This is a genomic window from Bradyrhizobium sp. (assembly GCF_035309285.1).
GTDB lineage: Bacteria > Pseudomonadota > Alphaproteobacteria > Rhizobiales > Xanthobacteraceae > Bradyrhizobium.
Genome location: NZ_DATGFH010000004.1, coordinates 1 through 55,589 on the forward strand (window position 1 = coordinate 1; position 55,589 = coordinate 55,589).

General features: G+C 62.7%; 55 protein-coding genes and 1 pseudogene (1 of these 56 running past the window's edge). 27 read left to right on the forward strand and 29 right to left on the reverse strand.

The features are described from left to right. Positions 1 to 146 precede the first annotated feature (146 nt). The 7 genes from VKR55_RS01065 to lptF form a co-directional block, all read right to left on the reverse strand. Positions 147 to 1,205 carry an alcohol dehydrogenase gene (locus VKR55_RS01065; RefSeq protein ID WP_324398943.1) on the reverse strand — a complete coding sequence of 353 codons (1,059 nt, stop codon included), beginning with the start codon at positions 1,203 to 1,205 and terminating at the stop codon, positions 147 to 149. 14 nt (positions 1,206 to 1,219) lie between these two features. Further along, complete coding sequence (gene rsmA, locus VKR55_RS01070) at positions 1,220 to 2,083, reverse strand: 16S rRNA (adenine(1518)-N(6)/adenine(1519)-N(6))-dimethyltransferase RsmA (protein ID WP_324398944.1); 864 nt, start codon at positions 2,081 to 2,083, stop codon at positions 1,220 to 1,222. Next, the gene (gene pdxA / locus VKR55_RS01075; protein ID WP_324398945.1) at positions 2,080 to 3,108 is read right to left on the reverse strand and encodes a 4-hydroxythreonine-4-phosphate dehydrogenase PdxA; all 1,029 of its coding nucleotides are present in this window, start codon (positions 3,106 to 3,108) and stop codon (positions 2,080 to 2,082) included. Before pdxA ends, rsmA begins: the two co-directional genes overlap by 4 nt. A 51-nt stretch (positions 3,109 to 3,159) precedes the next feature. Continuing rightward, positions 3,160 to 4,173, reverse strand: a complete 1,014-nt coding sequence (locus VKR55_RS01080; protein WP_414642277.1) for a SurA N-terminal domain-containing protein — start codon at positions 4,171 to 4,173, stop codon at positions 3,160 to 3,162. Positions 4,174 to 4,249: 76 nt separating this feature from the next. Next, a complete protein-coding gene (locus tag VKR55_RS01085; RefSeq protein ID WP_414642278.1) occupies positions 4,250 to 6,745 on the reverse strand; it encodes an LPS-assembly protein LptD in 2,496 nt (831 codons plus the stop codon). Beyond that, positions 6,745 to 7,842, reverse strand: a complete 1,098-nt coding sequence (gene lptG, locus VKR55_RS01090; RefSeq protein ID WP_324398946.1) for an LPS export ABC transporter permease LptG — start codon at positions 7,840 to 7,842, stop codon at positions 6,745 to 6,747. Before lptG ends, VKR55_RS01085 begins: the two co-directional genes overlap by 1 nt. Further along, complete coding sequence (gene lptF, locus VKR55_RS01095; RefSeq protein WP_324398947.1) at positions 7,839 to 9,005, reverse strand: LPS export ABC transporter permease LptF; 1,167 nt, start codon at positions 9,003 to 9,005, stop codon at positions 7,839 to 7,841. The genes lptG and lptF overlap by 4 nt, the downstream gene beginning before the upstream one ends. A 359-nt stretch (positions 9,006 to 9,364) precedes the next feature. Here lptF and VKR55_RS01100 point away from each other — a divergent pair, with 359 nt between their 5' ends. The 3 genes from VKR55_RS01100 to VKR55_RS01110 all read left to right on the forward strand — a co-directional run bounded on the left by VKR55_RS01100 (position 9,365) and on the right by VKR55_RS01110 (position 12,006). After that, positions 9,365 to 10,858, forward strand: a complete 1,494-nt coding sequence (locus VKR55_RS01100) for a leucyl aminopeptidase (RefSeq protein ID WP_324398948.1) — start codon at positions 9,365 to 9,367, stop codon at positions 10,856 to 10,858. Beyond that, positions 10,855 to 11,307 (forward strand): DNA polymerase III subunit chi, encoded by a 453-nt coding sequence (locus tag VKR55_RS01105; protein ID WP_324398949.1) that lies wholly within the window; start codon positions 10,855 to 10,857, stop codon positions 11,305 to 11,307. The genes VKR55_RS01100 and VKR55_RS01105 overlap by 4 nt, the downstream gene beginning before the upstream one ends. A 183-nt stretch (positions 11,308 to 11,490) precedes the next feature. Beyond that, positions 11,491 to 12,006, forward strand: a complete 516-nt coding sequence (locus tag VKR55_RS01110; protein WP_324399046.1) for a hypothetical protein — start codon at positions 11,491 to 11,493, stop codon at positions 12,004 to 12,006. Between the two features lie 574 nt (positions 12,007 to 12,580). Here VKR55_RS01110 and VKR55_RS01115 read toward each other — a convergent pair. From VKR55_RS01115 to VKR55_RS01125, 3 genes are all read right to left on the reverse strand, one after another. After that, positions 12,581 to 14,452: an ABC-F family ATP-binding cassette domain-containing protein gene (locus tag VKR55_RS01115; protein ID WP_324398950.1), complete on the reverse strand. Its 1,872-nt coding sequence runs from the start codon at positions 14,450 to 14,452 to the stop codon at positions 12,581 to 12,583. 44 nt (positions 14,453 to 14,496) lie between these two features. Next, positions 14,497 to 14,664 (reverse strand): hypothetical protein, encoded by a 168-nt coding sequence (locus tag VKR55_RS01120; protein ID WP_324398951.1) that lies wholly within the window; start codon positions 14,662 to 14,664, stop codon positions 14,497 to 14,499. Between the two features lie 188 nt (positions 14,665 to 14,852). After that, entirely contained in the window at positions 14,853 to 15,107 is a 255-nt protein-coding gene (locus tag VKR55_RS01125) for a sulfur globule protein precursor (RefSeq protein ID WP_324398952.1), read from the reverse strand. A 281-nt stretch (positions 15,108 to 15,388) separates the two neighbouring features. Here VKR55_RS01125 and ndk point away from each other — a divergent pair, with 281 nt between their 5' ends. Together ndk and VKR55_RS01135 are read left to right on the forward strand one after the other, a co-directional pair. Then, positions 15,389 to 15,811: a nucleoside-diphosphate kinase gene (gene ndk, locus VKR55_RS01130; RefSeq protein ID WP_324398953.1), complete on the forward strand. Its 423-nt coding sequence runs from the start codon at positions 15,389 to 15,391 to the stop codon at positions 15,809 to 15,811. Positions 15,812 to 15,854: 43 nt separating this feature from the next. Then, positions 15,855 to 16,709: a TerC family protein gene (locus VKR55_RS01135; RefSeq protein WP_324398954.1), complete on the forward strand. Its 855-nt coding sequence runs from the start codon at positions 15,855 to 15,857 to the stop codon at positions 16,707 to 16,709. On the opposite strand, the gene ppx is transcribed toward VKR55_RS01135, so the two are convergent. The 4 genes from ppx to VKR55_RS01155 all read right to left on the reverse strand — a co-directional run bounded on the left by ppx (position 16,706) and on the right by VKR55_RS01155 (position 21,820). Then, entirely contained in the window at positions 16,706 to 18,208 is a 1,503-nt protein-coding gene (gene ppx, locus VKR55_RS01140; protein ID WP_324398955.1) for an exopolyphosphatase, read from the reverse strand. The two genes, VKR55_RS01135 and ppx, sit on opposite strands and share 4 nt — an antisense overlap. Positions 18,209 to 18,220: 12 nt before the next feature. Next, positions 18,221 to 20,419 carry an RNA degradosome polyphosphate kinase gene (locus VKR55_RS01145; protein ID WP_324398956.1) on the reverse strand — a complete coding sequence of 733 codons (2,199 nt, stop codon included), beginning with the start codon at positions 20,417 to 20,419 and terminating at the stop codon, positions 18,221 to 18,223. Between the two features lie 135 nt (positions 20,420 to 20,554). After that, complete coding sequence (locus VKR55_RS01150; protein WP_324398957.1) at positions 20,555 to 21,232, reverse strand: P-loop NTPase family protein; 678 nt, start codon at positions 21,230 to 21,232, stop codon at positions 20,555 to 20,557. A gap of 33 nt (positions 21,233 to 21,265) precedes the next feature. Next, positions 21,266 to 21,820 (reverse strand): CDP-alcohol phosphatidyltransferase family protein, encoded by a 555-nt coding sequence (locus VKR55_RS01155; protein ID WP_324398958.1) that lies wholly within the window; start codon positions 21,818 to 21,820, stop codon positions 21,266 to 21,268. A gap of 154 nt (positions 21,821 to 21,974) precedes the next feature. On the opposite strand from VKR55_RS01155, the gene purM reads away from it, so the two are divergent. Further along, positions 21,975 to 23,048, forward strand: a complete 1,074-nt coding sequence (gene purM / locus VKR55_RS01160; protein ID WP_324398959.1) for a phosphoribosylformylglycinamidine cyclo-ligase — start codon at positions 21,975 to 21,977, stop codon at positions 23,046 to 23,048. Continuing rightward, positions 23,045 to 23,716, forward strand: coding sequence for a phosphoribosylglycinamide formyltransferase (gene purN, locus VKR55_RS01165; RefSeq protein ID WP_324398960.1), 672 nt, complete (start codon positions 23,045 to 23,047; stop codon positions 23,714 to 23,716). Before purM ends, purN begins: the two co-directional genes overlap by 4 nt. A 73-nt stretch (positions 23,717 to 23,789) precedes the next feature. Here the strand turns inward: purN and VKR55_RS01170 are convergent, their stop codons facing one another. Then, positions 23,790 to 23,993: a cold-shock protein gene (locus tag VKR55_RS01170; protein ID WP_324398961.1), complete on the reverse strand. Its 204-nt coding sequence runs from the start codon at positions 23,991 to 23,993 to the stop codon at positions 23,790 to 23,792. A gap of 599 nt (positions 23,994 to 24,592) precedes the next feature. Here VKR55_RS01170 and VKR55_RS01175 point away from each other — a divergent pair. Further along, a complete protein-coding gene (locus VKR55_RS01175) occupies positions 24,593 to 25,582 on the forward strand; it encodes an autotransporter outer membrane beta-barrel domain-containing protein (RefSeq protein ID WP_414642279.1) in 990 nt (329 codons plus the stop codon). Positions 25,583 to 25,599: 17 nt separating this feature from the next. Here the strand turns inward: VKR55_RS01175 and VKR55_RS01180 are convergent, their stop codons facing one another. Further along, positions 25,600 to 26,643, reverse strand: coding sequence for a LysR family transcriptional regulator (locus tag VKR55_RS01180; protein ID WP_324398963.1), 1,044 nt, complete (start codon positions 26,641 to 26,643; stop codon positions 25,600 to 25,602). A gap of 46 nt (positions 26,644 to 26,689) precedes the next feature. Here VKR55_RS01180 and VKR55_RS01185 point away from each other — a divergent pair, with 46 nt between their 5' ends. From VKR55_RS01185 to VKR55_RS01195, 3 genes are read left to right on the forward strand one after another with little or no spacing between them, the layout of a single operon-like run. Beyond that, positions 26,690 to 27,316, forward strand: coding sequence for a hypothetical protein (locus VKR55_RS01185; protein ID WP_324398964.1), 627 nt, complete (start codon positions 26,690 to 26,692; stop codon positions 27,314 to 27,316). Continuing rightward, entirely contained in the window at positions 27,303 to 27,929 is a 627-nt protein-coding gene (locus tag VKR55_RS01190) for a GNAT family N-acetyltransferase (RefSeq protein WP_324398965.1), read from the forward strand. Before VKR55_RS01185 ends, VKR55_RS01190 begins: the two co-directional genes overlap by 14 nt. 14 nt (positions 27,930 to 27,943) lie before the next feature. Continuing rightward, entirely contained in the window at positions 27,944 to 28,507 is a 564-nt protein-coding gene (locus VKR55_RS01195; protein WP_324399047.1) for an isochorismatase family protein, read from the forward strand. Positions 28,508 to 28,604: 97 nt separating this feature from the next. On the opposite strand, the gene rnd is transcribed toward VKR55_RS01195, so the two are convergent. Both rnd and VKR55_RS01205 read right to left on the reverse strand, forming a co-directional pair. Further along, on the reverse strand, positions 28,605 to 29,753 hold the full coding sequence (rnd, locus tag VKR55_RS01200; protein WP_324398966.1) for a ribonuclease D: 1,149 nt from the start codon (positions 29,751 to 29,753) through the stop codon (positions 28,605 to 28,607). Positions 29,754 to 30,111: 358 nt separating this feature from the next. After that, a complete protein-coding gene (locus tag VKR55_RS01205) occupies positions 30,112 to 31,587 on the reverse strand; it encodes a protein adenylyltransferase SelO (protein ID WP_324399048.1) in 1,476 nt (491 codons plus the stop codon). Between the two features lie 304 nt (positions 31,588 to 31,891). Between VKR55_RS01205 and aspS the strand changes: the two genes are divergently transcribed. After that, entirely contained in the window at positions 31,892 to 33,664 is a 1,773-nt protein-coding gene (gene aspS, locus VKR55_RS01210; RefSeq protein WP_324398967.1) for an aspartate--tRNA ligase, read from the forward strand. Positions 33,665 to 33,687: 23 nt separating this feature from the next. On the opposite strand, the gene VKR55_RS01215 is transcribed toward aspS, so the two are convergent. The 3 genes from VKR55_RS01215 to VKR55_RS01225 all read right to left on the reverse strand — a co-directional run bounded on the left by VKR55_RS01215 (position 33,688) and on the right by VKR55_RS01225 (position 36,278). Further along, positions 33,688 to 34,626, reverse strand: coding sequence for a DUF2971 domain-containing protein (locus VKR55_RS01215; RefSeq protein ID WP_324398968.1), 939 nt, complete (start codon positions 34,624 to 34,626; stop codon positions 33,688 to 33,690). Positions 34,627 to 34,835: 209 nt separating this feature from the next. Then, on the reverse strand, positions 34,836 to 35,255 hold the full coding sequence (locus VKR55_RS01220) for an NAD(+)--rifampin ADP-ribosyltransferase (protein WP_324398969.1): 420 nt from the start codon (positions 35,253 to 35,255) through the stop codon (positions 34,836 to 34,838). A 273-nt stretch (positions 35,256 to 35,528) separates the two neighbouring features. After that, positions 35,529 to 36,278, reverse strand: a complete 750-nt coding sequence (locus tag VKR55_RS01225; RefSeq protein WP_324398970.1) for a DUF3800 domain-containing protein — start codon at positions 36,276 to 36,278, stop codon at positions 35,529 to 35,531. Between the two features lie 52 nt (positions 36,279 to 36,330). Between VKR55_RS01225 and VKR55_RS01230 the strand changes: the two genes are divergently transcribed. The 3 genes from VKR55_RS01230 (at position 36,331) to VKR55_RS01240 (ending at position 37,669) form a co-directional block, all read left to right on the forward strand. Next, on the forward strand, positions 36,331 to 37,062 hold the full coding sequence (locus VKR55_RS01230) for a hypothetical protein (RefSeq protein WP_324398971.1): 732 nt from the start codon (positions 36,331 to 36,333) through the stop codon (positions 37,060 to 37,062). Positions 37,063 to 37,250: 188 nt separating this feature from the next. Then, the gene (locus tag VKR55_RS01235; protein ID WP_324398972.1) at positions 37,251 to 37,421 is read left to right on the forward strand and encodes a hypothetical protein; all 171 of its coding nucleotides are present in this window, start codon (positions 37,251 to 37,253) and stop codon (positions 37,419 to 37,421) included. Next, a complete protein-coding gene (locus tag VKR55_RS01240; protein WP_324398973.1) occupies positions 37,418 to 37,669 on the forward strand; it encodes a hypothetical protein in 252 nt (83 codons plus the stop codon). Before VKR55_RS01235 ends, VKR55_RS01240 begins: the two co-directional genes overlap by 4 nt. Before the next feature lie 344 nt (positions 37,670 to 38,013). Here VKR55_RS01240 and VKR55_RS01245 read toward each other — a convergent pair whose 3' ends face one another. Continuing rightward, a complete protein-coding gene (locus tag VKR55_RS01245) occupies positions 38,014 to 39,126 on the reverse strand; it encodes a hypothetical protein (protein WP_324398974.1) in 1,113 nt (370 codons plus the stop codon). 136 nt (positions 39,127 to 39,262) lie between these two features. On the opposite strand from VKR55_RS01245, the gene VKR55_RS01250 reads away from it, so the two are divergent. From VKR55_RS01250 to VKR55_RS01275, 6 genes and pseudogenes are all read left to right on the forward strand, one after another. Further along, positions 39,263 to 39,622 (forward strand): helix-turn-helix domain-containing protein, encoded by a 360-nt coding sequence (locus VKR55_RS01250; RefSeq protein WP_324398975.1) that lies wholly within the window; start codon positions 39,263 to 39,265, stop codon positions 39,620 to 39,622. A gap of 806 nt (positions 39,623 to 40,428) precedes the next feature. Then, a pseudogene (locus VKR55_RS01255) lies at positions 40,429 to 40,584 on the forward strand (hypothetical protein); the annotation flags it as partial. A gap of 288 nt (positions 40,585 to 40,872) precedes the next feature. Next, a complete protein-coding gene (locus tag VKR55_RS01260) occupies positions 40,873 to 41,307 on the forward strand; it encodes a DsrE family protein (protein ID WP_324399049.1) in 435 nt (144 codons plus the stop codon). 309 nt (positions 41,308 to 41,616) lie between these two features. Next, complete coding sequence (locus VKR55_RS01265) at positions 41,617 to 42,645, forward strand: TAXI family TRAP transporter solute-binding subunit (RefSeq protein ID WP_324399050.1); 1,029 nt, start codon at positions 41,617 to 41,619, stop codon at positions 42,643 to 42,645. 161 nt (positions 42,646 to 42,806) lie between these two features. Further along, positions 42,807 to 43,601 carry an adenylate/guanylate cyclase domain-containing protein gene (locus tag VKR55_RS01270; protein WP_324398976.1) on the forward strand — a complete coding sequence of 265 codons (795 nt, stop codon included), beginning with the start codon at positions 42,807 to 42,809 and terminating at the stop codon, positions 43,599 to 43,601. Between the two features lie 159 nt (positions 43,602 to 43,760). Continuing rightward, positions 43,761 to 44,024, forward strand: a complete 264-nt coding sequence (locus VKR55_RS01275; RefSeq protein WP_324398977.1) for an SDR family NAD(P)-dependent oxidoreductase — start codon at positions 43,761 to 43,763, stop codon at positions 44,022 to 44,024. On the opposite strand, the gene VKR55_RS01280 is transcribed toward VKR55_RS01275, so the two are convergent. Then, on the reverse strand, positions 43,990 to 44,937 hold the full coding sequence (locus tag VKR55_RS01280) for a fumarylacetoacetate hydrolase family protein (RefSeq protein ID WP_324398978.1): 948 nt from the start codon (positions 44,935 to 44,937) through the stop codon (positions 43,990 to 43,992). The two genes, VKR55_RS01275 and VKR55_RS01280, sit on opposite strands and share 35 nt — an antisense overlap. A 434-nt stretch (positions 44,938 to 45,371) precedes the next feature. On the opposite strand from VKR55_RS01280, the gene VKR55_RS01285 reads away from it, so the two are divergent. Both VKR55_RS01285 and VKR55_RS01290 read left to right on the forward strand, forming a co-directional pair. Next, positions 45,372 to 47,678 carry an NADP-dependent malic enzyme gene (locus VKR55_RS01285; RefSeq protein ID WP_324398979.1) on the forward strand — a complete coding sequence of 769 codons (2,307 nt, stop codon included), beginning with the start codon at positions 45,372 to 45,374 and terminating at the stop codon, positions 47,676 to 47,678. 120 nt (positions 47,679 to 47,798) lie between these two features. Further along, complete coding sequence (locus tag VKR55_RS01290; protein ID WP_324398980.1) at positions 47,799 to 48,251, forward strand: DoxX family membrane protein; 453 nt, start codon at positions 47,799 to 47,801, stop codon at positions 48,249 to 48,251. Between the two features lie 9 nt (positions 48,252 to 48,260). Here the strand turns inward: VKR55_RS01290 and VKR55_RS01295 are convergent, their stop codons facing one another. The 4 genes from VKR55_RS01295 to VKR55_RS01310 all read right to left on the reverse strand — a co-directional run bounded on the left by VKR55_RS01295 (position 48,261) and on the right by VKR55_RS01310 (position 52,275). After that, positions 48,261 to 48,773, reverse strand: coding sequence for a dihydrofolate reductase (locus VKR55_RS01295; RefSeq protein WP_324399051.1), 513 nt, complete (start codon positions 48,771 to 48,773; stop codon positions 48,261 to 48,263). A gap of 69 nt (positions 48,774 to 48,842) precedes the next feature. Beyond that, positions 48,843 to 49,817, reverse strand: a complete 975-nt coding sequence (locus VKR55_RS01300) for a polysaccharide deacetylase family protein (protein WP_324398981.1) — start codon at positions 49,815 to 49,817, stop codon at positions 48,843 to 48,845. A gap of 310 nt (positions 49,818 to 50,127) precedes the next feature. Continuing rightward, the gene (locus tag VKR55_RS01305; protein WP_324398982.1) at positions 50,128 to 50,295 is read right to left on the reverse strand and encodes a hypothetical protein; all 168 of its coding nucleotides are present in this window, start codon (positions 50,293 to 50,295) and stop codon (positions 50,128 to 50,130) included. A 327-nt stretch (positions 50,296 to 50,622) separates the two neighbouring features. Further along, entirely contained in the window at positions 50,623 to 52,275 is a 1,653-nt protein-coding gene (locus tag VKR55_RS01310) for a L,D-transpeptidase family protein (protein WP_324398983.1), read from the reverse strand. A gap of 185 nt (positions 52,276 to 52,460) precedes the next feature. On the opposite strand from VKR55_RS01310, the gene VKR55_RS01315 reads away from it, so the two are divergent. Beyond that, complete coding sequence (locus tag VKR55_RS01315; RefSeq protein WP_324398984.1) at positions 52,461 to 53,012, forward strand: CreA family protein; 552 nt, start codon at positions 52,461 to 52,463, stop codon at positions 53,010 to 53,012. Between the two features lie 9 nt (positions 53,013 to 53,021). Here VKR55_RS01315 and VKR55_RS01320 read toward each other — a convergent pair whose 3' ends face one another. Next, the gene (locus tag VKR55_RS01320; RefSeq protein ID WP_324398985.1) at positions 53,022 to 53,615 is read right to left on the reverse strand and encodes a hypothetical protein; all 594 of its coding nucleotides are present in this window, start codon (positions 53,613 to 53,615) and stop codon (positions 53,022 to 53,024) included. Here VKR55_RS01320 and VKR55_RS01325 point away from each other — a divergent pair, their 5' ends adjacent. Next, a complete protein-coding gene (locus tag VKR55_RS01325) occupies positions 53,616 to 53,774 on the forward strand; it encodes a hypothetical protein (protein ID WP_324398986.1) in 159 nt (52 codons plus the stop codon). Between the two features lie 30 nt (positions 53,775 to 53,804). After that, positions 53,805 to 54,182 carry a hypothetical protein gene (locus tag VKR55_RS01330; RefSeq protein ID WP_324398987.1) on the forward strand — a complete coding sequence of 126 codons (378 nt, stop codon included), beginning with the start codon at positions 53,805 to 53,807 and terminating at the stop codon, positions 54,180 to 54,182. A gap of 69 nt (positions 54,183 to 54,251) precedes the next feature. On the opposite strand, the gene VKR55_RS01335 is transcribed toward VKR55_RS01330, so the two are convergent. Further along, the gene (locus VKR55_RS01335) at positions 54,252 to 54,497 is read right to left on the reverse strand and encodes a DUF6719 family protein (RefSeq protein WP_324398988.1); all 246 of its coding nucleotides are present in this window, start codon (positions 54,495 to 54,497) and stop codon (positions 54,252 to 54,254) included. 109 nt (positions 54,498 to 54,606) lie between these two features. Here VKR55_RS01335 and VKR55_RS01340 point away from each other — a divergent pair, with 109 nt between their 5' ends. Further along, positions 54,607 to 55,589: the 5' portion of an ArgE/DapE family deacylase gene (locus VKR55_RS01340; RefSeq protein ID WP_324398989.1), read on the forward strand. Its footprint extends 295 nt past the window's final position; 983 of the gene's 1,278 nt are visible here — the first part of the coding sequence; it begins with the start codon at positions 54,607 to 54,609; the stop codon falls past the right edge of the window.

Below are 55,589 nucleotides of genomic sequence, written 5' to 3' on the forward strand. Positions count from 1 at the left end.
TTGGTTCCGGCCCCCGCGAACTCCCATACGGGCCCGCAGCTCCATCGCTGCATCAGAGGCCGGACAGATGGCAGCATCCGACTACGTGCCAAGGCTCTTCAAAAACCGCTTGCATCTCGCGGGGCGTCCACAGATGAGTACATGCGCTAGTTTTTCAGGATGATCCGTCCCACGACTTTCCCGGCCCGCAACGCGTCGATCCACTTCTGCACGTCGGCCATGGGCTCTTCCCGCATCGGCGTCGGCTTGATCTTTCCGGCGCGCGCGAGCGCCATCAGTTCATGCCCCTCGGCCAGCGTTCCGACCATAAAACCTTCGATGGTCATGCGCTTGTAAACCCATTGCACCATCGGCAGGCTGAAATTACCGCCCATCAGGCCGGACACCACGATCTTGCCGCCGCGCGCGACCACGGAGACCGCAAACGCCATCGACTTTTCGTTGCCGGCGAAATCGACGATCTCGTCAAATCCGCCCTCGGTCTCCCGGATCATTCGCTTGACGATGTCCGCTTCAGCGGGGTCGTAGGCGAAGGATGCGCCGTTCTGCAGCGCCGTTTCCCGCGCGGCGGGATTGAGATCGGCGACCGAAATCTTCTGCTTGAACATGGCCTGCGCAAACGACAGGCCCATCATGCCCACGCCGCCGAGCCCGATCAAAAGCAGGTTGCGCTGACGCGGGCGGTCGACCAGCCGCTTCAGCGCGCCATAGGCGGTGACGCCCGAGCACATCAGGGTCGCGGCCTGGTTGACCGGCAGCGGATCATAGTCGAGCAGATATTTGGCATCCGGCACCAACACATGGGTGGCGAAGCCGCCGTCGATGGAGACGCCGAGGAAGCGCTGCTTGATGCAGAGATTTTCGTCGCCGGCAAGGCAATCGCGGCACTGACCGCAGCCGATCCAGGGAAACACCGCCTTCTTCTTGCCGACCAGGTCTTTCGAGACGCCGGGGCCGACCTCGTCGACGACGCCGGCGATCTCATGGCCGAGCGTGAACGGCAGCGTCATGCCGCGCGTGGTGTCGAGGCGCTTGCCGCCGCCGAGATCGGCATAGCCGTCCTGGATGTGCAGGTCGGAATGGCACAGGCCGCAGCGCTCGATGCGGACGAGGACCTCGTTGCCTTGCGGCTTCGGTGTTTCGACGATGGTCTCGCAGAGCGGCGCATCGAATTTGACCAGTGACTGTCGACGCATCTGCGCCATTGACGCTTCTCCCATTACCTGTTCGATTTTTCGTTCCGTATATCCGCCAATTCGCGCGCCATGGCAACAAAGCCCGAGACCGGAACGGTCTCGGCGCGACGCATTGGATCGATATCGGCCGCGGCGAGCAGCCGCAGCGGATCGGCCGGCAGCGATTTCAGGCTCTGGCGCAGCATCTTGCGGCGTTGATTGAAGGCGGCTGCCGCGACCTGCTCCAGCGCGCGGCGGTCGCAGGGCTCGGGCGTCGCCCGTGGCACCAGCCGCACCACCGACGAGGTCACCTTGGGCTGCGGCACAAAGGCGGAAGGCGAGATGTCGAACAGGATTTTTGTTTCGGCGCGCCAGTTGGCGAGCACGCCGAGCCGGCCATAGGCGTCCTCGTTCTCGCGCGCGATGATGCGCTCGGCGACCTCGCGCTGAAACATCAGCACCATCATGTCGTACCAGGGCGGCCACGGCTCGATGGAGAGCCAGCCGATCAAAAGATTGGTTGCGATGTTGTAGGGCAGGTTGGCGACGATCTTCGCCCGTGTCGAGCCGAGATAGGGTCCGGGATCGAAAGTCTGCGCGTCGGCGCAGACGATTTCGAGCCGTCCCGGATAGCGGCGGCCGATCGCTTCCAGCGCGGGGATCGCGCGTGCGTCATGCTCGACCGCGATCACATGCGCCGCCCCCAGCGCGAGCAGCGCGCGCGTGAGCCCGCCGGGCCCGGGGCCGATCTCCACCACGGTTGCATTCTCCAGAGGACCCGCGGCGCGCGCGATACGCGCGGTGAGGTTGAGGTCGAGCAGGAAATTCTGGCCGAGCGACTTGCGCGCCGACAGTGCGTGCTCGCGGATGACCTCGCGAAGCGGCGGCAGGTCGTCGATCGCGCTCATGAGGTCCTGGCGGCAGCCATTCGCGCTGCGAGCCGAAGTGCCGCGACCAGGCTCGCCGGATTGGCACGGCCGGTGCCTGCGATATCGAAGGCAGTGCCGTGGTCCGGCGAGGTGCGGATGAACGGCAGACCCAGCGTGACGTTGACGCCGTCGTCGAAGGCGAGCGTCTTGATCGGGATCAGCGCCTGGTCGTGATACATGCAGATCGCGCAATCATAGGTCTTGCGCGCGGCTTCGTGGAACATGGTGTCGGCCGGCAGCGGCCCCCTCGCGTCGATTCCCTCGGCACGGAGCAATTCCACCGCTGGCGCGACGATCGCCTTGTCCTCGGTGCCGAGCGAGCCGTCCTCGCCGGCATGCGGATTGAGTCCGGAAAGCGCGAGACGAGGGCGCGTTAAGCCAAAGCTCGTCTTCAGGCTACGCGCCACGATGCGCGCAGTGCTTACGATCAGATCGGTCGAAAGCTGCGCGATCGCCTCGCGCAGCGCAAGGTGGATCGTCACCGGCACGACGGCAAGCATGGGCGACCACAGCATCATCACCGGCTGCGGCGCCTTGCCGTCGGAAGCCGCGAGCTCGGCAAGATATTCGGTGTGGCCGGGATGGCGGAAGCCCGCGCTGTAGAGCACGCTTTTTGCGATCGGATTGGTGACGACGGCGCCGGCACGTCCCGCCTGCACATCGGCGACGGCCCGCCGGATCGAGGCGAGTGCGGACGGCGCGCTGGACGGGTCGGGATGTCCCGGCTTGGCGCTTGCCGCCTCGCCGGTGACAACGACCGGCAGCGCCTTGGTAAAGACCGCCTCTGCTTCGGCAGCGTCGACTTCCGCGAGTGCGACGTTCAGGCCGAGCATGTCGGCGCGCCGCGCGAGAAAGCCGCGGTCGCCGAGCACATAGAAGGGTGGAAGTTTCAAGTCATCCCGGTTGAGCCAGGCGAGAAGCGTGATATCGGGTCCGATGCCTGCGGGTTCGCCCAGCGTCAGTGCAAGCGGTCGACTGCCGGGCTTTCGGGGCTCGTGCTCCATCACGGCATCCATTCTCACGAACGTCAGAAAGTCATGGGCAATCGCAAACCGCTAGTTGCGGCGCGCTTTCGATTTTTTGCCCGAACTTGCTTGTGCGTTCGACTCTTCGGCGCCCGCCTGTCGATATTCGATCATCGCGGCTTTGCGGATTTCGGCCAAATACGCATTCGACGTCGCCTCGTATTTCTTCTCGTACATCTTGTCGCGCATCGCTTTGCGCTGGGGCGTATCGATGGTGGTCGGCTTGCGGCCGCACAGCGCCACCATCTCGATGCCCTCCTTGGTCACCTCGGGCGGGGTCAGATGGCCGATCGGGGTGTCGTCGAGCACCTTGCGCAGGTTGGCGGGAATGTCTGCCGAGGTCTTGATCACCATCTCGCGGATCGCGGCATTCGGCATCGACTTGAAGTATTGATTGGCCTGATCGCAGGTTTCGATACGGGCGCGCAGGGTTTGTGCGTCTTTTTGTCGAAGGTCGATCGCGCTTTGCGGCGATCCCTTCGGCACGATCAGCACGACCGGCTGCAATCTGTATTCGAAAGCGTCGGACGTTTGCTGGTCGCTGCCTCCCTCGGCCTTGACGGCGGCCGCGACGTCCTTCTCGCCCACCTGCAGCCGTTCCTTGTAGCGGCCTCGCACCAGGCTGCCCCAGACCAGGTCGGCCCTGATCTTTTGCTTGAACGTGTCGGGCCGGATGCCCCCTTTTGCCAGCGACGCCGTCAACTGGTCAGTCGTGATCCGCATGCGCTGGGCCATCTGCCCATAGGCGTCGTCGATGTCGGAGGCGGAGGGATCGACCCCGAACTTCTTGGCTTCCTTGATCTTCACGATCTCGTCGATCAACTCGTTGATCACGTCCTGGCGGGTCGACTGCTTGTGAGTGGAAAGGAAATCGAGCTTGGTGCGCTGCTCGATGTCGAAATCCGTGATGGGTTCGCCGTTCACCATCACGGCCACCGTCTGCGCGACGGCATGGCTTGGTGCGATGGCCGCGACAATACAGCCGGCCACGCAACCGGCCAGCAGGACCCGTACGCGATGCGAGAAAGTGGCTGTCTTGATCATGTTCGGTCTCGAACCCATCGGAAGTTAAGTTCGGCGGAACGGGGGTTTTCGCCCTCCACTCCTGCCCGGCCCAACGCTACTGAACGCCGGTCGCGCCCGACCCCGTCGTCGACGTGTTGGCGATGGTGCGCAAGCCGATCTGCAGCATATAGGCGTTGCTCAATGTCGGCGGCGCACCGCCCGCGGTGTAGTTGTACGATCTGACATAGTTGGCCGCCAGCACGAAGCAATCGTCGACATAACCGGCGCCGATCACGTACTGGTTGATCTTGTCGGCCTGCAGATCCCAGCGCAGCGCCCCAGTCGCGACCCAGTTCGCTGCGAGCTTGACCGAGCCGGAGGCGAGGATGCCCTCGCGGCGGGTCAAGTAGCCGAGTTCGGGCTGCGGCGCATAGTCGCCGTACATCATGCTGATCGACCAGCGATTGAAATTCGCGCGTGCTTCGGCCTCGAAGCGCTGCACGTTCCAGGTCTGCTCGTCGAAGCGCGAGCGGACGCTGAAGGTGTAGGTCGAGTTCGGCGAGTAGGCGATGCTCGAGACATAATCCGATCTCGGCTTGGCAAGACCGGAATCGACACCGGTGTTGGTGACGTCCTGCACCGAGTAGGAGTTGGCGCCGAAGAGCTGGTAGGACTGGCCGAACAGCACCTTGACCGTGCCGCCTTGGTCGAACGCGGTGGTCGACTGCACGCCGACATTGGCGCGCCCGCCGCCCTCGACGCGGTCATAACCGGAGAACTTGTCGACTTCAAACAGGTTCGAGGTATCGAACACCATGCTCTGCGCATCCTCGTTCGGAAGCTTGCCGGCATAGCTCTCGTTCGGGCGGGCGATGATCTGCGCGATCGGCTCGATCGTGGTCGAGCCCCACGGCTGCACGTTGATGAAGGGATAGCGGTACTCGAGGCCAACGGTCGGCATCAGCCGCAGCGCCTGAGTGTCGCCCACGGGCAGGAAGTTCGACACGCCGGGCTGGTTGGAGATGTCGGCGTTGATCGCGTCCGCCCGCATGATCGCAAACGGCGTCCAGATTTCGCCGATCGAGTCGGTGAACGAGCGCCGCCACTGGGCTTCCACGGAAAGCCGCGTGTAGGTCCCGGGCATGCCGCGGAGCAGACATTGCGACGGGAGGCGCGCCATCGGATCGGCGGATGCGGTCAAGCACAGGCTATTGGTGTTCGCCAGGGTCGTGATCGGATCGAACACCGCATCGTTGCGGGTCAGGTTGACGAAGTTCGTCTTGTAGGAGACCTCGCCGCCGAAGATCGGAGAGTTGAAGACGTTCGAATAGTCGAGCACCGGGTAGATGACGGGAACCTGCTGCTGGTTGCCCGAGAAGCTGAGGTAATAGATCGAGCGTAGGTCGAAATAGCTGCGGTTGCCGACGCCGGTCAGATAGAGCTGCGAGACCGCTTCCGTCGGCAGGTTCAGGAACGCGTTCATCGGGTCCCTGTAAGCCGCAAGGCGGTAGTCGGACATGAAGTAGTAGTCCGACAGGATCGTGCCCTCCCAGCCCCAGACCCATTTGTCGTTGATCGCAAACTGGCCCTTGGTCTCGACTCCGCCGCGCAGATCGCGATCGCCGGGCAGGCCGGCGAAGGCGCTTCGATCGAGCTGGTCGATGCCGTAGAGGCGGATCTGGTAGGAGCCGTTGATCAGGCGCTGGCGGAACTCGGTCTGCAGCAGGACGCCCTGCCGGCTCATGATGCGCGGGCTGAAGGTCATGTCATAGTCGGGAGCGATCGCCCAGTAATAGGGAATCTCCACGCCGAAGCCGTAGGTCGAGTTCTCGCTCGGCATCGGCATCAGGAAGCCCGACTTGCGCTTCACGGTCGGGTCGGGCGTCGAGAAGTACGGCATATAGGCCATCGGCACGCCGAAGAATTCGAGCTGCGCGGTCTCGAAGTAGAGCATCTTCTCCTTTTGGTCGTGAATGATGCGCTCGCCCTTGACCTGCCACAGCGGCGGCTTCTTGGGATCGTCCCGGCAGGGAGCGCAGGCGGTATAGACGCCGTTCTGGAACACCGTGTAGTTGCCGCTGGTGCGGTCGGACCGGGTCGCGGCCATGCGCGTATTGTCGGCGGTGTCGACCCGCAGCGAATCGACAAAGCCGTCGCGGTAGTCGTCGGACAGATCCATGACGTTGGCGTAGGTGATCTTGCCGTCGGCATCCGTCATACGGATGTTGCCTTCGGCGCGCAGCCGCTTGGTCTTCTGGTCGTAGATCACCTTGTCGGCTTCGACGGTGGTGCCGTTGTAGAACAATTGCACGTTGCCGACCGCCGAGACGCGGCTGTTGTTGTAGTCGTAATCGACCTCGACCGCCTGCACCAGCATCTGGCCGTCATTGGCGACCTTCGGCGGCGTCGGCCGCGGCGGCTGCGGATTGTAGGTGAAGCCCTGCGCGGAGGCGGGCGCGCTCGATGCAAGCGCGAGCGCGCCGGCGACGAGCACGGCCAATGCCGCGGCGAGGAGGGGGCTGATCGCGGCCAAGCGCCAACCCTCGCAGCGCACGGACGCGCGCCGCCGAAACACGGACAGACTCCTCTGGCGGGCGGCGACGACAGCCACTACCCGTCCTCCTGGTACAACAAGGCCAAAAAGCCGGTGAGGCCGCCCACCAACACGGGCAGCCACGCCGCAGCGATCGGATGCATCAACTCGGCCTTGCTCAAATCCTCGGTTACTTTGGACAGAACGTAGAGCAGAAAGCCCGCGCCCACGCCACTTAAAACCATCTTCTGCACGCCGCCGAATCGAAAGAACCTGAGCGACACGGATGCAGCCATCATCACCATCGCAGCCAGCAAAAATGGCTGTGCCAGAAGCTTGTGGTACTGCAGCCGGTATCCGGCCGTCGCAAATCCCGAGCTTTCCGATGAACGAATGTAGCTCGGCAGTTGCCAAAAGGACACGGTTTCGGGGGTCGAGAAACTGTTGCGGACCTGCGCCGGCGTCAGCGTGGTGGCGAGCTCAAAGCTCTTCTGATCGACGGGCGGCGCTTCCAACGAGAATCGGCGGATGCCCTTGAACAGCCAGTAGCCCTTCTCCAGTGTTGCCTCGCGCGCCTCGATACGCTCCTTGAACACGTTGTTGGTATCGAATCGAAACAGCGTGAGCCCGGTCAGCCGCACGCCCTGCTTTTCGCTACGCGCGGCGTTGATGATCACGCTTCCGTCGGCGTTGACCTGGTTGAGCCAGAAGCCGGACGCGTCCTGCACGCCGCCGCCTGGCGCGTTGCCGAACAGTTGCGCTTCCATCCGCTTGGACAGCTCGCTCAAGTTCGCCGACATCGGATTGTAGGCAACGGTGGCGAGCACGCCGAGGATGATTGCCGCGAATAGCGCGGGCGCAATGAATTGCCAGGCCGAGACGCCGGCGGCGCGCGCGACCACGAGCTCGAGGCGGCGCGACAGCGCGAGATAGCAGGTCATGGCGCCGATCAGGACGCAGAACGGCATCATCTTCTCGAGAAGCTGCGGCACCCGGAACAGCGAGGTTTCCGCCACCATGATCGGCGAGGCGTCGACGAGGCCCGAGGTCTTGCGCACCATCTCGATGTAGTCGACGAGCACCAGCAGCACGAAGACGCTGATGAACACGCCGAGCGCCGCGATCACGAAGCGGCCGGCAAAATAACGCCCGAGCGTATTGGTGATCATGCTCATGCAGTGACCGGACGTCCTAACAGGCGAGCGAGGCGCGCGTTGGTGTTGTTGATCGCTTGAAGCAGCGCAGCCGGCGGCTCGACCACGACGCCGGCGATGATGAGCCAGAGCCCGGCGCCGATCCCGAGCAGCAGCATGGCGTACTGGACGGCGGCCGCGACCGGCGTCCTCACTGTCAGGACCGAGCAGGCGAATCCGGCCATGCGCAGGCTGAACACGGCCAGGATCGATCCGCCGATCGAGAAGTTGCGGCTTTGGCGGGTGGTGCGCGGCGCGCCGAGGAAGGCGAAGGTCAGGGCTGCAAACGCAAACGGATAGATCGGCGACATGAAGCGGTCATGCAGCTCGGCGCGGAACTGGCCCGGGAGCTGCTTGTACATCGGATCGTTTTCATCCGGCGACAGCAGTTCCCAGATATAGCGCTCGCGGATGCCGAGCGCGACGTCGCCATGCTGGGAGAATTTCGACATGTCGAAGGCGTAGCGGGCGAAAGCGACCAGCGCCGGATCGCGCTTGTCGGCTTCGAATCGCTCGAGATTGCCGTCCTCCAGCACGAGGAACGAGCCCTGGCCGCTTTTGACCACGGTGCCATGGTCGGCGACGATCGAGACGCGCTCCTTGGGATCGCGGCGGTCGTCGATAAAGATGCCTTTGAGCAGCCCGCCGGGCTGGCGCTCGCGAATCCGGATGGTCAGATTTTGATCGAGCTGCGCAAAGCGCCCGGGCTGCAACACGTTGGTCAGCACGTCGGCGGTGATGTCGGCGTCCCATTGCTTGATTCGCCTGAGGCCTTCGGGCGCGAGATAGGCGGCGATGAAGGCGACCAGCAGCGCCACCACGATGGTCGCAAAGACGAAGGGGCGGAACAGCCGGAACGGCGAAAAGCCGGCGGCATTCATCACGATGATCTCGGAATCGGTCGCGAGCTTGTTCAGCGTGTGCGAGATCGCGATCATCAGCGCGATCGGTGCGATGATCAGGACGAGCGCAGGGATCACGAGGCTGGTGAGGCCGAGAAAGGTCAGGATGGTCTGGCCCTGGCTCGTCATCAGGTCGATGCCGCGCAACGCCTGCGTAATCCAGATCACGCCCGTCAGGCTGACCAGGACCAGCGCAAACGACGCGAGCGTCGTGCGGAAGATATACCTGTCGATCGACCCCATCGCTACCGCACGATCCCGCCCTGCCACCGGTCGAACTGCAACGCCACCAACCCCTTGGATCAAGGGGACCCCAATGGTTACGCCGCCTGTGGTCTTACCGGCTCATTCTCTCACTACCATCCCTTTGATCCGTCAACAAAATGGCTGCGCCGTGGCACCGTCAACATAAGGTTAATATTTTGGGCATTGTGGCCGTCCCGCCACTGCCTGAACACGCGGTGCTTGGCAGGGGGCCAAAAGGCGGGCCATAGTGGGCCGACGGGGTGGTTGGATGGCGGCAAAGTGCGGCCGTCCAAGCCCCTTGCCCGGCTCGCCCCACGCTCTTCAAAGCGACAGCCCTGATTTCTGGAGGTTTACCCATGCCCGACGCCGTCAAGGTCGGCTTCGTGCCGCTTTCCACCACTCCGCGCGGCATCCTGGCGGTGTTTTGTGACGACGCGTTGAAATTCGGCCCGGCGACACGGAAGGCGCTGGGGAAGGCGGCCGATTTGGTGAAGCGGGCGGCGGCGACGAACCAGTTCAAGGGAAAGAGTGGATCATCGCTCGATATTTTGGAGCCAGAGGGAATCAAGGTTCAGCGCTTGATCGTGCTCGGTGCCGGCAAGGCTAATGACCTGAAGGAAAAGGACTTCCTCAAATTCGGCGGCGCCTTGGCCGGTAAACTGAATTCAGGGAGTGAAGCCATCAGCGTGATCGCCGAGCTGCCTGAAGGCGGCATGCGGCCCGCCCAGGCGGCCGCGATCGCAAGCGGCATGCGGCTGCGCGCCTACCGATTCGATCGCTACAAGACCAAAAACAAAGACGACGACCGCGCCCTGCGTGCCGACGTCTCCATCGCGGTCGAGGACGCTGCAGCGTCGAAGAAGGCCTTCGCGCCGGATGCGAGCGTGGTCGACGGCGTGATCCTCGCCCGCGAGCTCGTCAACGAGCCGCCGAACGTGCTTTATCCCGAAGAGTTCGCGCGCAGAGCGGGCCAGCTCAAGAAGCTCGGCGTTGACGTCGAGGTGCTCGACGTCAAGGCGATGACCAAGCTCGGCATGGGCGCGTTGCTCGGTGTCGCGCAGGGCTCGGCGCGGCCGGGCCGTACCGTGATCATGCGCTGGAATGGGGCCAAGAAGAGCGATCAGCCGGTCGCCTTCGTCGGCAAGGGCGTCTGCTTCGATACCGGCGGCATCTCGATCAAGGGCGCGGCCAATATGGAGGAGATGAAGGGCGACATGGGAGGGGCTGCCTGCGTCGTCGGCCTGATGCACGCGCTCGCTTCACGCAAGGCGCGGGTCAATGCGGTCGGCGCCATCGGCCTCGTCGAGAACATGCCCGACGGCAATGCGCAGCGTCCCGGCGACATCGTCACCTCGATGTCGGGTCAGACCATCGAGATCATCAACACCGATGCCGAAGGCCGGCTCGTGCTCGCCGACGTGCTCTGGTATGTGGCGAAGACGTTCAAGCCGAAATTCATGGTCGATCTCGCGACGCTGACCGGCGCCATCATGGTCGCGCTCGGCAGCGAGCATGCAGGCCTGTTCTCCAACAATGACGAACTTGCCGAACGCCTGGTCAAAGCCGGTGTCGAGACCGGCGAGAAGGTCTGGCGCCTGCCGCTTGCCGCAGAATACGACAAGCTGATCGATTCCCAGTTCGCCGACATGAAGAATACCGGCGGTCGCTATGGCGGCTCGATCACGGCGGCGCAGTTCCTGCAGCGCTTTGTCGACAATACGCCCTGGGCTCATATCGACATCGCCGGCACTGCGATGGGAGCGCCGAAAAGCGAAATCAATCAGAGCTGGGGCTCGGGCTTCGGCGTGCGGCTGCTCGACCGATTGGTCTCAGAGCACTACGAGAAATGACCGAAGTATTGTTTTACCATCTACAGAATATGTCGGTGGAGAGTGTGCTGCCGCCGCTGCTCGAGAAATCGCTTGAGCGCGGCTGGCGTGTGGTCGTGCAATCGACCTCGGAGGAGCGCGCGGACGCCCTCGACGCACATTTGTGGACCTATCGCGACGATTCCTTCCTGCCGCACGCGACCTGGCGCGTCGGCGATGCCGAGGACCAGCCGGTCCTGCTGACGGTCGCGGAGACAAATCCCAACCACGCCAATGTCCGCTTCCTGATCGACAATGCCGCATTGCCGGAGGATTCCGAACGCTACGAGCGGATGGTGCTGTTGTTCAACGGCGACGATGCTGACGCGCTGGCATCCGCCCGCTTGGCCTGGACCGACTGCAAGTCGCGCGGGTTCGAGGTCACCTACTGGCAGGCGGACGAGCAGGGGCGCTGGCGCCGGCGGGATTAGCGAACCGTTTGAATTAATGATAATCTGCGGTATCTGCCCGGCGGACTTCCTTCAGCCACGGTGACGCCGCAAAATGATGGTGGGACAGCCGGTTAAGGGCTGGGATGGGGAACTTGCTTTATCGTGCGACGTGACAACCAACATTGGGGACGGCTGTGGCTGCTGCTCGCGCTGGCGCCGCTGATGGCGGGCTGCTCGTCCGGCGCGTCTGACCTGTTCTCCAGGGACGCTGAATGGTTCTCGCGTCCGGGCCGGTTGTTCATCCGCAACGTCTCGATCGACGCGCCGCCGCTCAACCCGAACACGCCGGTCGCCGCCGAGGATCTCGTCAGCCCCGACGGCGCCTGTCCCGGCATGGCGCCACCTCCCGGACCTTCGGACGCCAACGCACTGACCGATGGTCCTGCGGGATCGCCGCCGGCGGCGCAGGAGCCGCCGCCGGTCACGGGACATGTCGCGCTTGGCCATACCGAATGCGATGTCGTGCGCGGCATCGGCCTCGCTCCCGACAGCGTTAATCTTTCCTCCAGCCCGAGCGGCGAGCGCGTGGCGGTCGTCACCTGGACGCATGGCCCGCGTCCCGGCATCTACACGTTCACCGCCGGGCGCCTGAACTCGGTGGAGGCCGGTCCCCAGCCCGTCGCGCAACCGAAAGCGAAGCCGAAGGCCAGGAAGAAAAAGAAGAAAGCGGCGACTTGAGCCGCGCCGCATCTCGTTTGCGCCCGCCGGCAAGCATGTCGTGCTCGATGCGCGACAATAACTTACGTTAACGACGAGCCTCGCAACACTTGGCATCATCGCGCGCGAATCGCGTCGAGGCGAATCGATGACGGAAGACGAGCAGCTGGCTTTGCGAGTGTCGGAGAGAGCCCCTCAATGTCCGAAGTGCTCGGCCTTCGTTCGTCTCCAACTTTCCATGCTCGACCCGCGCGCCGGGAAGAAGGTTCGTCTCTACATATGCCCGCAGTGCAGCGATTGCGTCTGGGATGATGGGGCTCCGCACCGTCCATCCTCTCTCGCCGCGCCAACGCGCGCTGAGCGTTAGGAGCTGCCGCGCCGGCAAAAATAGCGGCGCAAGAGAGGATCATCACCGTAGATCAAGAGAGGATCATCACCGTAGATGATGCCGCGAAAATGCGGATGCGTGTCCTCGTCATTGCGAGCGGAGCGAAGCAATCCAGATTGGTTCGGCGGATGCGGTCTGGATTGCTTCGTCGCTTCGCTCCTCGCAATGACGGAGAAGCTGTTTGACAATGAACATCGAAGCGAGATCTCACCCCGCCGCCTGATCGACGAGCGTGCTCGCTTCCAGCCATTCCTCCTCGGCGCGCTCCAGCGCGCTTGCAGCATTGGCGCGGGCCTGGCTGAGCTGCGCGGCCTGCTTTGGATCGCGTGCAAAAATATCCGGCAGCGCCAGCGCGGCGTCGACCTTGGCGATGATGCCACTGATACGCTCGATCTCGGCCTCGGCCTCGGCGATGCGCTGTCTGGGCGACTTCTCGCGCGCATTCCTGGTGCGTTCGGGCTTCTCGCGAGCCTGACCGCGTTCGCCGCTGTCACGGGGCGTCGCGCGCTCGCCCCGCGACGACAGCACCAGCCGCTGGTAGTCGCCGAGGTCGCCGTCAAAACTCGTCACGGTCTGGTCGGCCACCACCCAGAGCCGGTCGGCGCAGGCCTCGATCAGGTAGCGATCATGCGAGACCATGATCACCGCGCCCGGAAATTCATTGATGGCTTCGGCCAGCGCCGCGCGGCTGTCGATATCGAGATGGTTGGTGGGCTCGTCCAGGATGATCATGTTGGGACCGAAGAAGGTCGCAAGGCCCAAGAGAAGCCGCGCCTTCTCGCCGCCGGACAGGCTCTTCACCGGGGTATCGGCCGCCTTGCCGGAGAAGCCGATCGCGCCGGCCCGCCCGCGCACTTTCGATTCCGGCGCATCCCCCATCAGCCGGCGCACATGGTCGTAGGGCGAGCCTTCTTCGCCGAGCTCATCGAGCTGGTGCTGGGCGAAATAGGCGATCGCCAGCTTGTCGGCGCGCGTGATCGACCCCGAAAACTGAGCCAGGCGGTTTGCCAGCAGTTTCACCAGCGTCGACTTGCCGTTGCCATTGGCGCCGAGCAGTGCGATGCGGTCGTCGTTGTCGATGCGCAGTGTGACGCGGTTCAGCACCGGTTTTCCCGGCTCATAGCCAACCGAGACGTTGTCGACGGCGATGATCGGCGGCGACAGTATCTTTTCCGGCGCGGGGAAGGAGATCTCCTGCACGTCCTGCGTCACCAGCGCCGCAACCGGCTTCATCCGCTCCAGCATCTTCACGCGGGATTGCGCCTGGCGCGCTTTCGAGGCCTTGGCCTTGAAGCGGTCGACGAAGGCCTGCAGGCGTTTGCGCTCGGCTTCCTGCCGCTTGGCCTGTTTGGCATCCAGCATCTCGCGCATCGCGCGCTGCTCCTCGAAGGAGGAATAGCTGCCGCGGTAGAGCGTGAGCTTGCCCCGCTCGAGATGCAGGATCTGGTCGACCGAGGTTTCAAGAAGATCGCGGTCGTGGCTGATGACGATCACGGTGCGGGGATAATGCGCCAGATGATCCTCGAGCCACAGCGTGCCCTCGAGATCGAGATAGTTGGTGGGCTCGTCCAGCAACAGGAGATCGGGCGCTGCGAACAGGGTTGCTGCCAGCGCAACCCGCATGCGCCAGCCGCCGGAGAACTCGGAAACCGGCCGCGCCTGGTCCGCCGTCGAAAAGCCGAGGCCGCTGAGGATCGCTGCCGCGCGGGCGGGGGCCGAATGCGCATCAATGTCGACAAGCCGAGTCTGGATCTCCGCGATCCGGTGCGGATCGCGTGCGGTGTCGGCTTCGCTGAGCAGCGCATCGCGCTCGAGGTCTGCCTTGAGCACGATCTCGACCAGACTCTCAGGTCCGTCGGGCGCCTCCTGGGCGAGGCTGCCGACGCGCCAGCGCGGCGGAACGGTGATGGTTCCGGATTCGGTTGCGAGCTCGCCGCGGATGGCGCGGAACAGCGTCGATTTGCCGGTGCCGTTGCGGCCGACCAGACCGACGCGCGCGCCGAGCACAATCTGCACCGTCGCATGGTCAATCAGGAGCCGCCCGGCGAGCCGGATCGAGATGTCGGAGATGGAAAGCATGCGCGCTTGTCACCGCAGAAGCGGTCAAACGCAACCCGGAATTTTCAGCGCTCGAGGCGTCGAAGCTCCTCGATCAGCCGCTCCAGCCGCGGCGAAGGGCTCGCGAATTCCGGGCGCAAACTCTGCTGCAGCCGCTCGCCCACGGCGTCACAGATCGCTCGGCTGGTCTTGCGATCGATCTCCTCATGCTGCGGCGTGTCACGGCCGGTCATTGCGTATGTCCCAGGCGATTCAGTTACTTATGCACTCAAAACTCGCCTGCCGCGGAATGGTTTCCGGTCCACCGTGAGGCCATGCCAGTTGGGTAAAATTTGCATGAAGATTGACGGTATCCGCCAACCCAAGCAAAACCCCGGCGCAAGGCCGGGGTTCTCTGAGACTATCGGGGTTGGTGGATCGCTCAGTAGCAGCGGTTCACCAGGCGGAAGCGGGGACCCCAGGGGGTCGGAACGAGCTGGCGCACATAGCAGCCGCCATAGCCGTACGAGACGGGGGCGCCGAAGTAGGCGCGCGGGCCCCACCAGCGATGATAGTAGCCGCCGTGATAGCCGTACCAGCCGCCATGCCAGCCCCAGGCCGCCGCCGGCGTCGGCGCCAGTGCCGCTGCACCCAAGGTGATCCCGGCCGCTGCGGAAAGAGCGAATTTGCGAAACATGGTCATCTCCCAGTGTTCGGCGCCGCGTGGCGCCCAAGGTGAAATCTCCTGGCCGGTGGAGCCTCGAAAGCAGAGAGGCATCCGGTCAACCCAAAACCTATTCCGCGCGCCCTGAACGGGGCCGAGACACGGGCTGCAGAAAGGGTTCACGTTCGTGAAATTGTTGTAATTCCGTGCGGTTGTGCGAGCGCGTGACACAGGCTGCCGCGCTTGCCGAGCGCGCAAGCCGCCGATATAAGCGCGGGCCAACTCACACCCCGTTAATTTGAGGACCAAAGATCATGGCGACTGAGCGCACCTTCTCGATCATCAAGCCCGACGCGACCGCGCGCAATCTGACTGGCGCGGTCAACGCGCTGATCGAGAAGGCGGGCCTTCGCATCGTCGCGCAGAAGCGCATCCGCATGACGCGCGGCCAGGCCGAGACCTTCTATGCCGTGCACAAGGCGCGGCCGTTCTTCGGCGAACTCGTCGAGTTCATGACCTCGGGTCCCGTCGTGGTGCAGGTGCTTGAAGGCGAGGGCGCGATCGCCAAATATCGCGACGTGATGGGCGCGACCGATCCGGCCAAGGCCGCCGACGGCACCATCCGCAAGCTGCACGCGCAGTCGATCGGCGAGAACTCGGTGCACGGGTCGGATGCGCCGGAGACCGCCGTGGTCGAGATCGCGCAGTTCTTCTCGGGCAACGAGATCGTCGGCTGAGGCCGCCGGCCGGGACAAGGGCTGCGCGGGTAAGGGATAGGTTGTGAACCTGGTCTTGCAGATCTTCGATCCCGCCAATATCGGCGCGTTCTTCACCCAGTTTCAGGCCGACCTGCAGCGGCCTTCGTTCTGGCTCGCGGTCGGCAAGATCATCTGGATCAACGTGCTGTTGTCGGGTGACAACGCGCTGGTGATCGCGATGGCCTGCCGCGGTCTCCGCGGCTGGCACCGGCTGTGGGGCATGATCATCGGCGCCGGCGTCGCTGTGGTGCTGCTGATTGCGTTCACCGGCATCGTCGTGACCTTGATGTTGCTGCCGTACCTCAAGCTTGTCGGCGGGATCGCTCTGCTCATCATCGCGGCCAAGCTTCTCGTGCCGGAAGACGAGAGCGACGAGATCGCGGCCGGCACCACGCTGTGGCATGCGGTGCGCATTGTCGTGATCGCCGACATCGTCATGAGCCTGGACAATGTGATCGCGGTGGCTGCCGCCGCCAACGGGCAGCTCTCGCTGTTGGTGTTTGGATTGGCGATCTCGATCCCGATGATTATCGCCGGCGCGGCGCTGATCATGTTCGTGCTGGACCGTTTTCCGGTCCTGGTCTGGCTCGGCGCCATGCTGCTCGGCTGGATCGCGGGTGGCCTGATCGCGAGCGATCCCGTCGATCAGGCCGCGTTGCATCAGGCGCTCGATGGTCATTTCAGCATCGAGGCGACGTCGGCGATTCTAGGGGCATCGCACCTGAGCTTCGGCGGCGACCTGACGGATCTGGTGGCTTCCTCGCTCGGCGCGGTCGTCGTCCTTGTCGTCGGATCGATCTGGCGGACGCGCAAGCTCAGGGCGGCGAAGCGCAACGGCGCGCCGGGCGCGGCCAAAACCATGCGGGGAGCCGATTAACGCCGAACGATCGACCCTGAGCGGCCGACCAGGCGTGCCAATTGCTTGAAACGGCTGCCGACGCGGTCGGCGACGAGATCGACCATTTGATGCTCGAACACCAGCATCAACTTGCGACCCTCGGTGCGGAAATGGGTCGCCGGCAGCACGCCGGGCCGCGCGGCCGAGATCAGATGCGCGACGCGGAACGCAGCGCCCAGGACCTTGGCGCGCTCCAGCATCGCCGGCGTGACCTGCTGCTGGATGATCCTCGGCGGCTGGTTCTCCTCGCTGAGGCCCGCATAGCGGAAGAATACCGACAGGCCGACGAAGGCGCGGCCCTGGTGACTGATCGAGCCGAAATTGCCGTCGATGATGGTTGTGAGCGTCTGTTCGCCGCGGTGGTCGGGGTGCACCCGCCAGCCGATGTCGGACAACAGGCAGGCGGTATGACGCAGCCGGCGGTCTTCCTCGCTCTCGCGCAGATGCACGACCCGCGCCAGGCGGTCGGCCCACTCGATCAGTTCCTGGGCGTGGCGCGCCGAGCGCGACAGCAGTTCGTTCAGGCTCTGCGCGGCGCAGATGAGCCCGTCCTTGTTACGCTCGGTCTCCGGCAGCATCGAGAACAACAAGCCCTCGCGCACGCCGAAGGTCGAGAACGTGATGGTCCGCGGCTTCGCGGTGCGGATGATGTATTCAAGCACCAGCGCGGCATATGTGAGGAGCGGGCGGCGCGCTTCGGCCACCGCCTCGATATCGGCCAGCATGTTGGTCGCCGCGAGCCGGCGCAGCCGCAGCACGAAATCGAGCGCATCGGCCGCCGGTATCGAGTAGCCGTGCATCACCTTGAGCGGATAGCCGCTCTGGATGATGTGGATGCGCGCGAGCGCGCGCCAGGTGCCGCCGACGGCATAGAAGGTGCGGCCGCGGCCGGCGTTCAGCCGCGGCACCTCCGAAAGTTCGGTCTTGACGATGCGCTCGGCGCGCTTGAGCGACTTGTGCGAGAGGTCCTGCAGCGCCAGGCTTCCGAGCGGCAGCGTGACGCCGCCGCGCACCTGGTGGCCGCGCACGTCGACCAATTCGAGCGAGCCGCCGCCGAGATCGCCGACGATGCCGTCAGGCTTGTGAATGCCGGAGACGACGCCGAGCGCCGACAGTTTTGCCTCGCGTGGCCCGGACAGGATCTCGATCCTGGCGCCGCAGATACGCTCCGCTCTGGCGATGAAATCGGGGCCGTTGGTGGCATCGCGGCAAGCGGCGGTCGCGATCGCATAGACCCGCGCGACCCTCTGGATCTTGCACAGCGCGCGAAAGCGCTTCAGCGAGTTCAGTGCCCTGTCGACGGCGTCGGGCGCGAGCAGGCCGGTCGACTGCACCTCGCGGCCCAGTCCGCACAGCGTCTTCTCGTTGAACACCGAGATGAGGCTGCGCGCCATCCGCTCATAGACGACGAGACGAACCGAATTCGAGCCGATGTCGATGACCGCGACGCTGTTGGCACGCTGGCGCGGCCGCGTCACAGAACAAATCCCTTATGCGGGGTGATGGCGTTCGTTACGGCGCGTGAGACGGCGCGGTGAAGATTCCTTGAGCGACTTTCCACGGCCAGAGAGACTCGGATTCGTCATGAAGTAGTTGTGCAGATTGAAAGACTCTTCGCCCTTCGCGGCCTTCATACGCGTTGACGATCCATCCGGCAACAACTGCCAGCTTTGCTCATTGTCCTTGAGATTCGCGACCATGATCTGTTCGAGAACCTGCTGATGCACCGTGGGATTTTGCAACGGACAGAGCACCTCGACGCGGCGGTCGAGGTTGCGCGGCATCATGTCGGCAGACGAGATATACACAGCTGCTTTCGGGTTCGGCAGGCCCTGACCCATGCCAAAGCAGTAGATTCGGCCGTGCTCCAGAAAGCGGCCGATCACCGATTTGACGCGGATATTCTCGGAAAGTCCCGGCAGTCCCGGCCGCAGGCAGCAGATGCCGCGGACCACGAGCTCAACCGAGACGCCGGCGCGGGAGGCTTCATAGAGCGCGTCGATGATGTCTGGATCGACGAGGGAATTCATCTTCATCCAGATCGCGCCTTGCCGGCCGTGATGGCTGTGATTGGTCTCGGCCTTGATGTGCTCGATGATGCGCCGGCGCAGCGTCAACGGCGATACCGCCATCTTCTCGATGTCGATCGGCTCGGCATAGCCGGTGATGAAGTTGAAGACACGCGCGACATCGCGCCCGATGATCGCGTCGGAGGTGAAATAGGAGAGGTCGGTATAGATGCGCGCGGTCACCGGGTGATAGTTGCCGGTGCCGGTGTGGACATAGGTGGTGAGGCTGCCGCCCTCGCGCCGCACGATCAAGGACAGTTTGGCGTGGGTCTTCAGCTCGAGAAAGCCGTAGACCACCTGCACGCCGGCGCGCTCGAGGTCGCGCGCCCAGCGGATATTGGCTTCCTCGTCGAAGCGCGCCTTGAGCTCGATCAGCGCGGTCACCGACTTGCCGGCTTCGGCGGCTTCCGCCAGCGCGCGGACGATCGGCGAGTTGTTGGAGGTGCGGTACAGCGTCTGCTTGATCGCGACCACGTCGGGATCGCGCGCAGCCTGCTGCAGGAACTGCACCACGACGTCGAAGGACTCGTAGGGGTGATGGACAATCAGGTCCTTCTGCCGGATCGCGGCGAAGATGTCGCCGCCGTGGTCGCGCACGCGCTCGGGATGACGCGGCACATAGGGCGCAAATTCGAGGTCCGGCCGGTCGAGCCGCGTGAGCTGCGATAGCTCGTTCATCGCCAGCACGCCATCGACCAGAAGCGTCTCGTCGTCGGTGGTGGAGAGTGCATGCTGCACGAAGGCGCGCAGCTCCTCGGGCATGTTGGCCTCGATCTCGAGCCGGATCACCGATCCGCGCCGGCGCCGCTTCAGCGCGGTCTCGAACACGCGCACCAGATCTTCGGCCTCTTCCTCGATTTCGATTTCGGAGTCCCTGATGATCCGAAAGGCGCCCTGACCCTTGACCGTGTAGCCGGGGAACAGCCGGCCGATGAACAGGCCGGTCGCCTGTTCGAGCGTGATCAGGCGCACCGCTCCGTCCTTGCTCGAAGGGATGCGGAGGAAGCGGTCGATTTTGCCGGGCATGCGGATCAGCGCGTTCATCGGCTTGCCGTCGGAGACGCGGGCGAGCTGCAGCGCCACGGTGAAGCCCAGGCTCGGAATGAACGGGAAAGGATGGGCCGGATCGATCGCAAGCGGCGTGAGCAGCGGGAAGATGTTGTGGAGGAAATGATCCTCGATCCAGGCCCGCTCGCTCCGGGTGACGTCGCGGCCATCGATGAGGACGATGCCAGAATCGCCGAGAAGCTGACGCAGGTCGCGCCAGATCGCCTGCTGGTCGGTCGCAAGCTGGGAGACGGTCGAGTTGATCAGGGTGAGCTGTTCCGAGGGCGTGAGCCCATCCGGGCTGCGTTCGGCGATGCCTTCACGGACCTGCGCCTTGATGCCGGCGACGCGGACCATGAAGAATTCGTCGAGATTATTGGCGGATATCGACAGGAATCGGACCCGTTCCAGGAGCGGGTGGCCGGGATTGACCGATTCCTCAAGCACGCGGCGGTTGAAATGCAGCCAGGACAGCTCGCGATTAATGAAGCGCTCGGGGCTCGCGGCAATCGGCGAGATGATCTCGGCGCTGGCTGGTTCTTCTTCGATTACAATAACTTGCTCAGATTCCATGAGAATTCGATCCAATCCCGAATCGGAAAGGCGCCCGGGCTTTTAACGGAATGCCGCGCAAATAATGTGACAACCGGGGCGAGGCTTTCCGGCCATGATGGCCCCCTCCGCCATGGCGTCAAGATGCCGCTCTGCTCAGGGTTTACGCAGCAGTTCCACCGCGAGCGCCCGCGTCACCGGCCGGCCGAGGCGCAGGCCCTCCCGGTCCAATAGTTCGACCGCGCCGCGGGCGGCCGCATGGGAACGCTCGATCCGGGTCGCGAGATAGCTCACCACCGCCTCGTCCACGGCGAGCTGCCGGTCCGCGCAATATTTGACAATAAGGGCGCGGAACAACTGGTCGTCCGGCTCGAGCAGCGACACCACCGGGATCGCGCGCAGCCGCGAGCGCAGGTCGCGCAATTCGATCTCGATCGACGATGGCGCCGTGCGCGCGGTGATGAGCACATAGGCCTGCTCCTCCCGCGCGAGGTTCAGGAGATGAAACAACGCGCGCTCGTCGAACGCTCCAGGCTTGAAATCCTCCACCACCAGCGCGCCGGTCGCAAGCGCCGCCGGCACATTGGCAGCCGAGAGCGCGTGCGCGGTGGTGGAGCGTGCGCCCGCCTCTTCGGCCCAGATCGCGGCAAGGTGACTTTTGCCGGCCCCCTCGGGTCCAGCCAGCCACATGGTGCGGCTCGGCCATTCCGGCCAGGCGTCGATCAGGGAGAGGCCCGCGGCATTGGCGGGGCCTTCCAGGAAATTATCCCGCGTCAGGCTTTCCGCATGCGGCAAGGCGAACGCCAATTGACGGGGATGAACGCGGCCTGCCACGCTACTCTCTCCATGCCGGACCGGCGGCACCATCTAGCGAGCTTCGATCGTGCTCATGTGCCGTATCCACTCCACGAGATAAAGCGATACGGAGGAAAGGGTAAAGACCGTCACAAGGCCCATCAGGATCAGGTCATACGGTTTTGGTGTGAAATTGAACCCGAGCGAGGCGAGCACCAGTGCGGCGAACGCCACCTGGGCCACGGTATTGAGCTTGGAAACCATCGACGGCTTCATCGCGACCGGCTTGTCGAACAACCACGAGACCATCACGGCGGCGACGATCATGAAATCGCGCGACACCACCAGGATCACGAGCCAGCGCGGGATCGCGCCCCAGATGCCGAGCGCGATGTAGATCGACACCAAGAGGGCCTTGTCGGCGAGGGGATCGAGCAGCGCGCCCAGCTCGCTCGTCATGTTGAAGCGCTTGGCGAGAAAGCCGTCGACGGCGTCGCTGACGCCGGCCACGACGAACACGGCAAAGGCCAGCTCCATCTGGTCGGAGGCAATCGCCCAGATGATGATCGGAACCAGCAGGATCCGGCCGACAGTGATGAAATTCGGAATGCTGGTTGGAATAGTCACGGCGCTTCCCGGCTACCGATCTGATTTTGCAGCAAATCCGGCTCTTTATGAGTGAGCCAGTTGTTATCTACATAGTATATGGGAACTGCGGTGGCGAGCCATTGCGCGGCGACCTAATCCGACGTAACCAGCCGCCATATTGCTGGAAACAGGTATGGCCGAGCGCAAAAACGGGCTCACTTACGCGGATTCGGGTGTCGACATCGACGCGGGCAACCGACTCGTCGATCTGATCAAACCGATGGTGCGCGCGACCGCGCGCACCGGCGCCGACGCCGAGATTGGCGGCTTTGGCGGGTTGTTCGACCTCAAGGCCGCGGGCTACGCCGATCCGATCCTGGTGGCCGCAACCGACGGCGTGGGCACCAAGCTCAAGATCGCGATCGAGACCGGCCTCCATGAGGGGATCGGCATCGATCTGGTTGCGATGTCGGTCAATGATCTCGTCGTGCAGGGTGCCGAACCCCTGTTCTTCCTGGATTACTTTGCCTGCGGCAAGCTCGATCCGGACGCGACGGCCGCGATCGTGGCGGGGATCGCCGCGGGCTGCCGCGAATCCGGCTGCGCGCTGATTGGCGGTGAGACCGCGGAAATGCCGGGCCTCTATCAGGACGGCGACTACGACCTCGGCGGCTTTGCGGTGGGCGCAGCCGAGCGTGGCACGCTGCTGCCGCGTCCGGATATCGCGGCGGGCGACGCCGTGATCGGGCTCGCATCCTCCGGCGTGCACTCCAACGGATTTTCGCTGGTCCGCAAGATCGTCGCGCTAAGCGGTCTGCCGTTCGACGCGCCCGCGCCGTTCTCGCCGGTCATGACGCTCGGCGGCGCGCTGCTGACGCCGACGCGGCTTTACGTGAAATCCTGCCTGCGCGCGATCAAGGACAGCGGCGCGATCAAGGGACTTGCGCACATCACGGGCGGCGGCTTCACCGACAACATCCCGCGCGTGCTGCCCAGGCATCTCGGCGTCGGCATCGATCTTTCGCGGCTGCCGGTGCTGCCGGTGTTCAAATGGCTGGCAAAGCAGGGTGGCATCGCAGAGCTCGAGCTGTTGCGCACTTTCAATTGCGGCATCGGCATGATCGGCATCATCAAGCCGGACGCGGTCAAGCGGGTGAGCGATATTTTCAGCGAAAACGGCGAGACCGTCACAGTGCTCGGCGAAGTCATTCCAGCTTCGGGCGAACGCCGCGTTGTCTATCGCGGCCATCTCGATCTTTCAGCATGAAACGCCGCGTCGCCATCCTGATCTCCGGGCGCGGCTCCAACATGGCGGCGCTGATCAAGGCTGCCGCAGCCGAGGATTTTCCGGCCGAGATTGCGGTGGTGATTTCCAACCGCGCCGACGCGCCGGGGCTGGAGCGGGCAAAGCAGGGTCGCGTGCCGACGGTGGTGGTGGAGAGCAAGCCGTTCGGAAAGGATCGGGCGGGCTTTGAAGCCAGGCTGCAGGAGGTGCTCGACCAACACCGGATCGAGTTGATCTGCCTCGGCGGCTTCATGCGACTATTCACCGCCGAATTCACCGGACGATGGTACGGAAGGATGCTCAACATCCACCCTTCGCTGCTGCCGTCCTTTCCGGGGCTCGACCCGCATGGCCAGGCGCTGCGCGCAGGCGTGAAGATTTCAGGCGCAACCGTGCACTTCGTGATTCCCGAGACAGACGCCGGACCGATTCTGATGCAGGGCGCGGTCGCCGTCAGCGATCATGACACCACTGAGACCTTGTCCGAACGCATCCTCGAAGTGGAGCATCGCATTTATCCGGATGCGCTGCGGCTGTTGGCGAGCGGAGCGGTTCAACTGGATGGCGATATCTGCAAGACGCCTGAAAGCGCGGGCTCGGGCAATTTCCTGATCTCGCCAGCGGCAAGCCCTGGCGGCACAACCGTATGACGCCAATGGTGGAAGCAATTCCCCCGGCCCCGGGGCCGAGGGTTCACAATCACGACGCGACGCGGATGAGAAGTTAGGAGACCTTCAGGTTTTCCGCAGACGACTTGCCGCGATTTTCCACGAGGTCATATTCCACGACCTGATTTTCATTGAGGGTCGTGAGGCCAGCACGCTCGACCGCCGAGATGTGGACGAACACGTCCTTGTCACCGACGGTTGGTTTGATGAACCCGTAACCCTTGGTCGGGTTGAACCATTTGACGGTACCCTTGGGCATCGCCTGTCTCCTGATCTAGACGTAAAAAAGACGTGGCCACGCATCACGCGTGCCACGCCACAAACGGGCTTCCGGTAGTCTGCTGAATTTCCGAGTCTTCGCGAAACGCACAGCCGAGCGGCCAAATTCCGATTGTGACAGCGATTGCAACACGAAAATTGCCCCTTAGCAAGCGTTTGACGGGGCAACGGAAATCGCCTCGCGGTCGAATCACCACAAAAGACCCTGTGGCGGCAGAGGCACAATGCGTCGCAAACGCCCCATGATGACGACCATCACCGATTGACCCTCCGCCGGAACTGGGGGCAAATCGGCATGATTGGACAAGGCCTTTTTGCGCGCTTTCGGCTCGCTCTTTTTTCGGAAAATGGGTGTTCATGCGCTGCACATTGCGGCCATCGCGGGCGAGGGGGACGGGGGCGGCCCGCAAGGAGCGCATAAGAGCCACTGTGCTGTGCGTAGCGCTGGCCTTGTCGTTGGCGGTCGCCGCCACGCCGGCTTCGGCGCAATCGCCGTCGCCGTCGCCGAGTCCCACCCCCACGCCGACACCGTCCCCTACGCCGACGCCCTCGCCGAGCCCGTCACCGTCGCCAACCCCGTTGCCGTCCCCGACCCCGATCAAGACCGAGATCAATTCCGATATCTCGACCGGTTCGACGGTGATCAACCTCGGCAGCAGCTTCCTGGAGCGGCTGGGCAACCAGGCGACCAACGGCTTCACGCGCGGCTTGCGCACCAATCCTGGCGGCGGCGGTGCCTCCGAATCGGCCGAAGGCCCGCGCTATCGGACCTGGGGCGAGCTCTACGGCATCACGTCCGCGACCGGTCCCCAGGCCGACTATTTCGGCGACAAGCGCCGAACCGCGGGCGGCGTTGCGGGCTTCGGCGCGCGGATCGTGCCTGGCGTCAATGTCGGCTTCTCGGTCGATCAGAGCCGCACCAGCGTCGACGTGCCGCTAGCGCTACAGTCGGCGACGCTTGACCTCACCCAGCTCGGTGTCAACGCATCCATCGACAAGGGACCCTGGACCTGGGCGATCGCGCTGGTGCATGGGTTCGGCAATATCGGCTCAAGCCGCGACACCGGGGGCGGCTTTGCGAGCGCCCGGTATGGCGTGCAGATCGATGGCGCACTGTCCGAGCTCGATTACTACTGGACCAAGGACCAGAGCCGGATCGTGCCGAAGGTCGGGCTCGAATATGTGCATGCCTCGACCGGCGCATTCCAGGAAATGGGCGGCCTCGATGCGCTGACGGTGAGCGGGGCGACCATGGAGCGCTCGCGCCTGCTCGCCGGAGCGGAGATCGGGCATTACTGGATCCTGGATCACCAGCAGATCCTCGACCTGTCGGCCTATGGCAAGTTCGTCGACAATTTCTCGCAGCAGTTCAGCTCGGTGCTCGTCAGCCTGGGGCCGGAGAGCATTACGGTCACTGGTATCGGCGAGAGCCAGTATGGCGCTGATGCGGGAGCCTCGGCATCGCTGAGCATCACCAGCACAGCGCGGCTCTATTTCAACTACGACGGAAAGTTCCGTTCCAATCTGCAATCTCACCAGGGCACGCTTGGACTTGAGATCAGGTGGTAGGGGCCTGGACCGGCTGATCAGATCGGGCTCGCAGCGACATATCCGCTCAAACCAAAGCTCTCGCGAGCGGCGGTCATCATCGGTACCAGCGCATTGGGGTGAATGAATTCGTCCCTGAAGCAGGCATAGGCCTTGGGATCGAAGATTCGCTTCAGCCAATCGATCACGATCTTGTGCCGGTCGGAGTTGCGAAACTCCTTGTGATAGGTGAGCCAAAGGTCGGCATGATGGCTGAAGCCGTCCATGTCGACGGCGACCAGCGGCGCGCCCAGCGCTATCGATGACGTCGGCAGGAACCCGATGCCCGCGCCCCTCTCGACCGCGTAGAGAACGCCGATGCTGGAGTTGGTCTTGATTCCGACGACACCTTCGAGCGACTTCAAGCCGAGAATCCGCGCATAGGCGGTGTCGTCCAGCTGCGGCGCGTTCTGCTTGATGATCCTGTGGTTGCTGAGCTCGGACAGGGATGAGGGCGTGCCGTACAGCTCCTGATAGCCCTTGGAAACGAAGGGATAGATGTGCAGCCTGCCGAGCTTGGCGACGATGAGATCGGCATTGGTCGGCGGCTCGAGCTGAATGGCGATGTCAGATTCCAGTCGCGCCACGTCGGCCTGTTCCATCGCGCAGCGAAGGTCCACGGTAATTTTGCGGTAGGTGTTCTGGAAGTCGATCAGCCGCGGCAGGATCCAGAAATTGCCGGGGCCTTCGGTCACGGCGACGCGCACGGTTCCCGCGGTATCGTTGGCGGAGGCGGCGCGGCGAAACACGTTGAAGGCGTGACGTTCCATCTCCATCACGTCGCCGATCATGGATGCGCCTTCGGCGCTCAGCGTCAATCCGCTCTGATCGCGCAGGAACAGTCTGCAGCCGATCCGCTCTTCGAGCCGGTCGATCCTGCGCATCAGCGTCGTACTCGAGACCTGCAGTTCCTCGGCGGCATTGCGGAAGCTCTTGCATCTTGCGCAGGCAAGGAAGGACTTCAAATCGTCCCAGGACGCATCCAGGGTCTCATCGGTCCGGTGCTGCATCATCGCAGCACCCCGTTGCAATAGTTGCTGCATACCCGAAATCCCCACCCAGTATGGTGTCCCAGAGGAGCGACGATAGATGCGTGGTCTAGTTAAGGAAAGAGGCTCTTTGGCCGGAAAACATGATTTCGATTCACTGTCGACCGACAGCGACATCGAGGTAAGGAGCGCACGGTACGCCGAGATTCGGCTGCTGGCAGATATGGCCCACCGCCTGGTGCCGGGGGTGCAGATGTCGGCGGATGTGCTCTCCAGCTATTTCGCGTTCGATCCGGAAACCATCCTTACCTTTAGTCGGCAGGGCAGACTGCTCGGCGCGATTGCGTTCCTGTATCTCAACGATCGCGGGCATGATGCACTCTTGCTCGATGAGATTTGCCTGACGCATCCCGAGCGTGAATTTCTTGCCGTGAGCAACGAGGACGTTTCGGCGACCTACATCTGGGCCTGCGCGATTACCGGGCGCGGCATCTGCGGCTACGGCAAGGTCGCCGCGCATTTGCGCAAATCCCGCTATGTAAATGCCGATGTCTTTGCCCAGCCTTCGACCAAGGCGGGACGCGACTGGCTCATCGCGACTTGCTTCAAGCAGACACAGAGCTTCCAGCCCGATCTCTGGTGCTACCAGCGATCTTGGAATCGCGTGCCAATGCCCATGCCGGCTTCAACTGTTTCAACGAGGAGTTATGCAGATGCACGGCACTAGAACTTCCTTGCAAAGTGATCCTTCATCCCGCGCTATCTCGGTTCGGATCGCGCGCGATCCCAACGACCTCATGCTGGTGACGGCGATCCGTTCGGCGGTCTATCTCGCCGAGCAGGATTGTCCGATCGAGGAGGAGTTCGACGGCAACGATTTCGTCGCCGCGCACTTCATCGGCTTCGTCGGCAAGGAGCCGGCGGGTTGCCTGCGCGTGCGCTTCTTCGGCGAGTTCGCCAAGGTGGAGCGGCTTGCGGTGCGACACCAGTTCCGCCGCTCGCGGGTATCGTTCAAGCTCGTGCAGGCGAGCGTCGAATACATCAAGCGCAAGGGATTCCGGAAGATCTACGGTCAGGCGCAGGACCGCCTGGTGGACTTCTGGGCCCATTTCGGCGCCAAGCCGCTCGGCCACAACCGCAAGATCACCTTCTCCGATTTCTCCTATACCGAGATGGTGCTGGAGCTCGAACCGAGCCCCGATGCGATCACGCTCGACAGCGATCCCTATGTCATCATCCGCCCGGAGGGCGATTGGGACCGGCCGGGCGTGCTCGACATGTCGGCCGGTCGCGCCGTGACCTCGCCGCTGCGCAACGCGGCATCGCGTGCAGGTGCATGAGCCGCGGCAGCCCGATGAAAGAGCTCCTCGACAACGATCCGCCCATGCTGGTCTGCGCCGATCTGCAGATCGAATATCTCACCGAAGGGCGCGGCCGTGCTGTAACCGATGCCGAGGCGATCATGTCGCGCTGTCTCGCGCTGATGACGCTCTGGCGCGCCAACCTCTGGCCGGTGATGCACCTCAAGCGCATTGCGCAGGCGGCGTGGTTCAATCCGGCGTCGAATCTGACGCACTGGATCGCGGACCTGAGGCCGCGCCCGGGAGAGCTCGCGTTCGAGCATCCGCTGCCGTCGGCCTATAGCTCCGCGCGCTTTGCCGACTACGCGTCCAGCATCCGAAATATTCGCTTTCTGGTGATGGGATTCTCCCTCGACGAGACCATTCTCTCGACCGTGATCGAGGGATTTCACCGCAGCCACCGCTACCAGGTGATCGGCGATGCGGTGGCGTGCCGGTGTGCCGGCGTCGATCATGCCGCTCCCTACACGGACGCCGTGGTCAAGGTCATCGGCAATTTCGCCGGCGTGCACCGCAGCGCCGATCTGATCGGCGCCGACGGCAGGATGGCGATATGAGCTCAAGGCGCATCAATGGCCATGGTGGAGGTGTCGCGTGCCTTGAGGGTGACGGCGACCGATCAGGACGACGGCGTCACAATAGTGGTGGCACGGTCTAGCCGCGGTCGACGCGGACCACCCGGCCGCGCTCGATCGCAAGCGCGAGCCTGCCATGCTTGAGCGAGAGGGCAGCCTCGCCGAACAGATCGCGACGCCAGCCATGGAGGGCGGCCACGTCGGCCTGATCGTCGGCCGCGATCTGCTCGAGATCGTCGACGGTCGCGATCACCTTGCTCGCCACCGCGTGCCGCTCCGATGTCATCCGCAGCAGAACCTTGAGCAGCTCCACGATCGCAGCGCCGTTTGAATTGTTGCGCGGTTTCTCCAGCTTCGGCAGCGCTGCGGGATCGCGCGCGAGTCCCCGCTGTACCGCCGTGACGATATCAGTACCCCATTTCGAGCGATCAAAACCCTTCGGCAGCGAGCGCAGGTTGGCGAGCTTTTCCAGCGACGTCGGCGCGTGGATCGCGATATCGCCGACCGCGTCGTCCTTCAAGACGCGTGAGCGCGGCACGTCGCGGCTTTGAGCCTCTTGCTCGCGCCAGGCCGCAACCTCCATCAACACCGCCAATTCCTTCGGCTTGCGAACCCGCGTCTTCAGCCGTTCCCAGGCGCGCTCGGGGTGGAAGTCGTAAGTCCTGGGCGAGGTCAATACTTCCATCTCCTCGCTGACCCAGTCGTTGCGGCCGCGCTTCTTGAGATCGGCATCGAGCGCGGCGAAGACGTCGCGCAGATGGGTGACGTCGGAGACCGCGTAATTCATCTGCTCCCCGGTCAGGGGCCGGCGCGACCAGTCGGTGAAGCGGTGGGTCTTGTCCGGCCGGTGGCCCGTGATGCGCTCGACGAGCTGGTCGTAGGCGATCGAGTCGCCATAGCCCAGCACCATGGCCGCCACCTGCGTGTCGAAGATCGGGTGCGGAACGATGTTCGCCTGATGCACGATGATCTCGATGTCCTGGCGGGCGGCGTGAAACACCTTCAGCACCTTCTCGTCCGCCATCAGCTTGAAGAACGGAGCAAGGTCGATGTCTTCGGCCAGCGCGTCGATCACGACCGCTTCGTCCGGGCTTGCCATCTGCACCACGCAGAGCAGTGGGTAATAGGTGGTTTCCCGCAGGAACTCGGTATCGACGGTGATGACTTTGTGCCTCGCGAGGCGCGCACAGACCTCCACGAGTTGGGGCGTGGTCGTTATCAAATCCATGACAACAGCCGTTCTGCCGAAAGTGCTGATATGTCAAGGGTCGTCAGATGAATTCGAGGCTTGCATTTCGCTTCCGCGCAACCGCGGAACGGCTTTTCGGGTGGCGACTTTGCGCAAGCTGCGCTGTAGGCCGCCTAGTAGCGCGGGCGCTGCGAGGGCTGGCGGCTGACAGCGGGAACGGCGATCACGATGACGCAGAGCGCGAGCATCATCAGTCCCATGAATTCGAAAACGAGCGCGTCGTACACGGCAATTCCTCCCAATCGATCGACCAATGTGTTGGGGGCGAATTGACGCCTTGTTAAATCTTGTGGTTACCGCGGCGGCCTTTGGCGGATGGTGGACGGTGAGTTAACGCTCACGTCCCGCAGAAGGTCTGGCAGACCCGCTCTTCCGGCTTCGGCGGATTGGCGTACTCCGCAAATTCGGACCTGTCCTCAAAAGGCTTCGCCAGAACCTTGATCAATTCCTCGAACGGCGCGGTGTCGTTCGCAACCGCGGCCGTGATCACCGCTTCGATCCGGTGATTGCGCGGAATGAAGGCCGGATTGACGGCATGCATCGCCGCCTGCCGCTCGGCGGGCGATTGCGGCTCATCGGCGATCCGCTTGCGCCAGCGCGCGGCCCATTCGTCGAAGGCCGCGGGATCGGCGAAGAGTGCGCGCACCTTGCCATCGTTTGCGGCATCAAGCGCAGCGTCGCCCAAACGACGGAAGGTGAGGGTGAAATCGGCCTTGCCCTCCGCCATGGCCTTGAGCAGGTCCTGCACCAGCGCCTCGTCGCCGTCACGCGTCGTGAACAGGCCGATTTTGGCGCGCAGGCCCGCCTGATAGGCCGCGGTGAACTTTTCCGGGAATACACCCAAAATCTCCTGCGCTTGCGCGATCGCCTTCTCCTGGTCGTCGGAAAACAGGGGCAACAGGCATTCGGCGAGCCGCGTCAGGTTCCACAGCGCGATCCGCGGCTGGTTGGCATAGGCATAGCGGCCCATCTCGTCGATCGAGGAAAACACCTGCCCCGGATCGTAATGATCGAGGAAGGCGCAGGGGCCGTAGTCGATGGTCTCGCCCGAGATCGAGGTGTTGTCGGTGTTCATCACGCCATGGATGAAGCCGATATGCAGCCAGCGCGCGATGAGGTCGGCCTGGCGGCCGATCACGGCTTCCAGCAGCGCATGGTAGCGGCGTGCGTGGTCCGCAAGGCGAGGGTAGTGCCGCTCGATCACGTGATCGGCCAGCCGCCGCACGGCGTCGGTGTCCTCGCGCGCGGCAAAATACTGGAAGGTGCCGACACGGATGTGGCTGGCAGCCACGCGGGTCAGCACCGCGCCGGGCAGCATGGTCTCGCGGATCACGCTCTCGCCTGACATGACGGCGGCGAGCGACCGGGTCGTCGGGATGCCCAGCGCGAACATGGCTTCGCTGACGATGTATTCGCGCAGCACGGGCCCCAGCGCCGCACGGCCGTCGCCGCGGCGGGAGAAGGGGGTCGGACCGGACCCCTTGAGCTGGATGTCGCGGCGGACGCCGTCCCTGTCGATGACCTCGCCGAGCAGGATGGCGCGGCCATCGCCGAGCTGCGGTACGAAATGACCGAACTGGTGGCCGGCATAGGCCATGGCGATCGGTTCGGCCCCGTCGGGCAGCCGCTTGCCGGACAGGATTTCCGCCCCTTCGGGGCTATCGAGCAGGTCGGGGTCGAGCCCGAGATGGAGCGCCAGCGGTCGGTTCAGCTTGATCAGCCGGGGTGAGGCCACCGGGGTCGGCGCCACGCGGGCGAAAAAGTTCGCAGGGAGCGCCGCATAGGTGTTCTGGAAGGGAAAATGCACCGTCATGGCTCCAAGATAGGCGCGCCGACCCGGCTTTTCGAGCCCAATCGTCATTGCGAGGAGCGCAAGCGACGAAGCAATCCATGCCTCCGCTTGCGGAACAATGGATTGCTTCGCGGAGCCTGTCATCCGGCCGCGCGTCCGCGCGGACCCGTTGGCCCGCAATGACGGAAAGTTCCGCCATTCGGTTGCCGCGCTGGCCTTGCTCGGGTAAACCCACCCGCGTTTCGGGGTGGCCCAGACTCCCGAATCTGGCCCTCGATTCGACCCTTCCGACATCTGCAAGCAACTTCTTGATTCTGAGACATCCATGCATCGTTACCGGACCCATACCTGCGGCGCGCTCCGCGAGAGCCATATCGGCGAGATCGTTCGCCTGTCCGGCTGGTGCCATCGCATCCGCGACCATGGCGGCGTGCTGTTCATCGATTTGCGCGACCATTACGGCCTGACCCAATGCGTGGTCGACCCGGACTCGCCGGCGTTCTCGCTGGCCGAGAAGCTGCGCTCGGAATGGGTGGTGCGCATGGAAGGCAAGGTTCGCAGGCGCCCCGAGGGCACCGCCAATCCGGAGCTGCCGACCGGCCAGGTCGAGCTCTATGTCGCCGACATCGAGGTGCTGGGCCCGGCCGGCGAGCTGCCGCTGCCGGTGTTCGGCGAGCAGGAGTATCCCGAAGACATCCGCCTGAAGTATCGCTTCCTCGACCTGCGCCGCGAAAAGCTGCACCAGAACATCATGACGCGCGGCGCCATCGTCGATTCCATGCGCCGCCGCATGAAAGCCCAGGGCTTCTTCGAGTTCCAGACCCCGATCCTGACGGCGTCCTCGCCGGAAGGCGCGCGCGACTTCCTGGTGCCGTCGCGCATCCATCCCGGACAGTTCTACGCGCTGCCGCAGGCGCCGCAGCAGTACAAGCAGCTCCTGATGATGTCGGGCTTCGACCGCTATTTCCAGATCGCGCCGTGCTTCCGCGACGAGGACCCGCGCGCCGATCGTCTGCCCGGCGAGTTCTATCAGCTCGACGTCGAGATGAGCTTCGTCACGCAGGAAGACGTGTTCGACGCGATGGAGCCTGTGATCGGCGGCGTCTTCGAGGAGTTTTCCGGCGGCAAGCCCGTGACGAAGACATGGCCGCGGATTCCCTTTGCCGAGGCGGTGCGCAGATATGGCTCCGACAAGCCTGACCTGCGCAATCCGATCGTGATGGCCGAGGTCTCCGAGCATTTCCGCGGCTCCGGCTTCAAGGTGTTCGCGCGGATGCTGGAGGACAAGAAGAACCAGGTCTGGGCGATCCCGGCCCAAGGCGGCGGCTCACGCGCGTTCTGCGACCGCATGAACTCCTGGGCGCAGGGCGAAGGCCAGCCCGGCCTCGGTTACATCATGTGGCGCGAGGGCGGCGAGGGCGCTGGCCCGCTTGCGAACAACATCGGACCGGAGCGCACCGCTGCGATCCGCGAGCAGCTCGGCATGAAAGAGGGCGATGCCGCCTTCTTCGTCGCCGGCGATCCCGACAAGTTCTGGAAGTTTGCAGGCCTCGCGCGCACCAAGGTCGGCGAGGAGCTGAACCTCGTCGAGAAGGACCGGTTCGAGCTCGCCTGGATCGTCGACTTCCCGATGTATGAGTACAACGAGGAAGACAAGAAGGTCGACTTCTCGCACAACCCGTTCTCGATGCCGCAGGGCGGGCTCGACGCGCTCAAGTCGCAGGACCCGCTGACCATCAAGGCGTTCCAGTACGACATCACCTGCAACGGCTATGAGATCGCCTCCGGCGGCATCCGCAACCACAAGCCCGAGGCCATGGTGAAGGCGTTCGAGATCGCGGGCTATGGCGAGCAGGACGTCGTCGAGCGCTTCGGCGGCATGTACCGCGCCTTCCAGTACGGCGCCCCGCCGCATGGCGGCATGGCGGCGGGGCTGGACCGCATCGTGATGCTGTTGTGTGGCACGACCAACTTGCGCGAGATCTCGCTGTTCCCGATGAACCAGCAAGCCGTCGACCTGCTCATGGGGGCGCCGAGCGAAGTCACGCCGAAGCAGTTGCGTGAGTTGCACATCAGGCTCAATCTGCCGCAGAAATAAGCTCGGCAGCGCCTAGTCTAGTCTCATGTCTTGCGACTACCTGCCGAGATGGCGTCCATTCCGGCGACGTATGATTCAAGCATTCCCAACCGGTCTAACACTCGAAATGGGTTTCGTGACGCCGCGTCTATTCGAAGCTGGTCGTTGATCTGGCACCAAGAGCACTCATCTGCTTCCTGAGCGATGGGCTCCATGCATGTTCCGCAGTGTTGATCGCACTGGGCGAGTTCTCCCATGTTAAACACAAAAGGTTGTTCAGCCGCGTCGAGAAAAAAAGGAGTCGCAGAGTTCTTGCCGATGCGAAGTTCGAAGTAGCGGCAGCTCATCTCCTGCGCCTTATTCATTAAGGACAGTCTGGTCGCCTCAGACGCTCGTGAGCCGCAGATGATGCTGGTTACGCACTCATTGGGAACATCGAATAACCTAGTTGTGCCGATCTCACGAGTATTCTTCTCTGGGACGACCAGCCTGCGCTCCTGCTCATAGGCCCAGCAAGAAGTCTTGGTAAAGTAAGCTGAATGCAGAACCCCTTGGCGCAAGAGATAGGTATGGCGCATCTTGCTCGTTCCATAAGCCATGCCGAGTAACGCGGAGAGATCTCGCGGCGGTACATCTGAATAGCTCACGTCGCCGCAAGCTACTTCGGGCAACTTTTCGGAAAGTCTTTCTTCAGAGACCTCAATGACGAAGCCTTCGTGGTTTTGCGCGTAGTGAGCCCACATCGGAATGACCGCGGGCGATCGGGAGAAACAGGTTGTTGGGTATTGAGGAAGCTCGCCGATCGCGTCGGCGTAATAGGCTAAAAGGTCAGGCTCCTGTTTGAAATCAATAGTAAGAAACAGCTCGTAAGGATCATTGAAGTCCTTTGGCAGGGAGCATTTGAATGTGACATTGTTCGGCGATTGAAAGATTTTGTCGATCACTTCGGGGCCGAGATATTTATAAATGCTCTTAATCGTCATAATGCTCGCCTGATTTTCCGGAAAACCCCACTGATGATTGCACTTTCGCCGTTTTGAGGCCGTCGGTCGGGGCCCGGCGTTGGGAATGAACACTAATCGCTGTCACACGATATTTGTGGACGCTCGTCGAAGGGCGCCATGTTGGCATCTTTGCGTGACTTGTGACGATACGTTTATGAGGGGTGCCTCGAAGGATATCGAACGGTGAGCTATCCGTTCAACAGCGCTGCTTGGGCTTGCTTGATCGTCTCCTCCGGAATCACGTGAACAGCAACGATCTTTGCTTTCTCGCATTCAAATGAAATGCCCTTGCCCTTGTGGTCAGGGTCATCGGTTAGCTCGCCCTCCGGCTCGACTTCATAGAAATGCGACGCTCGATTGGCTGTGGCCCAGAGGATGGCCGTGTTCGGGTCTGTTGTGATGTAGATGCGGTCTTTCCTTCGAACGTGATCAGGGACCACGCCGTTCTGAGCGATGCCCGTGGCAGATGGGGGCAGCAGATAGGCGCCGACCTTGAGGTTGGCCTTGCCACCATGCAGGTAGCGAACGGCGGCGGGCTGCATAACTCCAGGCGACGAAGCCGCCTTTCCGAGCAATTTGCGTTTTCGCTTTCCAAGCCTGTGATTCATCGTCTCGCACCGGTCATTTCATTCGGGAATGCCGGAACGAAGTCGACGCCCTTAGCACGCATCGCCGATTCCAACCCCCCGCGTGCTCACGCCAATCCGGGTAGGTGTTTGTTCCACAAGGAGGTGTTTTCCCATTCTTCATGGCCTCCTCGTCCATGGCGATGGCCGCATGAACCGCATCGTGCATCAGACTCAATCCCTGCGCTGAGAATCCCTCGTATTTCATGCGACCCTCCAGTGGTAATGTTGCCGTGGGAGTTACGGTGCACTCAATCACACCGCCTTGGCCAACACCTCTCTCACTCGGCCAATCATTTCCTCAATTTGAGCCCGCCCGAAAACCAGGCCCGCGCTCAGGTCACGTTTCAGATATTCTTTGAAATGGTGGTTAGCGACGGCGTTCTCGCCGTGCTTCAGCCATTCGCTGCCATAGAGATAGGTCTCATAGGCGATCATGTCCGCGCCCTGCAATGCGATCACTTTTTTGACCGGCGCGAAGATGATGCGCTCAATCTCCGGGTAAATTTGTTTTTGGGATCGTATCAAAGAAGCCATCGGCCCTATGCGGTCAGCGGTCCCCTCGTCGAAAAAGAAGAAGATCGGCTCACCAGGACGACGCAGGCGGATGGTCTTCATCACCATCGCGACGCACTTGAAGAAGCAGAACTCAAGTGGGTCACCGAGTTGTTCAGCGAGTTCGCCAACGACCAGCTCCTGCCAGGCATGGTTGTCCACCGCCGCCGCCAGCGTGACGAAATCAGAGTCCAGGAAAATGCGCCGAAATCGGTAGTTGAGGTGGTCCCGCTCAGCCGGACTGTAACTGGCAAACTCACCTAAGCCGTTGCGACAGTGCGTGAGGTGAAAGTGCGGTAATGGCGGTTTGTCGGGGTAGGGGCCCCTGAGCAACGCGGTCCAGTTCTCGGCAAAGTAATCCCATTGGGGGTCAGTGCCGAGAAGGCCCCCCATCGCTACCACCGGCGAGCCCGCGTGGGTGCCGCTATCGTCGAAAAACGCGCCTAGCATGGTGTTCTGCCAAGTAGGGCTTATATGGACGATTTCAACCTTTGGTTAGCATATGCTCATCGATTTTTCCCTGGTCCCGCCGGGTGTCGCAAACCGTAAGCTGATAGACAACCTCAACGCCGCCTTCGACCGGCTCACGACGCGGTTGGTGTCGCAGATCACCATCCCCGAGCCGGGTTCAGGGTTCAGGGCCTCGAATCTCATACGGGTCTACCTGCAGTCCCACCTCCGGCGGATGCTCCAGCTCACCGAGGCGGCGCTCACCGAGTTTTTCGATGGCCGGGGCGTACCGGCGATCCTGTGCGCCAGGGGGTTGTATGAAGGACTTGCCACGGTCACCGACTTCGAGAAGGAGTTTAAAGTGCTGTTGGCAGCGGGCGACGTGAAAGCCGTTTTCCAATTTACAAGGGAGAAGGCTCACGCCACCAAGAAGAAGGACTGGATACAGAGGGTGGGCAATCCCAAACTTACTGCCAAGAACGTGGTGACCATGGTTGGCAAGCTCACGGACATCCGGGCCAACGTGCCCGAGGAATACGACTTCCTGTCTGAAATCGCCCAACCCGACGGCGTCGGCGCAGTGGGCTTCTTCGCCAGCATGACCAATCCCGAGGACGTAGCTTACTTCGACGACAGTGGCCCCGATGTGCAAGCTGACCTTCAATGGATCATTATCGCTGCCCATTTCCTGACCCACTTCGAGCAGGTGATGGACCGTATCGAGGCGGAGTTGCCCGCACTGAGCGCCTTGGGCGCGGCTCAAGCACCGAAGAAGAAAGAGTAAGCCGTGCTCAAACAGGAGGAGTTACGGTGACCGCGCTCTCAATTGGGTTTGTCGCTTCCGGAGACGCCATGCGCCAAAAACAAACTGAGCTGGAAGGCGCCTCGGGCGCCGTTCCTGGCCCAGAATCCGCCGCAGACTAGCGGTTCCATGCGCGGTCGCTGTCGCCAGAAAGGCAGGGAGGGCCGCCCATGGGATACCACTATACCGATGACCTTTTCGAGCATGCCATCGAGGAAGCCTATTACGAGCTTTCCGTCCTCGGCGAGGAAATGCGCGAAGCCTATGACGGCACACCCGACAGCCTGAAGGACAGCACGGGTCGGAGCCGTGAGCATGCCGCCAACCTGCTGAAGACGTGACCGCGCCCTTCGTGCCCGCCGCGCTCGCGAACCAATCCATCACCTGGATTGAGAAGCGCCCTACCCCGAGCCGAAAGCTCTTCCGTCCCGCCCGCCGTGACAACGCGACCAGAGCGCTCCGGGCCTGTATCGCCTTCCTTGCAAAGCTTGACGCACCCGATCAGACAACCATCCGCCTCCGCGAAACCCTCCAGCAGGATGCCAATCTCTTCGATAGCGTGTTCTTTCCCGGCATGACCGGCCGATAGGTGCCCTGTTGCGGTGACAGCGCGTAGGGCGGATTGAAGCCGACGGCGTAATCCGCCATCTTTGCGACCAAGGCGGCGGATCACGATCCGCCCTACGGGCTGAGCACCGAAGTCGCCTAGCGGTCGCGCGCCAACTTGCGTTTTCCCCGTCACCACCCATTCCCCCGTCGTGGTGAGAGAGCTGTCAGGAGATCAGCTATTCGTTGTGCGACGGTCTGCCAATAAGCACTCCGGCTCGTGCGCAGACCACCTTGAAGCGCACAGGGCGGATTGGAGCCGACGGCGTAATCCGCCATCCTTGCGACCATGACAGCGGATCACGATCCGCCCTACGGGCTACGGACCTAAATCGGATCTTGGGTGTCGGAGTTAGATACGAGTTTGAGCCGCCAGGGTTCAATGAGAGAGTGCCCATAGAGAACCCACCAAGTATCGTCTGGTTCGAGCGGCATGTCGGTATCGTCCATTTGAAGACGCAGTCCTGCCGCGTTCACCTCCCACACATCAATGTGCTCTGTGGGAAGGGGCTGCTTGCTGGAGAAGAAGAATCCTCCAGTGATGCTTGGTATTGCTTCTCCGCAGTCAGGGTTCAAAAGCAATCCATGTTTTTGAATGCTCTCCCGATTTTCCGAACTCGTGCTGTGATAAAGTTTGCCGTTCTCATTTTTCCATGTGAGCGGCTGCAGTATCGCTCTAGTGATTGCCTCTTGAGCGAGTTCTCGCTTGCGCGGTTGGTCCGTCTCCGGCCTCTTTGATCTGCCGGGAGTGCTGGTTGCCCAATTTGGGACTAGTGCTCCCTGGGCTTTAAAGTGAACAGTGTGTACGAATGTAACCTGTTCATCAGCGTACGCGACCGCATTTATCTTTTCGAGATTCGGACGCACCTTGCGGATGGCCGAGTAGCAACCTTCAACGTATCTCAGATCATTGCCGAGCATGACAACGAGCCGAACGCTAGCCGGAAGCTCTTCGATGAACTCAGAAACACAATTGTCAATTACGGCCCCCATGTTCTGATCCCGAAGACACGACGACATGATGTCCTTTCCGGACATGAGCCATTTGTTGCCATCCCGCTTCTTCACTGAACAGCGCACAAGCGAGCCGAACGCAAACTTGCCATTTCGGCAAGAAATAAGCTCGTCGATAGACCAGTATTTGGCCTTCAATCCAAGCGTTTCCAGGATGGTGGAAAGGTTGGTTCGTCCTCCTTTAAAGGCGACCTCGTCGTGAGGTGTACTCAAAATCTGGTCGTTCTGATTTCCGCCCTTTGAAAAGCCAAGAACAAGGATCGTCGGTAAGCGACTGCCCCACGACATCGGATTGTTAGCGATGCTCCAATGATCGCCCAACTCATGCGTAGTTCGCCCCCACTCCACGTCGCGGGCACCGAAGCAACGATTGCAAGCGATCCGACCGTGTGGAGGAAGGAGCTTAGGTTCTGAAGGCATTTCCATACAGGCTCTCAATTCTTCAGATATTCTTCGAGTACTGCATTCTTACAGAATGCCGGTTGGCGTGTAACGAGATTTCGTCAGAGAGATTTCATGCGCTAAAATCGACCAAGCGCTGAGCGACGGAACTTTAATCGAGGTGCACGATGGCAACGAAAGCAAAAAGAAGGCAAAGACCAGTCGGCTCACAAAGGAGCTGCTGGAAACGGCGCATGACATGCACAAGAGCGGTCTGCTGACAATGGCGGCCCGCGATAAGATCACGATGCGGCATCTCGGAGCGTCGGACATCCCCGCCGCTGCGACCGCGCAAATCACCGGTGCTGATATAAAGGCGATCCGCGAGGAGGCGAACCTTAGCCAAGCGGTTTTCGCCCGCTACCTCAACGTGACGGCGGGCTACGTGTCACAGCTTGAACGCGGCGACAAACACCCAAGCGGCCCGGCTCTGGTGCTGCTCAACGTGATCCGTCGCAAGGGCATCGGGGCGATTCTTTAAGCAGAGATTTTGCCTTTCCCGCCTTTTGTTCGATCCACCGGAACGCGGCGGACGCGGGCGGCGAATTCGCGTGATCCTGATGCCCGTGGATCAAGCTTACCGGGATCCCGCAAGCGCTGTTGCAAAATCGACACGACGGGCAAATCACGTCTTCGTGTTATCAGAAGTCATGTCAAGCCCTTCCGAGAAAAATATAGCCCTTTCGTTTTTCAGAAAAGCATGGTTCTCTCCACCTGTCCCGCCTCGATGAGAGGGGCGTACGCGTCGTCACGAACGTGGGGCGGGATGCGATGGACGCGCTTGGGTGCCGCACGACGAGCGGCATCTGAGACGGACGGCGAAATCGCGTGGTCCTGATGCCCCGACGCTGGCATCAACCCCCGGGATGGCGATGTCGGCCTTCGGCCCGACACGCCGAGAGCCCGGGGGGACGGGGGCTAACAAGCCCGGCACCCCGGGGAGATCGCGTATAAGCCGTAAACCATTGCGCAGGGAAGTGCCGGGCTGCCTGGCGGCCTGCGGCGTTTTCCTTTGCATACTTGCCGCGGGTGCGCTCGCGCATCCGGTGCTCCCTGCGCCCTCCCGATTGTCGAGGGCCACGCTGACAGCAGCACTCGGGCGCGAACGCGTCGCGGGATCGCGGATACTTGCCTTCAATCTTCGTCGTCATCGGTAAATTTTCGATTGGGAGTCCTTTGCACGCGGCGAATGTATGATTACGCTTTATCCCCAGGTAGGCCCACACGGGGCGCCGTCGAGGTCCATGGCGTCGGAGATGGGCGAAAGGTTTACTGGACGCTTCCTCCGTGATGCTTCTCTGCGGCACCACCAAGCTGCGCGAGATCTCGCTGTTCCCGATGAACCAGCAGGCCGTCGACCTGCTCATGGGGGCGCCGAGCGAAATCACGCCGAAGCAGTTGCGCGAGCTGCATATCAGGCTCAATTTGCCGGACAAGGGGTAGGGATTTGGCATCGCAGTGCAATCCGTAATCGCCTTGGCGCGAGGTTGAGTGCACCGCTCTTGACGATGAAAGCCACCAACGCATCGACAAGTCTGGTGCCGAAAGGCGCGGATGTTCGATTCTTGCAGCAATGACGCAATAGTATTGCCACGATTGAAAGATCATCCTTTGCGACGCTCGATCCCGGCACCGCAAGGTCGTTGCCGGGCACGCTAGGCTGAGCGCTGCCAGGGCAGGGCTACGAGATTCATTCCTTATGGAGTTTATGTCATGCGTGTTGTTTTCAGGATGATGGCGGTCTGCGCAATCTTTGCCGCGACATTCTCTCCCGGCTTCGCCGGCGACACCAAAGTTCACCGCGTGGCGATTCAGGTGGATCAGGACGATCCTGCCGTCATGAATCTTGCCTTGAACAACGCCACCAACATCATGGACCAGTTCAAGGCAAAGCGCGAGGACGTGGAGATCGAGATCGTTGCTTACGGTCCCGGTCTCAACATGTTTCGCGAAGACACCTCTCCCGTGAAAGACCGGCTCAAGCAGATTTCCGCGCTCAGTTTCCCCTCGCGGATCAAATTCTCGGCTTGCAACGTCACCAAGCGGGGCATGGAGAAGCGCGAGGGGCACCCGATCACCATCGTGCCCGAGGCGAGCCTTGTGCCGTCAGGCGCCATCAGATTGATGGAACTGCAGGAAAGCGGCTGGAGCTATCTGAAACCGTAACCTGCGTGGAACGACAAGAAACACCGTCGTCTGGTCAATCCGTCGTGCCGCCGTCCTACATTCGCCTTGTTTGACATGCAGCGAAGTGCAACCTCGGCTTGAGAACGCAGACATCGCCTGGCTGGCTCGCTGGACGCCTCTTGCGGGCCGTTGGGGCAGCGGGGATTAGTGATCGTGCGTAGAAGTCTGTTCGGTATCGCGCTGTTGGCGCTGACGGCTTGCTTCCTCACCGTTTTGGTGTCGAGCAGCCCCGCATTTGCACAGGCCCGTTCGCAAGGACCGACGGACGAAGCATCCATCAGGTTGCGGATGAACCAATGGACGGTCGGCCTTGCGGCCGGCTTGCCGGACGGTGGCTTCGTGCGGTTTGCAAGCGAAATGGCGCGGACGATGGACGACGGCGATAACATGCGCCTGATCCCCATGGTCACCCGTGGCACCACCACCAACATCGCGGACCTGCTCTACCTGAGGGGGGTGGATATCGCGATAACCTACGCGGATGCATTTGATTTCTATTCGAAGCAGGCCGGACTCTCCAACATCAACGATCGAATTCGCTACCTTCTGCGGTTCTTCATTTCCGATATCCATATCTACGCGCGCGACGAATTCAAAACCCTCCAGGACCTGAAAGGCCAGAAAGTCGCGGTCGGCAGTGCCGGCGTTGCCGCCGCGCTCACAGGCCCGCTGATCTTCAGACGGCTTGGCATCGATATCCAACCGGTGCCGGTTGGCGGGCCGGTCGCTCTTGAAAAATTGCACAAGGGCGAGGTCGCCGCGATGGTGTACGTTGCGGCAAAGCCGAGTGAGCTGTTCAGCAAGATGAAGCCGGATCCCGGATTCCACTTCGTGCCGGTGCCTTACACAAAAGAATTCTCCGATTACTACCTTCCTTCCACCATCAAGGCGGAAGACTACCCGACCTTCCTGCCTCCGGGCAGCTCGATCGACACCATCGCCGTTCCGTCGGTTCTGGCCGTCTATAATTGGAAGCCGGGCACGGACCGTGCCGAAAGGGTTAACCGCTTTGTCGATTCGCTGTTCACCAACCTTGGACGTTTGAAGAAGCCGCCATTCCACCCCGCCTGGAAGGACATTGCCCTCCAGGCGAAGGTTCCCGGCTGGCAGCGGTATCCATACGCGGACACGGTGATTGAACGTTTGAAGGAGAAGGATGCCAGCGGCACGGCTCCGGGCACGGCCGACAACTCGCTACAACAACAGCGCTTCGCGGCCTTCCTGGCTTCGCAAGGGACGGCGCCGGCATCCGATGCCGAGAAGGAGAAGTTGTATCGGGAATTCCAGGACTGGAGCAGGCGCCACCCGCCGAAATGACGTCGCAGGCCAAGGCCGCGACGGCTTCAGGTCGAATTGCAGGACAGTGGCGGACCCGACGCGAGGCGTCACGGTTTTCCGCGTCCTTTGCCAACGCGGGCATGTATGATTACGCTTGACCCCAGGTAGGCCCCCACGGTCCTTCGATCAGCCGCACGTTCATGCCAAAATTCCTTCGCATTGGCGTCCATCAGTCGAACGTTTCCGGATACACGTCGAAGGCATGGTGCGTTCGACGGGTTGGCTCGACGGTTTTCCTGAAGTGGGGCGCCGTGGAGGTCCACGGCGTCGGAGATGGGCGAAAGGTCTACTGGACGCTTCCCCCGCGGGACAAGACAATTCGTTGCGGCACGGTGCAGCATGCCAGGGACTATGCAAAGGCCGCCATCGCGCGGCGACGCAACCATCGCTATGAACCGCTGACCGGAAATATCGCGAACCGGCGCCGAACCGCCAATGGTGGCGCCGAGCTCAAGCAAGCGCTCGCCACGATCCTCTTTGTCGATATCGTCCGCTCCACCGAAAAAGCCGCGCGGCTCGGCGATTCGCGTTGGACCCAGGTGATGGGTCACTATTACGCCGCCGTCCGCAGAGAGCTGAAGGCGTTGCGCGGAAAGGAAGTCGTGACGACGGGGGACGGACTGCTGGCGACGTTCGGCGCGCCGGCTGCCGGGGTCCGTTGCGCGACCGCGATCCTCGCGGCCGTGCGCACGCTGGGGCTGGAGATCAGGGTCGGGCTGCACGCGGGCGAATACACGGTGAGCGGGGCGGAGGTGGTCGGTCTCGCGTTTCACATTGGCGCGCGCGTCGCCGCGAAAGCGCGTGCCGGCGAAGTCCTGGTCTCGAGCGCGGTCAAGGATCTGATGTCGCAGTCCGGAGTCCGCTTCAAGGATCGCGGCGTTCACCAGCTCAAAGGCGTTCCGGAGCGATGGCGCCTGTACCGGGTTGAGCATTAGGGTGGGCTCCGAGGGTGGACACCAGTCTTGCGATGCCGATCGAGGTTCAACACAATCCTGGCACACTGTTGGGGGCGTTATGGCTCGCGCAACAGGCAGGCAGGGCTCAGCCTCACCCAGGGAGGCGCCGCGATACTCGTATTATTAGGAGAGAAGCGAATGGACCTGAAGGGCGCGGTTGCGCTGGTGACGGGCGGCAATGGCGGGCTGGGGCAGCGCATCTGTCACGCGCTCGCGCAGGAAGGCGCGCATGTCGCTGTCATGTACGCTCGCAGTCGCGTAGGGCGGATTGGAGCCGAAGGCGTAATCCGCCATTTTGCGATGAGGACGGCGGATCACGATCCGCCTACGGACTGGCAGGGGAGGGAAGTAAGGTCGGAAGCAGCAGCTACTTCGCGTATTTGCCCGCAAGTTGCGGAGTGATGTCCGGGTAGGCGCCCGGGGTCTTCTGCTTGGCCTCTTCATGCATCTGGAGGCGGGTCTTGCGCGCCCAGCTGCGCTTCAGATCGTCCTTCACGCCGAACCTCAACCGGCCGAGCCCTTCGGTTTCGAGCTCGATCGTGTCGCCATCCATGAACGGGTTGAGGCCTCGGTGGTTGGTGCCGGTGGCGACGATGTCGCCGGGGTGCAGCGTATGGATGGTCGAAAGCCAGGCGATGCATGTGGCGATCTTGTGGCCCATATCGTCGGTATTGAAATTCTGCATCAACACGCCGTTGTTCCACAGCCTGATTTGTAGCTTCTGCGGATCGTCGATCTCGTCGGCGGTGACGAGATAGGGGCCGATCGGCGCAAATGTGTCACGGCTCTTCATCTGGAAGAACACGTTGCCTGGCGGCGGCAAGCCGCGCGCTGAACCGTCGATGAAGTTCATGTAGCCGAAAATGTAGCTCATCGCCTCGGCTTCGCCGACATGGCTGCACGTCCTGCCGATGACAACGGCTATCTCGGCCTCGCCCTCGAAGATCGTGGCCGGCACGTCGGGCAGCACCATCGTGTCGCCGTGTCCGATGATCGCGCTCGGCGATTTGTGGAAGGCGTTGATCGGCGCCGGCGCGCTGCGCGTGCCGTCTTCCATGTAGTTGACCGCCATGCAGTCGATCGTGCGTGGGCTCGGCACCGGCGGGCGGATGCGGACGCTAGAGACCGGCACCCCGGTGCCGCGCGTGACCGCCGCCTCAAGCCGCGACTTGTAGCTGTCCCAGCGTTCGATCAGCCCGTTCATCAAATCGCCCGGGCCGTTATGCGGGATGTCCTTGACCTCGGCACTGACATCGACCACGGCATCGCCCTTCAACACGCCGAGCTTGAAATCATCGAAATGGACCAACTTCATCGTGCATTCCTCACCGCTTATGCCGAGCTTGCGCCCAATTCAGTCCGATCGCGCAGTCGATCGCCGCGCCAACGCCTCCGGTGATGAGCTTATACCGCTTCCGCGCGGCGCAAAGACCGCCTTGAACGCTGAGATGTCTGATTTCCGAGGGCGCAGTTCTGCGTGCCTCCAATCTCCGTCGTCATTCCGGGGCGCCGCCAGCGGGTCGGCGCGAAGCGCGGCCCGATGACAGGCTCAGCGGTGAGCCCGGAATCCATAACCACCAGTATGGATTCCGGGCTCGCGCCAAAAGGCGCGCCCCGGAATGACGGCGGGGCGGTTAATTTGAGCTGTTTCAGAGGTTGCGCGAGGGCACTTGGGCATGCTTCACATCCGGCCCAATTTGCCTCAGAACTAAGCCGCCCCTCTGGAACAATCGGGGCCGGGGGAAATGAATGTCCTATTCCGACGATCTGCATAACGCGGCACTCGCCTACCATCGGCAGCCGAGGCCCGGAAAGCTGGAAATCCAGGCCACCAAGCCACTCGCCAACCAGCGCGACCTGGCGCTCGCCTATTCCCCTGGCGTAGCCGCGGCCTGCACCGAGATCGCTGGCAATCCTGCCGAAGCCGCCTCGCTCACGGCCCGCGCCAATCTGGTTGCGGTCGTCTCCAACGGCACGGCTGTGCTCGGCCTCGGCAATATCGGCCCGCTCGCCTCGAAGCCTGTCATGGAAGGCAAGGCGGTGCTGTTCAAGAAATTCGCCGGCATCGACGTGTTCGACATCGAGATCAAGGCCGACACCATCGAACGTGTGGTCGAGACGGTGGCGGCGCTGGAGCCGACCTTCGGCGGCATCAATCTCGAGGACATCAAGGGACCGGAATGCTTCGAGATCGAGGCGCACCTGAAGGAGCGCATGAAGATCCCGGTGTTCCATGACGACCAGCATGGCACGGCGATCATCGTGGCCGCCGCGATCACCAACGCCTTGCGCTTGAACGGCAAGACGCTCTCCGAGGTGAAGATCGTGTGCTCCGGCGCTGGCGCCGCGGCGATCGCCTGTCTCAATCTCCTGGTTTCGCTTGGCGCCAAGCGCGAGAACATCTGGGTCTGCGACATCGAGGGCCTGGTCTATGAGGGGCGGCCTGCACTGATGGACCGCTGGAAGGGCGCCTATGCGCAAAAGACCGACAAGCGCAAGCTTGCCGACGTCATCGGCGGGGCCGATATCTTCCTCGGTCTTTCGGCGCCGCGGGTGCTGACCCAGGACATGGTCAGGCAGATGGCCGCCAAGCCGCTGGTGATGGCGCTCGCCAATCCCGACCCGGAAATCATGCCGGACGAGGCGCGCGCGGCGCGGCCCGACGCCATGATCTGCACCGGCCGCTCGGACTTCCCGAACCAGGTCAACAACGTCCTGTGCTTCCCCTTCATCTTCCGCGGCGCGCTCGATGTCGGCGCGACCGCGATCAACGAGGACATGAAGCACGCCGCGGTCGAAGCGATCGCGCAGCTTGCGCGCGATCCGCCGTCGGATGTGGTGGCGCGCGGTTTCGACAGCGCCGAAACGCAGGGGTTTGGGCCCGGCTCGTTGATCCCAAGTCCGTTCGATCCGCGCCTGATCCAGCGCATTGCGCCGGCGGTGGCGAAAGCCGCGATGGACTCCGGCGTCGCGACCCGGCCGATCAGGAATTTCGACGAATACACCGCGCTGCTCGAGCGCTTTGCCTTCCGCTCGGGGCTCGTCATGAAGCCGGTCTTTGCCAAGGCGAAGACCCAGCCGGTACGCGTGATCTACGCCGAGGGCGAGGACGAGCGCGTGCTGCGCGCGACGCAGCAGGTGCTGGAGGAGAAGCTTGCGAAGCCGATCCTGGTCGGCCGCCCCTCGGTGGTGGAGACGCGGATCAGGCGCCTCGGGCTCAGCATCAAGCCGGCTCGGGATTTCGACCTCGTCAATCCCGAGGACGACCCGCGCTACCGCTCGTACGTGCAGTCCTATATCGACGTCGCCGGCCGCCGTGGCGTCACCCCGGATGCCGCGCGCACGGTGGTGCGCACCAACAACACCGTGATCGCCGCGCTGGCCGTGATCCGCGGGGAGGCGGACGCCATGATCTGCGGCGTCGAGGGCCGCTACATGAGCCATCTGCGCCATGTCCGCGAGATCATCGGCCATTCGCCGGAGGTCAGCGATTTCGCGGCGCTGGGCCTATTGATCACCAGCAAGGGCGCCTATTTCATCGCCGACACGGAGGTGCGATCCAATCCGAGTGCGGACGAGCTGTGCGAGGTGGCGGCGCTCGCCGCCAGGCACGTGCAGCGCTTCAATCTGAAGCCCAGGATCGCGTTCCTGTCACATTCGGATTTCGGCAGCTACGACACCGACTCCTCGCGCAAGATGCGCCGCGCCGCCACGCTGTTCAAGCAGCACCATCCGGAGCTCGAAGCCGACGGCGAAATGCAGGGCGATACCGCACTGTCGGAAGCCACGCGAAAGCTGGTCCTGCCGCATTCCGACCTCGAAGGCGTCGCCAACATCATGATCATGCCGAGCCTCGATGCCGCCAATGTCGCCTACCAGGTGATCAAGGTGCTGGCGGACGCCGTTCCGGTCGGGCCGATCCTGATCGGTCCGTCGCGGCCGGCGCATATCCTCACCCCGTCGGTGACGGCGCGCGGCGTCCTCAACATGACGGCGGTCGCGGCCGTCGAAGCCCAGGAGCGCGCCACCCGGCAGCAGCCGAGCCTGTTCACCTGAGGCAACGTCGATGTCGGTTCGCAAGTGCGGTGTGATTGAGCGTTTGAAAAGCCGGGGCGGAGGCTCCATAATCGGTGCGCTTCTAGCGACTTTGCCCAAAACGGTTCGGGGAGGCCGACGATGCCAGCGTTCATCATTTTCGGGCGAGTCCTGTTCGCCGCCTTGTTCATCTATTCGGGGGCGACCCAGCTATTCGACATCCATGCGACCGCCGACGCCATTGCCGGCAAGGTTATGATTCCCGCTGTGATTGCGCCGTATACTTCGCAACTCGAGACACTGACAGGCATGCAACTGCCGCAACTGATGGCGATCATATCGGGGGTCTTTCAGATCATCGCGGGGCTGATGATCGCGCTCAACTTCGGCGTGCGGTTCTTCGCGATCCTCTTGATCATCTACGTCGGGCTCGTGACCTACTACTTCCACGACTTCTGGAACCAGACGCCGCCGGACAATGGCAAGACGCTGGTGGATGCGTTGAAAAACCTCTCGCTGATCGGCGCGCTGTTCATGCTGGTGGGTTACGGCAGGGGACCGAGAATCGCGGAAGCCGCGTATGGGGATGTGTAGGCGCGCGGGCTAGCTTGAGGCACGCCGCCAGGCCGTGACGCTGACCTCGTGTGCGGCATCCAGCGTCCGGCCCTCGCCGGCTTTCAGGCCGTGGGTCGCAAGAATTTGCTGCGGGGTGCGTTCTGGCACACCGGGGAAGCAGCCTTCGCCGCCGGGAAGCCGCACGCGCGGTGCGAGCGACAGCCAGAACGTGTCGTAGCGGTCCATGAACATGTCGAACACGACAGGCCCGCCAATGATCGCGATCGTGCCGTGGCTGACGCCGGCGAAGTCGGCCGCCTCGGCGAAAGAGGCCGCGGCCGGATTCCACAAGGTGGCGTTGGGATTTTCGGGATCAGTGGCGAGCGCGGCAATGCGTCGGGTCAGAATCAATCGTCTGCGTTTCGGCGAATTGGGCTGGTCTTCGCCGGAATGCCGGCCGTGCACGATCAGGTCGGCGCGATCGAGGGCGGCGGTGAAGAACCGCTTGTCGCCCTCGAACTTCAATTCATCCGGCATCACGTGATCGGCATCGGCCAGCATGCCGTCGGCCGACACGATGACATAGCCTTCAATGCAAAATCCCGCCACGCCGGGCAGGCCGAACGCCGCTTACTGCGTCACGTCGGTGATCACGCTTGACACCGGGCGCTGGCTCACCGTCTGCAGCTTGTTGTCCTTCAGAATGGCTTCATCATATTCCGGCAGCGACTGCACCGGCGCCTTCGGCCGCATGGCCACCACCTTGTAGCCCTCGGCCTTCAGGCGACGCAGAATCTCGGGCAAGGCTTCCGCCGTGTGCTTGTGGAAGTCGTGCATCAGGATGATGCCCTTGCCCTGCTTGTTGAGCTTCTTGAAGATGACATCCTCGACCTGCTTGGCGTTGCGCGCCTTGAAGTCGAAGGAGTCGAGGTCGCAGGAGAAGATCGCGATGTTGCGCTGGCCGAGATAGGTGACCATCTCCGGCGGGTGGCGCAAGTCGGGGAAGCGGAAGAAAGGTGCCGGCGAGATGCCGCCGAGCGCCCACTTCACCGCGCTGATGCCTTTCTCGATCTCTTCCTTGCGCTGATCCTCACTCAGCTTCTTGTTGCTGAGGTCGGCATGCGACCAGGTGTGGGTGCCGATCGTGTGGCCCGCGGCGTAAACCTGCTTGCTGATTTCAGGATAGTAGGTGGCGTGCTTGCCGATCTCGAAGAAGATGCCGGTGGTGCATTCATCCGCCAGCGCTTTCAACACCGCCGGCGTGTTCTCGGTCCACGGGCCGTCGTCGAAGGTCAGCACCACTTCGTGGTCCTTGAGGAAATCCAGCTCCTTGAAATGCTCGAAGCCGAAGCCGGGGCCGCCGGTGGTGTCGACCTCGACGGTACGGCCGACGCCGAGCGCATTCGGATTGGTGCAGGCGGCGCGGGCGGGCTGGCGCGGCTGGGCCGCCGCAGCGGGAGCCGGTGCTGCCGCTGCCGCGGGAGCTGCAGCAGCCGGCGCGGGTGCCGCAGCGGCAGGCGCCGCTTTCTGGGCCGCAGCCTGCGACCAGGCAAGAGAAGGCACACATAGCGCAACGGCAACCATCAATCCTGCTGCAACACGCATTTCAGTTTTCCCAGATTTCTGTCGCTCGCATGCGGCGCTGCCGCCATCGTCCGAGCAAATCGTTCCCCCACTCATACTAGCCTAGCCGGACCCGCCAAGCCAAGGCAACGACGCCTTCAACAAAAGGGCTGAATATGTTGGTGATCCGGTTAATTACGGGAACCTGGCAACGCCTCCGGGTTCCTGGCCGCTGAACGAGCGCCTGCAGCGCGGCCTGCCGCTGACCGCGCCGCCAGACGTGCACGATGCCGGGCAGACTCAACCAGGTCAGGAACACGGTCGGCCGCGCCGAGGAGTGCGGCACGAACTCTTAGCGCGCGAACACCGATGCGAGCCCGTCGAACAACAACAACAGCACGGCGAAAGGATTGGAGCCGCTGGCGGCGTGCGACGTGCTGACGTCGGCGAAGGTCAGCATCTTCTCCAGTGGATTGACGACCGCGATCACACTGCCGGTGTTGTAAGCGATGTCGAGCACGAAGAGCGCGATCTGGTAGACGCCGTATCGCCAAGTGCGCGTTGGGAGATCGCGATCAGAATCATGAGTGCGATGACGGGCAGCTCACCGACCAGTTCGCTGCGCAGGATCCACGAATGCATGGCGAGCCCGCCCGAAAGCGCGAAGGCGAGCGTCGCGAGCAGCGCGATGCGCGAAAGATCGATCGCGGGAGCCCTGCAAAGCTCGCGGCGCGTCGGGCAGCAAAGCGGCTGGGGCAGAGGTTCGGACTTAGGTCGGCTTCAAGCCGACCCGCTGCGTCAAGACGATAGAGGTCACGTGTCTTGCCAGCTCCGCGCCTGCTGCTCCTTACCAATAGCGGATAATGAAATCGGTGTATTCGCCGGTTTCGCCCTGGTTGATGCCTTGGTCGGAGACGACAATCGAGGCGCCGGAGGTCATCGCCGCGGAAATGCGGGGCATCACGTCAGGGGGAATCGTGATGCGGTCTAGCGCTTCCGCCGGGCTGTCCGGCAGCGGGACGGGCTTGGTCTCGACCTTGGCCGGTGCAGACTTGCCCCTTTTCCAGCGCAGACGGCGGGGCTCGTCGCTTTCGCGCATCGCGGCACGCGCGGACATCGGCACGGTGACCACCGTCCAATGCAGCAGATTAGGGTCGTTCTTGTCGACGACGGCGGTGAAGACATGCGTTCCGAGCGGACGATCGCTCGGTGCGATCGTCACCGGTACGTCGAACAGCGGCGCAAAGTTCTGCCGGACATACAGCTTTGAATCCTTGCGGCTGATGAAGACAGCGAGTTGGCCTTCACGGCGCCTGGCATCGGGCTTCGGCGGCTTGTCGGTATCGGCAACACGGCTCTCGTCTTTCTTCGCGTTCGCCGCGGGCGGAGCCGCATCGTTCGCCGCTTTCGCGGGCTCGGCCGGCTTTGCGGTGTCCGGCCGGGCCGCGTCCATCTTGGCTGTGTCCACCTTCGCCGCATCAGGTTTCGGAGTATCGGCCTTCGGCGTGTCCGCCTTCGCAGCGTCCGCGTTGGGAGCGTCGGCCTTGGTGGTCTCAGCCGGCTGGTCTATCTTCGCCGGCGCGGCCTCGTCCGCAGGCTCGCTGCTCGCGGAGGGTGCATCCGACATCGTCGGCGTATTCAAATGGCTCTCGTTGGCCTCTGCGGTGTGGGTCTCGTCGCGCAACGGCGTTTGGTCCGGTTTGACGCTGTCGCTGTGGCCAACCGTCGAGCGCAGTTCGAGCTTCGCCTCGATCGGTTTCGCCTCGGGCGCGCCCTTGTCAGCTTTCGCGGCGACCGGCTCGTTCGTGTCGGGCTGCTCGGCAACGGGCGGTGGCGGCGCGACCTTCATCGTCGGCAGCAGTGAATGCTCGAAGCTTGCCGGCGTCAGCTCGCCCGGGCTGACGATCACCCGCGCGCCCATCTTGGTCCAGCCCCACATCTTGATCGCAAAGGCTTCCGGCATGCGGATGCAGCCATGCGAGGCCGGGTAGCCCGGAAGATAGCCGGCATGCAGCGCAACGCCGCCCCAGGTGATGCGCTGCATGAACGGCATCGGCGCGCCGCTGTAGATGGTGGAATGGTGGTAGCGGTCCTTCTGGATGACGCTGAATACGCCCATCGGGGTCGGGTGGCCGGGCATGCCGGTCGAGACGGGTGCTTCAGCGAAAAAGCCGTTGGCGTCGTAGACTCGCACACGCTGCTTGGCGATCGAGACGTTGATGATCAACGGCATCTGCGGATGGACAGTCGTGTCCTTGACCTGGACTGCCTTTTTGGACGGCACCTTGCGCGTGTGCTGTTGCCGTCGCGGCGGCGGTGGGGGCAGGTATTGTGGGTTGTAGTAACCGGGCTCGGATTGCCAATAGTAGCTCGCCGCATCGGCTGGCAGGCTGAAGGCAAAGGCGCCAAACCCGCCAAGGGCAATGACACGCAGGAGCGCTCCGGGTGCCACGGAACGGCGAAGCGCATTCGCGCGATTCATCTTGGAATCCTTGGTCATTCGGTTTTCTTCAGTTTCGCAGACGCAAGCCGCGTTAACCAGCGTAGCGCCTCTGATTCCCGTGATTTTCGCCCAAAGCGTAGCAAAAAAGCCTCACATCTTGTTAAAGGGAGCTCGCGAACCTGCGGGCTTCCCGACACACGTTGGCCCACCTACATGGCGGAAGCTTGCCAACGGAGAGTTCCATGACATTCCAAGCCGTAAGGCCGTGTGACACACGCCTGAAATGCCTGTCCCTCTTAACGCTTCTCTGGCTGTTGTCGCCGTCCGTGCCGGCTGCGTTCGCTGGCGATGAACCAGATTTGATCTTCCGCCGCTCGACCGTATTCAAATTGCTGAGCCCGAACGACAAGCTTGCAACCTATGGTGTTGACGACCCTGATGTCGAGGGGGTGGCCTGCCATTTCACTGTCCCGGAAAAGGGCGGCTATACGGGCTGGCTCGGACTTGCGGAGCAGGTTTCCGATATTTCACTCGCCTGTCGCCAGATCGGCCCGATCCGCTTCAAGAGCAAGTTCGCACAGGGCGACGACATGTTCCGCCAGCGGCGGTCGCTGTTCTTCAAGAAAATGCAGATCGTGCGCGGCTGCGACGCCAAGCGCAACACGCTGGTCTATATGGTCTATTCCGACAAGCTGATCGATGGCTCGCCGAAAAACTCGACCTCGACGGTGCCGATCATGCCTTGGGGCGCGGCCGACACCACCGTGCAGAAATGCGGGGATTTTGTGCAATGAGGGCCGGGACTAGCGCGTGCCCTGAGGGCCAGCCTTGGCCTCGCGGCAACCGACCAGCCGAACGAATTTCTGCGGCGTCGAGATTGCGCCGCTGTCGCCGCGCTGTTGGGACATGGCGCCGCAATGTTGCTCCAATTTGGCGCTGCCGGCGTCAGTCGGCGCAGACACGCCCGCGCGCTTGGCCGGATTCTCGGCGATTACAGATTTTGGGGCTCTCATTTGGGATTTCTTGCCAACAACGATGTCGTCATTGCCCATGACTGCCATCCTTTGCTGAGGGGTAGACAACGCGCGACCGTCCCGAAGGTTGCGTGATTCAGGTGAGTCGGCCGGGCCGCGCCGGTGGTTCAGCCCGGAGCCAGGCAAAGACGCAGTTTTCCACCAAAGAAACGTTAAAGAACCAGCGTGCGCGGGCTGCAAGTCGCTGAAATCATTCGGATTGCACGGCATTGTTTCGTGGGAGGCGCGAGCGACGAAACCAATTTCTTCCCGACGAAACCATTTTGGGCTTTTGGCGCAGAACTGCGGAAACCACTCATGGTTATCAAGCGACCAACAAATGACGGCGCCAACTGCCGACAGGGACAAACCGGAGACAGTCAAATGCGGACCTTGAGCCTGATCGTCGCCTTCGCCTTCGTCGTGGCTGGTACCTCGATGGCTGGTTCGGTTAAAACGGGTTTGCCCGGAATTGGAACGTTCTCCTACAACGGCTCGCCGGTGCCGACGGCGCCGCACGCGCTCGTCGTTGCCGCGCGCTAGTGGCGCGTTGAAGTCGCCCCTAAGACCATCATGTATTTTCGCCTTTGTGCCGCGACCCTTATCGCAACCCTGCTCGTGAACCACACGGCGCAGGCTCAGGCGTCGCTACAGATACGCGCCGCGATGCATCTTTCCGATCCGCGGAGCGAGTTCGTGCGGCAATGTGCTCCGCACATGCTCGGACGCTGGGCGCATCCGGAGGAAGTCTGCGGCTGCCTGCATGATCACGCAGCCTCCGTCATTGAGGACAACGATCTTCGGCTGGCGCTGCTCCGCGGCATCAGCGAGACCGGCGTGCCGACCATCGAGAACGAGTGGGTGCCGGCGTCGAAGCAGTCGGAGATCGGGCCGACCTTCACCAAGATCGCCAAGCCAACGCTGCAATGCATGTTTGACCCGGCAAAGTAAGTCGATCGATCCGCCCTCGTTGTCTCCCTGTTTATTGTCTCTGCTGACGGCCAGTAGCTGGCGACGCCGCTATCTCGCTTTCGGCCCCGAGCGCGAAATGCATCGGCGCGACGGCTGGACGCCGTTCGGCGTCATCTTGGCGCCGGACACTTCCTTGATCTCGCCGGCCGGACAAGTCCCGTCATCGACCAGGATGCGCTGGCCAAGGCGCAACCCCACAATGTCCCGCTCGCGCGAAACCTCGTTGGTCATTGCCTGCGCTGCAGGCGCCGCGCTCATCAGCAACAGGCAGCAGAGGAGGGTGCGTGCGGCCATCATCGCGGCAGGTGTAGCGGCAGGCTTCCGATTCTGAAAGGAGATCGGACGCTGCACATCGCTTGCGAAGTGTGCTTTGATCCGCACGAAAATAGGAACGATCACAAACATGAACGCAAGCGACACCCAAAGAATCGTCGACGCCGTCGATGCCGGCTTCGATGCCCAGCTCAGGACAACGCGCGACCTTGTCGCGATTCCCTCGACCCGTGGTGCCGAAGGCCCTTGCCAGGACATGATCGGCGATCTCCTGCGCGAGCGCAGCTATGAAGTCGACGACTGGCGCATCGATCTTGAGGATCTGAAGAACCTGCGCGGTTATGGCCCGATCGAGCACGATTTCTCCAGAGCGCGCACGGTGGTAGGCACCTATCGGCCCACGACCAGCACCGGAAAGTCGCTGATCTTGCAGGGACACTGCGACGTCGTTCCGGCCGGGCCGCTCGACATGTGGGAGACGCCGCCGTTCTCGCCTGTCATCAAGGACGAGCGGATGTACGGCCGCGGTGCCTGCGACATGAAATCGGGCACGATCGGCGCGCTCTACGCGCTCGATGCCATCAAGGCTGCCGGCCTCAAGCCGACCGCGCGCATTCACTTTCAGTCCGTGATCGAGGAGGAGAGCACCGGCATCGGCGCGCTCTCGACGTTACAGCGCGGCTATCGCGCGGATGCCTGCTTCATCCCGGAGCCGACAGGCGGCCAGATGATCCGTTCGCAGGTCGGCGTGATCTGGTTTCGGGTGAAGGTGCGCGGCTTCCCCGTGCACGTGTTCGAGGCCGGCGCCGGCTCGAATGCGATCATGGCGGCCTATCATCTGATCCACGCGCTGGAGAAGCTCGAGATCGAGTGGAACGAGCGCGCCAAAGCGGATCATCACTTCAACGACGTGAATCATCCGATCAACTTCAATCCCGGCATCATCAAGGGCGGCGATTGGGCCTCAAGCGTGCCGGCCTGGTGCGACGTCGATTGCCGGATCGCGATCTTGCCGGGCTGGTCGGTCGCCGATTGCCAGAACGAGATTCTGGCCTGCGTCGCGGCAGCCTCGCGCGACCATCGCTTCCTTTCCAACAATCCGCCTGAGGTTCA

Coding starts and splice junctions, on each gene's coding strand:
- VKR55_RS01065 (WP_324398943.1), bottom strand. CDS start 1,205: ATGGCGCAGATGCGTCGACAGTCACTGGTCAAATTCGATGCGCCGCTC.
- rsmA (WP_324398944.1), bottom strand. CDS start 2,083: ATGAGCGCGATCGACGACCTGCCGCCGCTTCGCGAGGTCATCCGCGAG.
- pdxA (WP_324398945.1), bottom strand. CDS start 3,108: ATGGAGCACGAGCCCCGAAAGCCCGGCAGTCGACCGCTTGCACTGACG.
- VKR55_RS01080 (WP_414642277.1), bottom strand. CDS start 4,173: ATGATCAAGACAGCCACTTTCTCGCATCGCGTACGGGTCCTGCTGGCC.
- lptG (WP_324398946.1), bottom strand. CDS start 7,842: ATGAGCATGATCACCAATACGCTCGGGCGTTATTTTGCCGGCCGCTTC.
- lptF (WP_324398947.1), bottom strand. CDS start 9,005: ATGGGGTCGATCGACAGGTATATCTTCCGCACGACGCTCGCGTCGTTT.
- VKR55_RS01100 (WP_324398948.1), top strand. CDS start 9,365: ATGCCCGACGCCGTCAAGGTCGGCTTCGTGCCGCTTTCCACCACTCCG.
- VKR55_RS01105 (WP_324398949.1), top strand. CDS start 10,855: ATGACCGAAGTATTGTTTTACCATCTACAGAATATGTCGGTGGAGAGT.
- VKR55_RS01110 (WP_324399046.1), top strand. CDS start 11,491: ATGGCGGGCTGCTCGTCCGGCGCGTCTGACCTGTTCTCCAGGGACGCT.
- VKR55_RS01115 (WP_324398950.1), bottom strand. CDS start 14,452: ATGCTTTCCATCTCCGACATCTCGATCCGGCTCGCCGGGCGGCTCCTG.
- VKR55_RS01120 (WP_324398951.1), bottom strand. CDS start 14,664: ATGACCGGCCGTGACACGCCGCAGCATGAGGAGATCGATCGCAAGACC.
- VKR55_RS01125 (WP_324398952.1), bottom strand. CDS start 15,107: ATGTTTCGCAAATTCGCTCTTTCCGCAGCGGCCGGGATCACCTTGGGT.
- ndk (WP_324398953.1), top strand. CDS start 15,389: ATGGCGACTGAGCGCACCTTCTCGATCATCAAGCCCGACGCGACCGCG.
- VKR55_RS01145 (WP_324398956.1), bottom strand. CDS start 20,419: ATGGAATCTGAGCAAGTTATTGTAATCGAAGAAGAACCAGCCAGCGCC.
- purM (WP_324398959.1), top strand. CDS start 21,975: ATGGCCGAGCGCAAAAACGGGCTCACTTACGCGGATTCGGGTGTCGAC.
- purN (WP_324398960.1), top strand. CDS start 23,045: ATGAAACGCCGCGTCGCCATCCTGATCTCCGGGCGCGGCTCCAACATG.
- VKR55_RS01170 (WP_324398961.1), bottom strand. CDS start 23,993: ATGCCCAAGGGTACCGTCAAATGGTTCAACCCGACCAAGGGTTACGGG.
- VKR55_RS01180 (WP_324398963.1), bottom strand. CDS start 26,643: ATGCAGCAACTATTGCAACGGGGTGCTGCGATGATGCAGCACCGGACC.
- VKR55_RS01185 (WP_324398964.1), top strand. CDS start 26,690: ATGCGTGGTCTAGTTAAGGAAAGAGGCTCTTTGGCCGGAAAACATGAT.
- VKR55_RS01190 (WP_324398965.1), top strand. CDS start 27,303: ATGCACGGCACTAGAACTTCCTTGCAAAGTGATCCTTCATCCCGCGCT.
- VKR55_RS01195 (WP_324399047.1), top strand. CDS start 27,944: ATGAAAGAGCTCCTCGACAACGATCCGCCCATGCTGGTCTGCGCCGAT.
- rnd (WP_324398966.1), bottom strand. CDS start 29,753: ATGGATTTGATAACGACCACGCCCCAACTCGTGGAGGTCTGTGCGCGC.
- VKR55_RS01205 (WP_324399048.1), bottom strand. CDS start 31,587: ATGACGGTGCATTTTCCCTTCCAGAACACCTATGCGGCGCTCCCTGCG.
- aspS (WP_324398967.1), top strand. CDS start 31,892: ATGCATCGTTACCGGACCCATACCTGCGGCGCGCTCCGCGAGAGCCAT.
- VKR55_RS01215 (WP_324398968.1), bottom strand. CDS start 34,626: ATGACGATTAAGAGCATTTATAAATATCTCGGCCCCGAAGTGATCGAC.
- VKR55_RS01220 (WP_324398969.1), bottom strand. CDS start 35,255: ATGAATCACAGGCTTGGAAAGCGAAAACGCAAATTGCTCGGAAAGGCG.
- VKR55_RS01225 (WP_324398970.1), bottom strand. CDS start 36,278: ATGCTAGGCGCGTTTTTCGACGATAGCGGCACCCACGCGGGCTCGCCG.
- VKR55_RS01230 (WP_324398971.1), top strand. CDS start 36,331: ATGCTCATCGATTTTTCCCTGGTCCCGCCGGGTGTCGCAAACCGTAAG.
- VKR55_RS01235 (WP_324398972.1), top strand. CDS start 37,251: ATGGGATACCACTATACCGATGACCTTTTCGAGCATGCCATCGAGGAA.
- VKR55_RS01245 (WP_324398974.1), bottom strand. CDS start 39,126: ATGGAAATGCCTTCAGAACCTAAGCTCCTTCCTCCACACGGTCGGATC.
- VKR55_RS01260 (WP_324399049.1), top strand. CDS start 40,873: ATGATGGCGGTCTGCGCAATCTTTGCCGCGACATTCTCTCCCGGCTTC.
- VKR55_RS01265 (WP_324399050.1), top strand. CDS start 41,617: ATGAACCAATGGACGGTCGGCCTTGCGGCCGGCTTGCCGGACGGTGGC.
- VKR55_RS01270 (WP_324398976.1), top strand. CDS start 42,807: ATGCCAAAATTCCTTCGCATTGGCGTCCATCAGTCGAACGTTTCCGGA.
- VKR55_RS01275 (WP_324398977.1), top strand. CDS start 43,761: ATGGACCTGAAGGGCGCGGTTGCGCTGGTGACGGGCGGCAATGGCGGG.
- VKR55_RS01280 (WP_324398978.1), bottom strand. CDS start 44,937: ATGAAGTTGGTCCATTTCGATGATTTCAAGCTCGGCGTGTTGAAGGGC.
- VKR55_RS01285 (WP_324398979.1), top strand. CDS start 45,372: ATGTCCTATTCCGACGATCTGCATAACGCGGCACTCGCCTACCATCGG.
- VKR55_RS01290 (WP_324398980.1), top strand. CDS start 47,799: ATGCCAGCGTTCATCATTTTCGGGCGAGTCCTGTTCGCCGCCTTGTTC.
- VKR55_RS01295 (WP_324399051.1), bottom strand. CDS start 48,773: ATGCTGGCCGATGCCGATCACGTGATGCCGGATGAATTGAAGTTCGAG.
- VKR55_RS01300 (WP_324398981.1), bottom strand. CDS start 49,817: ATGCGTGTTGCAGCAGGATTGATGGTTGCCGTTGCGCTATGTGTGCCT.
- VKR55_RS01310 (WP_324398983.1), bottom strand. CDS start 52,275: ATGACCAAGGATTCCAAGATGAATCGCGCGAATGCGCTTCGCCGTTCC.
- VKR55_RS01315 (WP_324398984.1), top strand. CDS start 52,461: ATGACATTCCAAGCCGTAAGGCCGTGTGACACACGCCTGAAATGCCTG.
- VKR55_RS01325 (WP_324398986.1), top strand. CDS start 53,616: ATGCGGACCTTGAGCCTGATCGTCGCCTTCGCCTTCGTCGTGGCTGGT.
- VKR55_RS01330 (WP_324398987.1), top strand. CDS start 53,805: ATGTATTTTCGCCTTTGTGCCGCGACCCTTATCGCAACCCTGCTCGTG.
- VKR55_RS01335 (WP_324398988.1), bottom strand. CDS start 54,497: ATGGCCGCACGCACCCTCCTCTGCTGCCTGTTGCTGATGAGCGCGGCG.